At 67.0% G+C, this 55,512-nt stretch carries 54 protein-coding genes and 1 tRNA gene (2 of these 55 cut by a window edge); 32 read left to right on the plus strand and 23 right to left on the minus strand.

Annotated elements, in window-relative coordinates; all coding sequences use genetic code 11:
- The 3 genes in view from AXA74_RS03355 to AXA74_RS03365 are tightly spaced (at most 21 nt apart) and all read left to right on the plus strand, a layout consistent with a single transcriptional unit that may run on beyond the window.
- Positions 1–607 carry the 3' portion of a MurR/RpiR family transcriptional regulator gene (locus AXA74_RS03355; protein WP_029579050.1) on the plus strand. 266 nt of this gene lie to the left of the window's left edge, so 607 of the gene's 873 nt are visible here — the last part of the coding sequence; the start codon falls outside the window, past its left edge; the stop codon is at positions 605–607.
- Positions 608–611: 4 nt separating this feature from the next.
- Positions 612–2,069, plus strand: coding sequence for an N-acyl-D-amino-acid deacylase family protein (locus tag AXA74_RS03360; RefSeq protein ID WP_029579049.1), 1,458 nt, complete (start codon positions 612–614; stop codon positions 2,067–2,069).
- 21 nt (positions 2,070–2,090) lie between these two features.
- Positions 2,091–2,501, plus strand: coding sequence for a RidA family protein (locus AXA74_RS03365; protein WP_032954873.1), 411 nt, complete (start codon positions 2,091–2,093; stop codon positions 2,499–2,501).
- Positions 2,502–2,529: 28 nt separating this feature from the next.
- Here AXA74_RS03365 and lolA read toward each other — a convergent pair whose 3' ends face one another.
- The gene (gene lolA, locus AXA74_RS03370) at positions 2,530–3,159 is read right to left on the minus strand and encodes an outer membrane lipoprotein chaperone LolA (RefSeq protein WP_029579047.1); all 630 of its coding nucleotides are present in this window, start codon (positions 3,157–3,159) and stop codon (positions 2,530–2,532) included.
- Positions 3,159–5,522, minus strand: a complete 2,364-nt coding sequence (locus tag AXA74_RS03375; protein WP_029579046.1) for a DNA translocase FtsK — start codon at positions 5,520–5,522, stop codon at positions 3,159–3,161. Before AXA74_RS03375 ends, lolA begins: the two co-directional genes overlap by 1 nt.
- 41 nt (positions 5,523–5,563) lie before the next feature.
- Here AXA74_RS03375 and trxB point away from each other — a divergent pair, with 41 nt between their 5' ends.
- Genes trxB through AXA74_RS03390 form a run of 3 tightly spaced genes read left to right on the plus strand, consistent with a single transcriptional unit; the run spans position 5,564 to position 7,498 of the window.
- Positions 5,564–6,517, plus strand: coding sequence for a thioredoxin-disulfide reductase (gene trxB / locus AXA74_RS03380; RefSeq protein ID WP_029579045.1), 954 nt, complete (start codon positions 5,564–5,566; stop codon positions 6,515–6,517).
- A complete protein-coding gene (locus AXA74_RS03385; protein ID WP_032977784.1) occupies positions 6,504–7,172 on the plus strand; it encodes a Smr/MutS family protein in 669 nt (222 codons plus the stop codon). Before trxB ends, AXA74_RS03385 begins: the two co-directional genes overlap by 14 nt.
- A complete protein-coding gene (locus tag AXA74_RS03390) occupies positions 7,169–7,498 on the plus strand; it encodes a DMT family transporter (protein ID WP_029579043.1) in 330 nt (109 codons plus the stop codon). Before AXA74_RS03385 ends, AXA74_RS03390 begins: the two co-directional genes overlap by 4 nt.
- Positions 7,499–7,510: 12 nt before the next feature.
- On the opposite strand, the gene AXA74_RS03395 is transcribed toward AXA74_RS03390, so the two are convergent.
- Both AXA74_RS03395 and AXA74_RS03400 read right to left on the minus strand, forming a co-directional pair.
- Positions 7,511–9,571, minus strand: a complete 2,061-nt coding sequence (locus AXA74_RS03395; RefSeq protein WP_029579042.1) for a sodium:solute symporter family protein — start codon at positions 9,569–9,571, stop codon at positions 7,511–7,513.
- Positions 9,571–9,834 (minus strand): DUF4212 domain-containing protein, encoded by a 264-nt coding sequence (locus tag AXA74_RS03400; RefSeq protein ID WP_029579041.1) that lies wholly within the window; start codon positions 9,832–9,834, stop codon positions 9,571–9,573. The genes AXA74_RS03395 and AXA74_RS03400 overlap by 1 nt, the downstream gene beginning before the upstream one ends.
- Positions 9,835–10,463: 629 nt before the next feature.
- On the opposite strand from AXA74_RS03400, the gene kdpF reads away from it, so the two are divergent.
- From kdpF to AXA74_RS03445, 9 genes are all read left to right on the plus strand, one after another.
- Complete coding sequence (kdpF, locus tag AXA74_RS03405; protein WP_032954870.1) at positions 10,464–10,553, plus strand: K(+)-transporting ATPase subunit F; 90 nt, start codon at positions 10,464–10,466, stop codon at positions 10,551–10,553.
- Positions 10,553–12,337 carry a potassium-transporting ATPase subunit KdpA gene (gene kdpA, locus AXA74_RS03410; protein ID WP_032977787.1) on the plus strand — a complete coding sequence of 595 codons (1,785 nt, stop codon included), beginning with the start codon at positions 10,553–10,555 and terminating at the stop codon, positions 12,335–12,337. The genes kdpF and kdpA overlap by 1 nt, the downstream gene beginning before the upstream one ends.
- Positions 12,338–12,355: 18 nt before the next feature.
- The gene (gene kdpB / locus AXA74_RS03415) at positions 12,356–14,485 is read left to right on the plus strand and encodes a potassium-transporting ATPase subunit KdpB (RefSeq protein ID WP_032954868.1); all 2,130 of its coding nucleotides are present in this window, start codon (positions 12,356–12,358) and stop codon (positions 14,483–14,485) included.
- A 12-nt stretch (positions 14,486–14,497) separates the two neighbouring features.
- Positions 14,498–15,082 carry a potassium-transporting ATPase subunit KdpC gene (kdpC, locus tag AXA74_RS03420; RefSeq protein ID WP_029579038.1) on the plus strand — a complete coding sequence of 195 codons (585 nt, stop codon included), beginning with the start codon at positions 14,498–14,500 and terminating at the stop codon, positions 15,080–15,082.
- Positions 15,083–15,115: 33 nt separating this feature from the next.
- Positions 15,116–17,839, plus strand: a complete 2,724-nt coding sequence (locus AXA74_RS03425; protein ID WP_032977790.1) for a DUF4118 domain-containing protein — start codon at positions 15,116–15,118, stop codon at positions 17,837–17,839.
- Between the two features lie 4 nt (positions 17,840–17,843).
- On the plus strand, positions 17,844–18,536 hold the full coding sequence (kdpE, locus tag AXA74_RS03430; RefSeq protein WP_029579036.1) for a two-component system response regulator KdpE: 693 nt from the start codon (positions 17,844–17,846) through the stop codon (positions 18,534–18,536).
- Between the two features lie 111 nt (positions 18,537–18,647).
- On the plus strand, positions 18,648–19,397 hold the full coding sequence (locus AXA74_RS03435; protein ID WP_032977792.1) for a TorF family putative porin: 750 nt from the start codon (positions 18,648–18,650) through the stop codon (positions 19,395–19,397).
- Between the two features lie 97 nt (positions 19,398–19,494).
- The gene (locus AXA74_RS03440; RefSeq protein ID WP_126623669.1) at positions 19,495–19,716 is read left to right on the plus strand and encodes a hypothetical protein; all 222 of its coding nucleotides are present in this window, start codon (positions 19,495–19,497) and stop codon (positions 19,714–19,716) included.
- A 9-nt stretch (positions 19,717–19,725) separates the two neighbouring features.
- The gene (locus AXA74_RS03445; RefSeq protein WP_029579033.1) at positions 19,726–20,673 is read left to right on the plus strand and encodes a dihydrodipicolinate synthase family protein; all 948 of its coding nucleotides are present in this window, start codon (positions 19,726–19,728) and stop codon (positions 20,671–20,673) included.
- Here AXA74_RS03445 and icd read toward each other — a convergent pair.
- Entirely contained in the window at positions 20,588–21,844 is a 1,257-nt protein-coding gene (icd, locus tag AXA74_RS03450; protein ID WP_029579032.1) for an NADP-dependent isocitrate dehydrogenase, read from the minus strand. The two genes, AXA74_RS03445 and icd, sit on opposite strands and share 86 nt — an antisense overlap.
- A 158-nt stretch (positions 21,845–22,002) precedes the next feature.
- On the opposite strand from icd, the gene AXA74_RS03455 reads away from it, so the two are divergent.
- A complete protein-coding gene (locus AXA74_RS03455) occupies positions 22,003–22,428 on the plus strand; it encodes a DUF1841 family protein (protein ID WP_029579031.1) in 426 nt (141 codons plus the stop codon).
- Between the two features lie 6 nt (positions 22,429–22,434).
- Here AXA74_RS03455 and AXA74_RS03460 read toward each other — a convergent pair whose 3' ends face one another.
- Positions 22,435–22,791, minus strand: coding sequence for a c-type cytochrome (locus AXA74_RS03460; RefSeq protein ID WP_029579030.1), 357 nt, complete (start codon positions 22,789–22,791; stop codon positions 22,435–22,437).
- Positions 22,792–22,803: 12 nt separating this feature from the next.
- On the minus strand, positions 22,804–23,157 hold the full coding sequence (locus tag AXA74_RS03465) for a c-type cytochrome (protein ID WP_029579029.1): 354 nt from the start codon (positions 23,155–23,157) through the stop codon (positions 22,804–22,806).
- A 163-nt stretch (positions 23,158–23,320) separates the two neighbouring features.
- On the opposite strand from AXA74_RS03465, the gene AXA74_RS03470 reads away from it, so the two are divergent.
- Both AXA74_RS03470 and AXA74_RS03475 read left to right on the plus strand, forming a co-directional pair.
- On the plus strand, positions 23,321–24,190 hold the full coding sequence (locus AXA74_RS03470) for an AAA family ATPase (protein ID WP_032977795.1): 870 nt from the start codon (positions 23,321–23,323) through the stop codon (positions 24,188–24,190).
- A 5-nt stretch (positions 24,191–24,195) separates the two neighbouring features.
- Complete coding sequence (locus tag AXA74_RS03475) at positions 24,196–25,368, plus strand: vWA domain-containing protein (protein WP_029579027.1); 1,173 nt, start codon at positions 24,196–24,198, stop codon at positions 25,366–25,368.
- 9 nt (positions 25,369–25,377) lie between these two features.
- Here the strand turns inward: AXA74_RS03475 and AXA74_RS03480 are convergent, their stop codons facing one another.
- Positions 25,378–25,716, minus strand: coding sequence for a hypothetical protein (locus tag AXA74_RS03480; protein ID WP_029579026.1), 339 nt, complete (start codon positions 25,714–25,716; stop codon positions 25,378–25,380).
- A 282-nt stretch (positions 25,717–25,998) separates the two neighbouring features.
- Between AXA74_RS03480 and AXA74_RS03485 the strand changes: the two genes are divergently transcribed.
- Positions 25,999–28,755, plus strand: a complete 2,757-nt coding sequence (locus AXA74_RS03485; protein WP_032954863.1) for a M16 family metallopeptidase — start codon at positions 25,999–26,001, stop codon at positions 28,753–28,755.
- An 81-nt stretch (positions 28,756–28,836) separates the two neighbouring features.
- On the opposite strand, the gene dnaJ is transcribed toward AXA74_RS03485, so the two are convergent.
- The 7 genes from dnaJ to hrcA form a co-directional block, all read right to left on the minus strand.
- Complete coding sequence (gene dnaJ, locus AXA74_RS03490; protein ID WP_032971496.1) at positions 28,837–29,961, minus strand: molecular chaperone DnaJ; 1,125 nt, start codon at positions 29,959–29,961, stop codon at positions 28,837–28,839.
- Between the two features lie 108 nt (positions 29,962–30,069).
- A complete protein-coding gene (gene dnaK, locus AXA74_RS03495) occupies positions 30,070–32,004 on the minus strand; it encodes a molecular chaperone DnaK (protein WP_029579022.1) in 1,935 nt (644 codons plus the stop codon).
- Between the two features lie 87 nt (positions 32,005–32,091).
- Complete coding sequence (locus tag AXA74_RS03500) at positions 32,092–32,466, minus strand: thioredoxin family protein (RefSeq protein ID WP_029579021.1); 375 nt, start codon at positions 32,464–32,466, stop codon at positions 32,092–32,094.
- A gap of 24 nt (positions 32,467–32,490) precedes the next feature.
- On the minus strand, positions 32,491–33,021 hold the full coding sequence (gene grpE, locus AXA74_RS03505; protein WP_029579020.1) for a nucleotide exchange factor GrpE: 531 nt from the start codon (positions 33,019–33,021) through the stop codon (positions 32,491–32,493).
- 122 nt (positions 33,022–33,143) lie between these two features.
- On the minus strand, positions 33,144–33,377 hold the full coding sequence (locus AXA74_RS03510) for a hypothetical protein (RefSeq protein WP_029579019.1): 234 nt from the start codon (positions 33,375–33,377) through the stop codon (positions 33,144–33,146).
- 77 nt (positions 33,378–33,454) lie between these two features.
- Complete coding sequence (gene hemH / locus AXA74_RS03515; protein WP_029579018.1) at positions 33,455–34,555, minus strand: ferrochelatase; 1,101 nt, start codon at positions 34,553–34,555, stop codon at positions 33,455–33,457.
- Between the two features lie 44 nt (positions 34,556–34,599).
- The gene (gene hrcA, locus AXA74_RS03520) at positions 34,600–35,604 is read right to left on the minus strand and encodes a heat-inducible transcriptional repressor HrcA (protein WP_029579017.1); all 1,005 of its coding nucleotides are present in this window, start codon (positions 35,602–35,604) and stop codon (positions 34,600–34,602) included.
- A 109-nt stretch (positions 35,605–35,713) separates the two neighbouring features.
- On the opposite strand from hrcA, the gene AXA74_RS03525 reads away from it, so the two are divergent.
- Together AXA74_RS03525 and recN are read left to right on the plus strand one after the other, a co-directional pair.
- Positions 35,714–36,613 (plus strand): NAD kinase, encoded by a 900-nt coding sequence (locus AXA74_RS03525; protein ID WP_029579016.1) that lies wholly within the window; start codon positions 35,714–35,716, stop codon positions 36,611–36,613.
- 17 nt (positions 36,614–36,630) lie between these two features.
- Positions 36,631–38,286, plus strand: a complete 1,656-nt coding sequence (gene recN / locus AXA74_RS03530; RefSeq protein ID WP_032977798.1) for a DNA repair protein RecN — start codon at positions 36,631–36,633, stop codon at positions 38,284–38,286.
- 64 nt (positions 38,287–38,350) lie between these two features.
- Here recN and fur read toward each other — a convergent pair whose 3' ends face one another.
- Positions 38,351–38,770 (minus strand): ferric iron uptake transcriptional regulator, encoded by a 420-nt coding sequence (fur, locus tag AXA74_RS03535; RefSeq protein ID WP_029579014.1) that lies wholly within the window; start codon positions 38,768–38,770, stop codon positions 38,351–38,353.
- Between the two features lie 221 nt (positions 38,771–38,991).
- Here fur and AXA74_RS03540 point away from each other — a divergent pair, with 221 nt between their 5' ends.
- Entirely contained in the window at positions 38,992–39,540 is a 549-nt protein-coding gene (locus AXA74_RS03540) for an outer membrane protein assembly factor BamE (RefSeq protein WP_029579013.1), read from the plus strand.
- A gap of 16 nt (positions 39,541–39,556) precedes the next feature.
- On the plus strand, positions 39,557–40,348 hold the full coding sequence (dapB, locus tag AXA74_RS03545; RefSeq protein ID WP_032954860.1) for a 4-hydroxy-tetrahydrodipicolinate reductase: 792 nt from the start codon (positions 39,557–39,559) through the stop codon (positions 40,346–40,348).
- Between the two features lie 24 nt (positions 40,349–40,372).
- Here dapB and murB read toward each other — a convergent pair whose 3' ends face one another.
- Positions 40,373–41,392 (minus strand): UDP-N-acetylmuramate dehydrogenase, encoded by a 1,020-nt coding sequence (gene murB / locus AXA74_RS03550; protein ID WP_051593903.1) that lies wholly within the window; start codon positions 41,390–41,392, stop codon positions 40,373–40,375.
- A 193-nt stretch (positions 41,393–41,585) separates the two neighbouring features.
- Between murB and AXA74_RS03555 the strand changes: the two genes are divergently transcribed.
- The 4 genes from AXA74_RS03555 to dsbG all read left to right on the plus strand — a co-directional run bounded on the left by AXA74_RS03555 (position 41,586) and on the right by dsbG (position 43,747).
- A tRNA-Gly gene (locus AXA74_RS03555) sits at positions 41,586–41,661 on the plus strand.
- Positions 41,662–41,800: 139 nt separating this feature from the next.
- Complete coding sequence (locus tag AXA74_RS24095) at positions 41,801–42,070, plus strand: hypothetical protein (RefSeq protein ID WP_126623668.1); 270 nt, start codon at positions 41,801–41,803, stop codon at positions 42,068–42,070.
- 77 nt (positions 42,071–42,147) lie between these two features.
- Positions 42,148–42,969 carry a TlpA disulfide reductase family protein gene (locus AXA74_RS03565; RefSeq protein ID WP_032977801.1) on the plus strand — a complete coding sequence of 274 codons (822 nt, stop codon included), beginning with the start codon at positions 42,148–42,150 and terminating at the stop codon, positions 42,967–42,969.
- A gap of 4 nt (positions 42,970–42,973) precedes the next feature.
- On the plus strand, positions 42,974–43,747 hold the full coding sequence (gene dsbG, locus AXA74_RS03570) for a thiol:disulfide interchange protein DsbG (protein ID WP_032977804.1): 774 nt from the start codon (positions 42,974–42,976) through the stop codon (positions 43,745–43,747).
- 17 nt (positions 43,748–43,764) lie between these two features.
- Here dsbG and AXA74_RS03575 read toward each other — a convergent pair whose 3' ends face one another.
- On the minus strand, positions 43,765–44,889 hold the full coding sequence (locus AXA74_RS03575; RefSeq protein ID WP_032977807.1) for an aminotransferase class V-fold PLP-dependent enzyme: 1,125 nt from the start codon (positions 44,887–44,889) through the stop codon (positions 43,765–43,767).
- 154 nt (positions 44,890–45,043) lie between these two features.
- Between AXA74_RS03575 and AXA74_RS03580 the strand changes: the two genes are divergently transcribed.
- The 5 genes from AXA74_RS03580 to AXA74_RS03600 all read left to right on the plus strand — a co-directional run bounded on the left by AXA74_RS03580 (position 45,044) and on the right by AXA74_RS03600 (position 51,322).
- Positions 45,044–45,985 carry a LysR family transcriptional regulator gene (locus AXA74_RS03580; RefSeq protein ID WP_032977810.1) on the plus strand — a complete coding sequence of 314 codons (942 nt, stop codon included), beginning with the start codon at positions 45,044–45,046 and terminating at the stop codon, positions 45,983–45,985.
- An 89-nt stretch (positions 45,986–46,074) separates the two neighbouring features.
- Positions 46,075–46,782 (plus strand): GntR family transcriptional regulator, encoded by a 708-nt coding sequence (locus AXA74_RS03585; protein WP_032954857.1) that lies wholly within the window; start codon positions 46,075–46,077, stop codon positions 46,780–46,782.
- Positions 46,779–49,394 carry a Fe/S-dependent 2-methylisocitrate dehydratase AcnD gene (gene acnD, locus AXA74_RS03590; protein WP_029579004.1) on the plus strand — a complete coding sequence of 872 codons (2,616 nt, stop codon included), beginning with the start codon at positions 46,779–46,781 and terminating at the stop codon, positions 49,392–49,394. The genes AXA74_RS03585 and acnD overlap by 4 nt, the downstream gene beginning before the upstream one ends.
- 52 nt (positions 49,395–49,446) lie before the next feature.
- Positions 49,447–50,631: a 2-methylaconitate cis-trans isomerase PrpF gene (gene prpF, locus AXA74_RS03595; protein WP_029579003.1), complete on the plus strand. Its 1,185-nt coding sequence runs from the start codon at positions 49,447–49,449 to the stop codon at positions 50,629–50,631.
- Positions 50,632–50,713: 82 nt separating this feature from the next.
- Positions 50,714–51,322 (plus strand): LysE family translocator, encoded by a 609-nt coding sequence (locus AXA74_RS03600; protein ID WP_029579002.1) that lies wholly within the window; start codon positions 50,714–50,716, stop codon positions 51,320–51,322.
- Between the two features lie 115 nt (positions 51,323–51,437).
- Here AXA74_RS03600 and AXA74_RS03605 read toward each other — a convergent pair whose 3' ends face one another.
- From AXA74_RS03605 to AXA74_RS03625, 5 genes are all read right to left on the minus strand, one after another.
- The gene (locus AXA74_RS03605; protein WP_029579001.1) at positions 51,438–52,463 is read right to left on the minus strand and encodes a Bug family tripartite tricarboxylate transporter substrate binding protein; all 1,026 of its coding nucleotides are present in this window, start codon (positions 52,461–52,463) and stop codon (positions 51,438–51,440) included.
- Between the two features lie 63 nt (positions 52,464–52,526).
- The gene (locus AXA74_RS03610; RefSeq protein WP_029579000.1) at positions 52,527–53,279 is read right to left on the minus strand and encodes an SDR family NAD(P)-dependent oxidoreductase; all 753 of its coding nucleotides are present in this window, start codon (positions 53,277–53,279) and stop codon (positions 52,527–52,529) included.
- The gene (locus AXA74_RS03615; protein ID WP_029578999.1) at positions 53,276–53,983 is read right to left on the minus strand and encodes an SDR family NAD(P)-dependent oxidoreductase; all 708 of its coding nucleotides are present in this window, start codon (positions 53,981–53,983) and stop codon (positions 53,276–53,278) included. Before AXA74_RS03615 ends, AXA74_RS03610 begins: the two co-directional genes overlap by 4 nt.
- A gap of 9 nt (positions 53,984–53,992) precedes the next feature.
- Positions 53,993–54,886 (minus strand): isocitrate lyase/PEP mutase family protein, encoded by an 894-nt coding sequence (locus AXA74_RS03620; protein WP_029578998.1) that lies wholly within the window; start codon positions 54,884–54,886, stop codon positions 53,993–53,995.
- A 20-nt stretch (positions 54,887–54,906) separates the two neighbouring features.
- Positions 54,907–55,512 carry the 3' portion of a GntR family transcriptional regulator gene (locus AXA74_RS03625; RefSeq protein ID WP_029578997.1) on the minus strand. Its footprint extends 117 nt past the window's final position, so 606 of the gene's 723 nt are visible here — the last part of the coding sequence; its start codon lies beyond the right edge, outside the window; its stop codon occupies positions 54,907–54,909.

Genomic DNA, 55,512 nt, shown 5'->3' on the forward strand with positions numbered 1-55,512 from the left:
GCCGGATGAGGAAAGCACCTTCTACGCCCGCCTGTATGCCGATATCGAAAACAGCTTGCGGGCGCATCTGCCGTTGTTCTCCGAAACCCTGGTCGAGAGCGCCGCCGCCCTCCTGGGCCGGGCCCGCATGACCCATGTCTTCGGCATGGGCGGCGCGTCGGCCGCGCTCACGCACGAGGTGCAGTCCCGCCTGGTTCGCCTGGGTTATCCCGTGGCGCCCTATACCGACGCCGTGCTGATGCGCATGGTGGCGGCCACCCTCGACGAGCGCGACGCCGCCTTGCTGCTGTCGGTGTCCGGGCGCACGCCCGAGATGCTGTCGGCCGCCCGCATCCTCAAGCAATACGGCGCGCGCATCGTGGCGATCACCGATCCCGGCTCCGAACTGGCCGCCATGGCCGATGTGGTGCTGCCCGTGCACACGGCCGAGACCGATTTCATCTACAAGCCTTCGGCATCGCGCTACGCCATGCTGCTGGCCATCGACCTGCTGGCCACCGAACTGGCGCTGGCCCGCCAGGAAGACACGCAGGAACGTTTGCGCCGCATCAAACTGGCGCTGGACGAGTACCGCGGCGGGCCCAACCGCCTGCCGCTGGGAGATTGATCCGATGTATGACACCCTGATCCGCGGCGCCCTGGTCTACGACGGCACAGGCGGCGCGCCGCTGCGGACCGACGTGGCCCTCGAGGACGGCCGCATCGCCGCGCTGGGCGAACTGGGCGGGCAGGCCGCGGCCCGGGAAATCGAGGCCCGGGGCCTGGCCCTGGCACCGGGCTTTATCGATGTCCACACCCATGACGATACCAATGTGATACGCCAGCCGCAGATGCTGCCCAAGCTTTCCCAGGGCGTGACCACGGTGGTGGTGGGCAACTGCGGCATCAGCGCCTCGCCGGTCAGCCTGAAAGGCGAGCCGCCCGACCCCATGAATCTCCTGGGCGCCGCGGACGATTTCCGCTATCCCAGCTTCGCCGCCTATACCGCCGCCGTGGACGCCGCGCGTCCGGCCGTCAATGTGGCCGCCCTGGTCGGGCATACGGCCTTGCGCAACAACCACATGGACCGCCTGGACCGCAGCGCGAGCGCCACCGAAATCGAGGGCATGCGCGCGCAGCTGCGCGAAGCGCTGGCGCATGGCGCCATCGGCCTGAGTACCGGGTTGGCCTATGCCTCGGCCTTCCAGGCCAGCACCGATGAAGTCAAGGCGCTGGCCGAGGAGCTCGATGTCCACGGCGCGCTCTACACCACCCATCTGCGCTCGGAATTCGCGGAAATCCTGGAGGCCATGCAGGAGGCCTTCGACATCGCCCTGCACGCCCGGGTCCCCGTGGTGGTGTCGCATCTCAAGTGCGCCGGCGCCGGCAACTGGGGCCGCAGCGGCGAGGTCCTGTCCCTGCTGGACACCGCCGGGCGCATGCAGCCGGTGGGCTGCGACTGCTATCCGTACTCGGCCAGCTCCTCCACCCTGGACCTGAAGCAGGTCACGGCCGACTTCGACATCGACATCACCTGGTCCACGCCCTGCCCCGAGAAGGCCGGCCGCAAGCTGGCCGACATCGCCGCGGATTGGGGCATCAGCCTGCTGGAAGCGGCCAGGCGGCTGCAGCCGGCCGGCGCCGTCTACCACGGCATGCACGAAGACGATGTACGGCGCGTGCTCTCGCACCGCCTGACCATGATAGGGTCGGACGGGCTGCCCAACGATCCGCTGCCGCATCCCCGCCTGTGGGGCGCGTTTCCGCGCGTGCTGGGCCATTACAGCCGCGACCTGAAATTGTTCCCGCTGCAAGAGGCGGTGCACAAGATGACCGGCTTGTCGGCGCGCCGCTTCGGCCTGGCCGGACGCGGCGAAATCCGCGTCGGCCATCACGCCGACCTGGTGCTTTTCAACCCGGCCACCGTGGCCGACCGCGGCACCTTTATCGAGCCGGTACAACCCGCGGCCGGCATCGAAGGCGTCTGGGTCAACGGCGTGCTGTCGTATTGCCAGGGCCGGGCCACCGGGGAGCGCGCCGGCCGCTGGCTGCCGCGCGCCGGTGACCTGCGCCGCGGCTTCGCCCCCTGATATCCCCTTGAGGAGACCCCCATGACAACCCCTCTTCCAGACCGCAACGGCATCACGCGCTATGGCGTGGCCGGCGGCACCGGCCAAGGCGGCCAGCACATGCCCTTCGCGCGCGCCGTCCAGGCCGACGGCTGGCTCTACGTGTCCGGGCAAGTGCCCATGCAGAATGGCGAGGTCGTCGAAGGCGGCATCATCACCCAGTCGCACGTGGCCATCCGCAACCTGCTGGCCATCCTCGACGAGGCCGGTTATGGCGCCGAGCACATCGTGCGCTGCGGCGTCTGGCTGGACGACCCGCGCGATTTCGCCGCCTTCAACAAGGTGTTCCGCGAATACTTCGGCGAGCACCCGCCAGCGCGCGCCTGCGTGGAGTCGCGGCTGGTGGTCGATGCCAAGGTGGAAGTGGACTGCGTGGCCTACAAGAAGCCCTGATCCCCGGGGCCTGCGAGCAGGCCCGGTCTTACATCTTCACGACGTCCACGCCCTTGGGCGGGCTGAACTGGAACTCGGAGGCCGGCAGGCTGGGGTTGGCCTGGATGTTGGAGAGTTCCACGCGCGTGGTCTGGCCGAAGGCGTCGAGCAGTTCGATGCGGGCGGGCAGATCGCCGTTCATGCCGATGTCCACCTGCGAGAAGCCCGCGTCGGCGCTGCGCGGCTTGGCGCGCAGCCATTGCAGACCATCGCGGTCCGGCAAGGCGCTGACATTGAAGGCCTGCTCCAGATTGCCCGAGCCGAACAGAATCGCCGCGGGCGACGTGCCGATGGCCTGGTCCACCTTGCGCACGGTCACCTGGGCCAGGTCCGGGTCGTATTGATAGACCTGTTTGCCATCGGAGATGACCAGCTGCTCATAGGGGCGTGAAACCGACCACTTGAACTTGCCGGGCCGCTGGAAGGCAAAAACGCCGCTCTGGGCGGGCTGGGTGCGGCCTTGCGGCCCGACCGTGGCCTGGGTGAAGTTGCCGGTCGCGCCCTGCACCTTGGCCACGAAGGCCTTGAGCTGGTCCTGGGCCCCGGCGGCCAGCGCCAGGGCGGGGGCGGCGGCCAGCAGCGCGGCGCCGGCCAGGCGGGCAAAAAAACGTCGATTCATCAAGCTTCCTCTCGGGCGGGCACCAGGATGTCCCGGTTGCCATTGGACTGCATGGCGGACACCATACCCGCTTGTTCCATCTGTTCGAGTAACCGTGCGGCACGGTTGTAACCAATGCGCAGATGGCGCTGCACCAGCGAGATCGAAGCGCGGCGATGCTTGAGCACCACTTCGCAAGCCTGGTCGTACATGGGATCCGACTCGGCGTCGGCCATGCCGGTGACGCTGCTCACGCCATCGCCGGTCTCGCCCTCGGTGCCGCCTTCGAGCAAGCCCTCGACGTAGTTGGGTTCGCCCTGGCTGCGCAGATATTCCACCACCCGGTGGACTTCGTCGTCATGGACGAAAGCGCCGTGCACGCGCACCGGCAGGCCCGTGCCCGGCGGCATGTAGAGCATGTCGCCCTGGCCGAGCAGGGTTTCGGCGCCCATCTGGTCGAGAATGGTGCGCGAGTCGATCTTGGACGACACCTGGAAGGCGATGCGGGTCGGGATGTTGGCCTTGATCAGGCCGGTGATCACGTCCACGCTGGGGCGCTGCGTGGCCAGCACCAGGTGGATGCCGGCCGCGCGCGCCTTCTGGGCCAGGCGGGCGATGAGTTCTTCGATCTTCTTGCCCACCACCATCATCAGGTCGGCCAGCTCGTCGATCACCACCACGATGTGCGGCAGGGGCGATAGCGGCTCGGGCTGGTCGGGCGTGAGCGAGAAGGGATTCGGGATGGGCTCTTCGCGCTTGATCGCATCGCGGATCTTGGCGTTGTAGCCGGCCAGGTTGCGCACGCCCATCTTGCTCATGAGGCGATAGCGTTTTTCCATTTCGCCCACGCACCAGTTCAGGGCGTTGGCCGCCTGCCGCATGTCGGTCACCACGGGCGCCAGCAGATGCGGGATGCCCTCGTAGACGCTCATTTCGAGCATCTTGGGATCGATGAGGATGACGCGGGTGTGCGAGGCGTCGGCCTTGTAGAGCAGCGACAGGATCATGGCGTTGATCCCGACCGACTTGCCCGAACCGGTGGTGCCAGCCACCAGCAGGTGGGGCATCTTGGCCAGATCGGCCACCACCGGGTTGCCGGCGATGTCCTTGCCCAGCGCCATGGTCAGCACCGAGCTGCTGGCGTGATAGGTCTGCGAGCCGAGGATTTCCGACAGCTTGACCATCTGGCGACGCGGATTGGGCAGTTCCAGCCCCATCAGGTTCTTGCCCGGGATGGTCTCGACCACGCGGATGCTCACCAGGCTGAGCGCGCGCGCCAGGTCCTTGGCGAGGTTGACGATCTGGCTGCCCTTCACGCCGGTGGCCGGCTCGATTTCGTAGCGGGTGATGACCGGGCCGGCCTGGGCGGCCACCACGGTGACCGAAACGCCGAAGTCGGCCAGTTTTTTCTCGATGAGGCGCGAGGTGAACTCGATGGTCTCGGCCGATACGGTTTCCTGGCTGGGCGGCGGCATGTCCAGCAGGCTGATGGCCGGCAGGTCGCCCTCTCCGGCCGGCGGCAGGAAAAGCGTCTGTTGTTTTTCTTTCTCGACCCGGTCGGAGCGCGGCACCACGGTAATGGCCGGCTCGATGCGCACGGGCTGTTCGTGCACCATTTTTTCCTGCTTGGCGGCGACTTGCTCGGTGCGTTCGGTCTTGGCGACCTCGCCGACCCGGCGGTCTTCGCGCGCCGAATAGGAATCGCGCAGCTTGCGCACCAGGCCTTCCATCCAGCCGCCCACGCGCTCGGCGACCTGCAGCCAGGAAAAAGAGAAGAACAGCGACAGGCCGATGGCGACCATCACCAGCAGGATCAGGGTGCTGCCCGTGAAGCCCACGGCCAGCTTGAGCTGGGCGGCCAGCATCTGGCCGATGACGCCGCCCGCGCCGCTGGCGCCGTCGGTGCCCCCGGGCAGGTGCATGCCCCAGCTGTACAGGCGCAGGGCCTCCAGGCCCAGGGAGCCGACCAGCAGCAGCGCAAAACCGATGCCCTCCTCCCAGCGCACCCGCGGCAACACATCTATCGGCTTGCCATTGGCCGCGCGCAGGTGCGACGCCAGGCGGTGGTAGCCGGCGCGCACGCGGTGCAGCAGCAGCACGACCCACCACCAGGCGGAGAAGCCGAACAGATACAGGAGGATATCGGCCAGATAGGCGCCCAGCGTGCCGCCCTTGTTGTGCAGGGTTTCGTTGGAGACCGAGTGCGACCAGCCGGGGTCCGCCGGGCTCCAGGTGATGAGCACCAGGGTCAGCCAGGCCGCCAGCGCGGCGAACAGGATCCACCGGGCCTCGCGCAGCAAGGCGGAGATCCGCGTCTGCAGGGGGGAGGGCCCGTTACGGGTGTTGCGCGATGCGCGCGGGGAGACATTGGAAATCCGGGGCATGCGCCTCATTATAATTGGGTGTCACTCGAAGAATAGCTGCCATGTCCACACACGCCAAAGTCCTTATCCTCGGTTCCGGCCCGGCCGGCTACACCGCCGCCGTCTATGCCGCCCGCGCCAATCTCAAGCCTTTGCTGGTCACCGGCCTGGCCCAGGGGGGCCAGCTCATGACCACCACGGAGGTGGACAACTGGCCCGCCGACGTCGACGGCGTCCAGGGCCCGGCCCTCATGGAGCGCTTCCAGAAGCACGCCGAGCGATTCAATACCGAAATCGTTTTTGACCACATTGCAAAAGTAGACTTTTCGCAACGGCCCTTTACGCTGACCGGCGACACGGGCAACGTCTACACTTGCGATTCCCTCATCATCGCCACCGGCGCCTCGGCCAAATACCTCGGCCTGCCCTCCGAAGAGCAATTCATGGGCCGCGGCGTCTCCGGCTGCGCCACCTGCGACGGTTTCTTCTACCGCAACCAGGACGTGGTGGTCATCGGCGGAGGCAACACCGCCGTCGAAGAAGCCCTCTACCTCTCCAATATCTGCCGCAAGGTCACCCTGATCCATCGCCGCGACAAGTTCCGCGCCGAGCCCATCCTGGTCGACAAGCTCATGGACAAGGTCGCCAACGGCAATATGGAGCTGCGCCTGTTCAGCACCCTGGAAGAAGTCCTGGGCGACGACAGCGGCGTGAGCGGCGTGCGCATCCGCAACGTCCAGACCGGCGCCACCGAAGACCTGGCCGCCATGGGTTGCTTCGTGGCCATCGGCCACCAGCCCAACACCGGCATCTTCGAGGGCCAGCTCGACATGAAGGACGGCTACATCGTCACCCGCAGCGGCCTGAACGGCCTGGCCACCATGACCTCGGTGCCGGGCGTGTTTGCCGCCGGCGACGTGCAGGACCACGTCTACCGCCAGGCCATCACCAGTGCCGGCACCGGCTGCATGGCCGCCCTGGATGCTCAACGGTGGCTGGAGAATGCGGGGAACTAAGCTCGGCCTGGCCGGCCTCAAAAAGCTGCAGAAAGACGTCCAGCAGCAACGGGCCGAACAGCAGCGGCGCGAGGCCGAAGCCCAGGCCGAACGCGCCCGCGCCGCCAGCCCCGACGACGTCACCGCCTTTCGCCGCGCCATGGGACAGGCCACGCCGATCAAGCCCAGCGGCAAGGTGGTGCACGCCCCGCAGGCCACGCTCTCGCCGGCCATCGCCCAGCGCCGCGCCTCGGCCATCGGCGAGGCGTCGCCGCGCGCCGATCAGGGCGTGTCCGACGGCGGCGACATCGCCCCCCTGCTCTCCGAGAACGGCACGGCCTTCGTGCGCCACGACGCCGCGCCCGACACCGCGCGCAACCTCAAGCGCGGCCAGTGGCGCGCCGGCGCCGAACTGGACCTGCACGGCCTGCGCGTGGAGCAGGCCCGCCACGCGGTGCTGTCCTTCCTGGACGAGTGCCTGGAGCACGGCATCCGCTGCGTGCGCATCGTCCATGGCAAGGGCTATGGCTCGCTGGGGCTGGAGCCCGTGCTCAAGGACAAGGTGCGCACCTGGCTGGTCCAGAAGGCCGAGGTCATGGCTTTCTCGGAGGCGCCCGAACGCGAAGGCGGCGCCGGCGCCTTGCTGGTGCTGATGCGCGGCGAGACCCGCCCATGAAGTGGCTCTTCCTGGCGGTCGCCATCGCCGCCGAGATCGTGGCCACCAGCGCGCTAAAGGCCAGCGACGGCTTCTCGCGCCTGCTGCCCTCGCTGCTCACCGTGGCGGGGTATGTGGTGTCCTTCTACTTCCTGTCGCTGACGCTGCGGGAGCTGCCGGTGGGCATCGCCTACGCCATCTGGTCGGGCGTGGGCATCGTGGTCATCTCGCTCATCGGCGTCTTGCTCTTCCAACAGACGCTGGACCTGGCGGCCATACTGGGCATCGTGCTCATCGTGGCCGGCGTCATCGTGATGAACGTCTTCTCCAAGTCAGTCGGCCACTGAGGCCCGCGGCCCTCAGCGCGGCGAGCGCAGGTAGCCGACCAGGGCCCGCGTGGCCGGGTCCGGCGGCGGCGTGAGCAAGGACACCACGATAATGGTCAGGAAGGCCACCGGCGCGCCGAACACCCCGGCCGCGATGGGCTGTATGCCCCACCACAATTGCACCGGCTCGGTGCGGGCCACCCCGAACACCCATTCGCGCATCCAGGGCTGGGTATGGGCCATATAGGCGAAAGTCGTCGCCAGGCCCGCCACCATGCCCAGGGTGGCGCCCCATTTATTGGCGCGGCGCCAGAAGACGCCCATGACCAGGGCGGGGAAAAACGACGAGGCGGCAAAGGAAAAGGCCGCCGACACCATGAACAGGATGTCGGCCGGCTTGCGCGCGGCCACCCAGGCCGCGCCAAAGGCGACCAGCAGCAGCAGGATCTTGGACGCCATGACGCGCCGCGCCGCCGACATGCGCGGCGACACCATGCGATACCACATATCGTGCGACAGCGAATTGGACAGCGTCAGCAGCAGGCCGTCGGCCGTCGACAGCGCGGCGGCCAGACCGCCGGCGGCCACCAGGCCCGAGACGACATAGGGCAGCCCGCCGATCTCCGGCATGGCCAGCACCACGACATCGGCTCCCATGCTGATCTCGGAAGCCTGCACGATGCCGTCCCGGTTGATGTCCAGCACTTCCAGCAGATTGGCGTCCACCGCGCTCCAGGCATGCACCCAGCTGGGCAGGCTGAGGAAGCTCGTGCCCACCACCTGGGTGTAGATCTCGTACTTGACCAGCAGCGCCAGGGCCGGCGCCATGAAGTACAGCAGCAGGATGAACAGCAGCGACCAGCATACGGAGCGGCGGGCTTCGGCCACCGACGGCGTGGTGTATGAGCGCATGAGAATATGCGGCATGCCGGCGGTGCCCAGCATCAGGCAGAGCACCAGCGCCAGGAAGTTGATGCGCATGTTCTCGCGCTCGCGGGGGTCCTCGGCGGGATAAGGCTCGGCGTGCGGCACCGGCGGCGCGGCCCGGGCCTCGAACACGGCGCGGGCCTGCGACCAGAGTGTGCGCGCGTCCTCCACGGTGGCGGGGTAGCCGGTCAGTTCGCGCTCCAGCGAGCGAATCTCCACCATGGGCGCGTCCGTGGCGTTCAGGCGGGCCAGGCGGGCGCGGAGCTTTTCTTTCTCCTCGGCCCAGGAGCCCGGCAGGTTCTGCAGGCGGCTGGCCATTTCGGCGGCCCGCTCCGCCCACAGGTGGCGCACCTCGATTTCATTGGGGTCAATGACCAGCGCGCGCTCTTTTTCGGTGATCTCCTGCAAAAGCGGCGCACCCGAGAACTGAGGCAAGGGCGCATCGGTATGTTTGACCGACAGCCACACCACCGGCACGAGATAGGCGATCACGAGAATGATGTACTGCCCCACCTGTGTCCAGGTGACCGCGCGCATGCCGCCCAGAAAGGAGCAGACCAGCATGCCGCCCAGGGCCACGAAGATGCCCAGCTCGAAAGAGATGCCGGTCAGGCGGGTGGTGATGATGCCCACCCCGTAGATCTGCGCCACCAGATAGGTGAAGGAACACAGGATGGCGCAGGCCACGCCCGCCAGGCGCGGCATATTGCCGCCATAGCGCACGCCCAGGAAGTCCGGGATGGTGTACTGGCCGAACTTGCGCAGATAGGGCGCCAGCAGCAGCGCCACGAGCACAAAGCCGCCCGTCCAGCCCATGATGTAGGCCAGCCCGCCGTAGCCCGTCAGGTAAAGCGTGCCCGCCACGCCGATGAAAGACGCCACCGACATCCAGTCGGCGGCGGTCGCCATGCCGTTATAGAAGGCCGGTACGCGCCGGCCGGCGACGTAGTACTCCACCTGGTCGGAGGTGCGGCAGACAATGCCGATGCCGGCATACAGGCTCACGGTGACCAGCAGGAACACATAGCCTATCCAGGCGCGCGGCATGCCCAGCACCTCGGCCAGGGCAAGCAGCAGGATCAGCAGCACGAAGCCGACGGTGTACAGCGCATAGGTCCAGCGCAAGCGGCGCTCGAATTCCTGCGAGGTCGATCCTGAAAACGGCATCACTCGCTCCGCTCGGCCCGCGCGTCGGCGCGATTCGTGGCAAAAGCGTAGATGGCGATGATGATGAGATAGGCCGCTGGCGCGCCGTAGGCCGCCATCCAGAAGGCGAATGGCCAGCCGAAGAAGTCAAAACTCCATTGGCGGGCGAAATAGGCGGGAACGAAAGTCAGTGCGGCCCAGATGGCCAGCAACAGGCCGATGAGCCGCAGGTTGCGGCGCCAATAAGGTGTGGAGGAGGTGCTTGCATCGCGAGTCTCTGGCATCGCTTTCCGTTCTTGTGCGCGGAACGCGCAGCCTGGCTGCAACCCTAGCATGGCGTCCCGGAAGCGACAACGGCCGGCACCTAGGTGCCAGCCGTTGCGCGTTTACTTTTTATTTTGGGTACTGCTTCATTTTTTAACCGGTGCCGCCGGTTTTTTTCTGCCCATGCAGGGCTTGTCTCCTCACCTGCATGGGACGAAATTCTGCACCAGATACGGGCTTGCCACACTAGGGGAATGCCCTAATTCGGCGCATTTATTTCTATATAACGCGCACCACATTGGTGCATTTCATGACAGAACACTGAAATTCCCTGCTTCAGAAGCGATTTTCGGGCCGGAAGCGCCGTTCGACAGGATCGCCCGCTGGCCGTGCCCCATTTTGGGGCGGCGCGGCCGGCGCCGGCTTCGGTGCATTTTTATATCGCGTTTACACGCTCCCGCCCAAGCTTTATCCCGTTTTTATCCCCCCTTTCTTAATCTGCCGGCCATACCCCTGCCGGGGTCAATTCGGGCGCGCGCGCCGGGAGAACGAAAGTGGATTTTCTTTATGTTGCCTTGCTGGGTCTGTTCGCGGTCCTGACCTGGGGGCTGGTCTATTTCTGCGCCGCGCTCAAGGAAGGGGAACGCTCATGAACGGGCTCTACCTGGTCAGCGGCGCCTGCGCCGTGCTGCTGGGCGTGTATTTGCTGATCGCCCTGTTCAAGCCGGAGAAATTCTGATGGACAGCCAATTCTTCGGCCTGCTGGCCTTGTACCTCATCCTGCTGCTCGGCCTGGCGCCCGTGCTGGGCCGCTATATCCGGCGCGCGATGGAAGACGGGCGCTATGCGGCCACGGCCTGGGGCCGCTGGGCCGAGCGCCTGTTCTACCGCGCCGCCGGCGTGGACCCCGGCCGGGAAATGCACTGGCGGCAGTACGCGGTGGCGGTGCTGCTGTTCAATGTGCTGGGCCTGGCGGCCGTCTACGCGCTACAGCGCCTGCAGGGCTCGCTGCCCCTGAATCCAGCTGGCATGGGCGCCGTGTCGCCGGACTCCGCCTTCAACACCGCCATCAGCTTTGTCGCCAACACGAATTGGCAAGGCTATGGCGGCGAATCCACCATGGGCTATCTGACCCAAATGCTGGCGCTCACGGTGCAGAACTTCCTGTCGGCGGCCACCGGCATCTGCGTGCTGTTTGCCTTGATACGCGGCCTGGCGCGTCATGGCTCGGCCACGGTCGGCAACTTCTGGGTGGACGTCACGCGCAGCACGCTCTATGTGCTGCTGCCCCTGGCCCTGGCGCTGGCCCTGGCCCTGGTCAGCCAGGGCGTGATCCAGAACACCTCGGCCTATCAGGAGGTCGCCACGCTGCAGGCCCAGCCCTATGACGCCCCGCGGCTGGACGCCAACGGCCAGGCGCTCAACGACGCGGCGGGCAAACCGCTGACCGATCCGGCCATCGCCCGGACGCAGACGCTGGCCATGGGCCCGGTGGCTTCGCAGGAAGCCATCAAGATGCTGGGCACCAATGGCGGCGGTTTCTTCAACGCCAACTCGGCCCATCCCTACGAGAACCCGACGGCGCTGTCCAATCTGCTGGAGATGCTGGCCATCCTCATCATTCCCGCCGCGCTGTGCTTCAGCTTCGGGGAGATGGTGGGCAACCGGCGCCAGGGTATCGCCATCCTGGCCGCCATGACGCTGCTGTTCATCGCCTTTGCCTGGCTCACCCAGTCCTCCGAACAGACGCTCACGCCCGCACTGGCCCATCTGCCGGCCGACGCGGGGCTGGGCAATATGGAAGGCAAGGAAAGCCGCTTCGGCGTGCCGGCCTCCGCGCTGTTCGCCGTCGTCACCACGGCGGCCTCCTGCGGCGCGGTCAACGCCATGCACGATTCCCTCTCGGCGCTGGGCGGCCTGGGTCCCATGCTGCTCATGCAATTGGGCGAGGTCGTATTCGGCGGCGTGGGCTCGGGCCTGTACGGCATGCTGGCCTTCGCGCTGCTGGCCGTGTTCATCGCCGGGCTCATGATCGGCCGCACACCGGAATACCTCGGCAAGAAAATCGAGGCCTACGACATGAAGATGGTGTCCATCGTCGTGCTGGCCACCCCCTTCCTCGTGCTCATGGGCACGGCCCTGGCCATCAGCCTGCCCGCCGGCCTGGCCGGCCTCCTCAACCCCGGCGCGCATGGCTTTTCCGAGGCGCTCTATGCGCTGTCCTCGGCGGCCAACAACAACGGCAGCGCCTTTGCCGGCCTGTCCGCCAACACGCCCTTCTACAACGTCCTGCTGGGCCTGGCGATGTGGTTCGGCCGCTTCGCCATCATCGTCGCCATCCTGGCCCTGGCCGGCTCCCTGGCCGCCAAGAAACGCCTGGCCGACAGCGCGGGCAGCATGCCGACGACCGGCCCGCTGTTCGTGGTGCTGCTGATCGGCGCCGTCTTGCTGGTGGGCGCGCTGACCTATGTGCCCGCCCTGGCGCTGGGCCCGGTCGCCGAGCACCTGCAGCCCCGCCTCTAATTCCATGGATCGTCCATCATGCTTAAAACTGATCTGACCGCCGGGCATGCCGCGCTGGCGCGCGGCGCCACCTGGTCGCGCGGACTCGTCCACGCCGCGCTGCGCGATTGCCTGCGCAAGCTGGCGCCCTCCGCGCAATGGCGCAACCCCGTGATGTTCGTCGTCTATGCCGGCAGCATCCTGTGCACCGTGCTATGGGTGATGGCGCTGGCTGGCCGGGCCGACGCGCCGGCGGGCTTCATTCTTGCCATCGCCGCCTGGCTCTGGTTCACCGTCCTGTTCGCCAACTTCGCCGAAGCGCTGGCCGAAGGCCGGGGCAAGCAGCAGGCCGCCACCCTGCGCGGCCTGCGCACCACCATCGACGCGCGCGTGCTGCGCGACTGGCGCGATGAACAGGCCCGCCACCCCGACGTCCAGGCCTGGCGCGAAGCGGCCGGCACGCGCCCCTCGGGCGAGCTGCGCAAAGGGGACGTGGTGCTGGTGTTGCCGGGCGATACGGTGCCCGGCGACGGCCAGGTCATCGCGGGCATTGCCTCGGTCGATGAAAGCGCCATCACCGGCGAATCGGCGCCGGTGATCCGCGAGTCCGGCGGCGACTTCAGCTCGGTGACCGGCGGCACCCGCGTGCTGTCCGACTGGATCGTGGTGCGCATCGCGGCCGATCCAGGCGAGAGCTTTCTGGACCGCATGATCTCCATGGTCGAAGGCGCCAAGCGCCAGAAGACGCCCAATGAGCTGGCGCTGACCATCCTGCTGGTCGGCCTGACCCTGGTCTTTCTGCTGGTGGTGGTGACCTTGCTGCCTTTTTCGCTGTACTCGGTCAGCGCCAACGGCACCGGCACGGTCGTGTCGGTGACGGTGCTGGTCGCCTTGCTGGTCTGCCTTATCCCGACCACCATCGGCGGGCTGCTCTCGGCCATCGGCGTGGCCGGCATGAGCCGCATGATGCAGGCCAATGTCATCGCCACGTCGGGCCGCGCGGTAGAGGCCGCCGGCGATGTCGACGTGCTCCTGCTGGACAAGACAGGCACCATCACCTTCGGCAACCGCCAGGCCTCGGCCTTCAGCGCGGCGCCCGGCGTGGCCGAACACGACCTGGCCCAGGCGGCCCGCTGGGCCTCCGAGGCCGACGACACACCGGAAGGCCGCAGCATCGTGCTGCTGGCCGACCGCCTGCTGGGCGCGCGCGCCGTCGCGCTGCCGCAAGCCACCTTTATCCCCTTCACGGCCCAGACCCGCATGAGCGGCGTGGATAGGGAGGACGGCCGGCGCAGCGTGCGCAAGGGCGCGGTGGACGCCATCGCCGCCTGGCTCCAGGCGCAGGGCGCCGAACTGCCGGCCGCCGTGGCGCGCGCGGCCGAGGACATCGCCCGCCGCGGCAGCACGCCCCTGGTGGTGGCCGAAAACGGCCGCGCGCTGGGCGTCATCGAGCTCAAGGACATCGTCAAGCCCGACATCCAGCCGCGCTTTGCCGAACTGCGCCGCATGGGCATCAAGACCGTGATGATCACCGGCGACAACAAGCTGACCGCGGCCTCCATCGCGGCCGAGGCAGGCGTGGATGATTATCTGGCCGAAGCCACGCCCGAAGCCAAGCTCAAGCTCATCCGCGCCTACCAGGCCGAAGGGCGCCTGGTGGCCATGACCGGCGACGGCACCAACGATGCGCCGGCCCTGGCCCAGGCCGATGTCGCCGTGGCGATGAATTCCGGCACCCAGGCCGCCAAGGAAGCCGGCAACATGGTGGACCTGGATTCCAACCCCACCAAGCTGATCGAGATCGTGGAAATCGGCAAGCAGATGCTGATGACGCGCGGCGCGCTGACCACGTTCAGCGTGTCCAACGATGTCGCCAAGTACTTCGCCATCATCCCGGCCGCCTTCACCAGCGTCTATCCGCAGCTGGGCGCCCTGAACCTGATGGCGCTCACCACGCCGGCCTCGGCCATCCTGTCGGCGGTCATCTTCAATGCGCTCATCATCGTGATGCTGATCCCGCTGGCCTTGCGCGGCGTGCGCTACCGCCCCCTGGGCGCGGCCAGCCTGCTGCGCCGCAACCTGCTCATCTACGGCCTGGGCGGCCTCATCGTCCCTTTCGCGGGGATCAAACTCATCGACATGGTGCTGGCCGCGCTCGGCTGGGCCTGAACGGAGATCATCATGCAAACCAAGACTACCGGCCTCATCCGCCCGGCGCTCACGCTGTTCCTGGCGCTGTCCCTGACCACTGGCCTGCTCTACCCCTTTGCGGCCACGGGCCTGGCGCGAGTCTTCTTCCCCGAACAGGCCGCCGGCTCCCTGATCGAACGCGACGGCCAGGTCGTCGGCTCCAGACTGATCGGCCAGTACTTCAGCGAACCGCGCTACTTCTGGGGCCGGCCGTCGGCCACCGCGCCCATGGCCTATAACGGCGCATCCAGCGGCGGCTCCAATCTGGGTCCGACCAACCCGGCCCTGGCCGAGGCGGCCCGCGCGCGGGCCGACGCCCTGCGCCAGGCCGATCCCGGCAATCTCGCCCCCATCCCGCTCGACTTGCTCACGGCCTCGGGTAGCGGCCTGGATCCGCACATCAGCCCCGATGCGGCGCGCTACCAGGCCGCCCGCGTGGCGCGCGAGCGCGGCCTGCCGCTGGCCCGGGTGCAGGCGCTGATCGACCGCCATATCGAACGCCCCTGGCCGGCCGTCCTCGGCCAGCCGGTCGTCAATGTGCTGGCGCTGAATCTGGCGCTGGATGCCGGCGTATAGTAGGCGCGTCGCCTCTTCACGATTCCCCATCCCATGGCCGAACCCGGCGCCCGGCGCCCCGACCCCGACCGCCTGCTGCAATCGCTGCGGCAGGAGGAACAGGCCGCGCGCCGTGGCCGCCTGCGTATCTATTTCGGCGCCTCGGCCGGCGTGGGCAAGACCTACGCCATGCTGGCCGGCGCGCACGCCCAGATGGCCCAAGGCACCGATGTGCTGGCCGGCGTCGTCGAAACCCATGGCCGCCAGGAAACCCGGCGGCTGCTCGAAGGCCTGCCCCAGCTGCCGCCCAGGCAGCTGCCCTACCGCGGCCGCGAACTGCCGGAGTTCGATCTGGAAGGCGCCCTGCGGCGCCGCCCCGGACTGGTGCTGCTCGACGAGCTTGCCCACAGCAATGCGCCGGGGGCCCAGCACGCCAAGCGCTGGCAGGACGTGCAAGACCTGCTGCACGCCGGGATCGACGTATGGACCACGCTTAATGTCCAGCACCTCGAAAGCCTGAACGAGGCCGTGGGCGGCATTACCGGCGTGCGGGTCTGGGAGACCGTGCCCGACGACATCTTCGACCAGGCCGACGAGATCATCCTGGTCGACCTCTCGGCCGATGAATTGCTGCGCCGGCTCAAGGACGGCAAGGTCTATGTTCCCGAACAGGCCCGCCACGCCACGCGCAACTTCTTCCGCAAGGGCAATCTCATCGCGCTGCGCGAATTGGCCCTGCGCCGCACCGCCGAGCACGTGGACGAGGATGTCCAGGCCTATCGGCGCGACGCGGCCATCCAGCCGGTGTGGCGCACGCGCGAAGCCCTGGCCGCCTGCATCGGACCGGACGGCGATGCCGAGCACCTGGTGCGCAGCGCGCATCGCCTGGCCCAGCAGCTCGACTGCGAATGGCATGCCATCACCATCGAGGGACTGCGGGTGCAGCCGCCGCCCGAGGGCCAGGCCCGGCGGCTGGAGCGGGCCCTGGCGCTGGCCGAAAGCCTGGGCGCGCATTGCGAAACGCTGGCCGGCACCGATAGGGTGGAGGCCACGGCGCGCTATGCGCGGCGCCACAACGTCACCAAGATCGTAGTCGGGCGCGCACAAGGCGGCTGGGCGCGCGTGCCCTGGCTGGACCGGCTGCTCACCCCCGGCCGCCTGTGGCACGGCCGCGGCTTTGCCGAACAGCTCGCGCGCGCCTGCCCCGATATCGACATCCTGCGCGTGGCGGCGCCCGCCCATGCGCCAGCGCCGCCGGCCGGGCGCGAACCGCCCTCCCCGGCGCGCGCCGCGCCCCGCCGCTGGCCAGGCTACGGCTGGGCCCTGGCCTATTGCGCGCTGGCCACCGGCGTCTCGCAGGCCGCCTTCCCGCTGCTGCACCAGACCAATATCGTCATGTTCTACCTGCTGGCCGTGGTCGGCGTGGCACTGCGCCATGGGCGCGGCCCGGCCGCGCTGGCCTCGGTGGTCAGCGTGCCTTTGTTCGATTACTTCTTCGTCCAGCCGATCTCCTCCTTTGCCGTCTCCGACGTGCAATATGTGCTGACCTTCGCCGTGCTGCTGGGCGTCGGCCTGCTCATCGGCCAGCTCACCGCGGGGCTGCGCGTGCAGGCCGAGACCTCGGTCAAGCGCGAGGCCGATGCGCGGGCGCTGTATGAATTCGCGCGCGAGCTGTCCTCGGCGCTGCAATCCGAGCAGATTGTCCAGGCGGCCGAGACTTTTCTGAAGGCGGCCTTCGACGCCGACAGCGCGCTCTACATCCTCGGCCTGGACGACCGGCTGCGCCTGGCCGCGTCCTGCGGCATGGCCCCCGAACCGGCGCTGGCGCAATGGGTCCAGGACCACGGCCAGCCCGCCGGCGCCGGCACCCGCACACTGGCCAACAGCCCCCTGCTCTACCTGCCGCTGGCCGCGCCCATGCGCGTGCGCGGCGTGCTGGTGCTGCGAACCGCGCGGCCGGTGGCCGCTTCGCCAGCGGCCTGGCGCCAGGCGCAGGCCTATGCCACCCTGATCGCCATTGCCGTCGAACGCCTGCACTACGTGGAGGTCGCCCAGCAGGCCTTGCTGAATGTCGAGTCCGAAAAACTGCGCAACTCCCTGCTGGCCGCCGTCTCGCACGACCTGCGCACACCGCTCACCGGCCTTATCGGCATGACCGAAACCCTGGCCCGGGGCTCGCCGGATGCCGCTACGCAAGAGCAGGCGCTGGCCATCCGCGACCAGGCCCGGCGCATGCACCTGATGGTGGTCAACCTGCTGGACATGGCGCGCCTGCAAAGCCACGGCGCGCCGCTCAAGCGCGAATGGCAGTCCATCGAGGAACTGGTCGGCGCGGCGCTGGCCACCATGCGCGAGACGCTGCGCGCGCATCGCTTGCGGGTGCTCCCGCTGTCGGATCTGCCCTTGGTCGAATGCGACGGCATCCTTATCGAGCGCGTACTGTGCAATCTGCTCGAAAATGCCGCCAAGTACAGCCCGCCCGGCGGCGCCATCACGCTGGAAGGCCAAGTGCGGGGCGAAGTCCTGCAAGTCAGCGTCACCGACCAGGGCCCGGGCATCGCGCCTGGCCGCGAGGAACTTGTTTTCCAGAAGTTCACGCGCGGCGAACGCGAGTCGCCGCTGCCCGGGGTCGGCCTGGGCCTGTCGGTATGCCGCGCCATCATCCAGGCGCACCACGGCCGCATCTGGGTGGAACCCGCGCCGGGCGGCCAGGGCGCGCGCTTTGCCTTCGAACTGCCGCTGGGCCAGCCGCCCGCCATCGAGACCGAGACCCCGTGACGCCATGTTCGACTACCAACCCACCGTGCTGATCGTCGAGGACGATCCCCATATCCGCCGCTTCGTCAGGCAAGCCCTGGAATCCGAAGGCTGCGCCGTGTTCGAGACCGAGACCGTGCAGCGCGGGCTGATCGAGGCCGGAACGCGCCAGCCCGACGCCATCGTGCTCGACCTGGGCCTGCCCGACGAGGACGGCATGGCCCTGCTGCGGGAGCTGCGCGGCTGGACCGAAGTGCCCGTGCTGGTGCTGTCGGCCCGCGCCGAGGAAAGCGACAAGATCGCCGCCCTGGATGCCGGGGCCGATGATTACCTCACCAAGCCTTTCGGCGTGGGCGAGCTGCTGGCGCGCTTGCGCGTGCTGCTGCGCCGCCACGCGCGCGGCGGCGCCGGCCAGGCCGCCGAGGCGCGGTTCGGCGATGTCCACGTCGACCTGGCGCGCCGCCTGGTCACCCGCGCCGGCCAGCCCGTGCACCTGACGCCGATGGAGTACCGGCTGCTGGCCGCCTTGCTCTCGCGGCGCGGCAAGGTCGTCACCCACCGCGAGCTGCTGCGCGAAGTCTGGGGCCCCTCGCATGTCGAGAGCAACCACTACCTGCGCATCTACATGGGGCATCTGCGCCAGAAGCTGGAGGCCGACCCGGCCCAGCCGGCCTACCTGCTGACCGAGGTCGGCGTGGGCTATCGCTACGCGGGATAAAGCGCCTTTTTTTGCGCGCGCTTTGCGCGCACGGCCCGGTTTCATATGCGGCGTTTACGCGCATTTTCCTAGAGTGTCGCCTTGCTCACCGCGTCACTCAGGAGAACATCGATGCCACGCGCCTTCGCCCGTCTTGCCGCCCTTGCCCTGCTTGCCCTGCCCTTGCCTTCGCCAGCCTCGGAAGCGCCGGCCGCATCCAGCTTGACGGCCAATCTCGGCCTGGCCACGCAGTACCGCTACCGCGGGCTGATGCAGACCAATAATCAGCCCGCGGTCTCGGCCGGCGTGGACTATCAGCATGCCAGCGGCCTTTACCTGGGCAACTGGAACTCCAGCATCAGCTGGCTGGACGACAGCAACCCCGATGTGAGCGCGCCGCTGGAGATGGATTTTTATGGCGGCTACAAGGGCACGCTGGCGCCCGGCCTGCCTTTCGACATCGGCGTGCTCCAGTACTACTACCCCGGCGATTATCCGGCCGGCTACACCCGGCCCGACACCACCGAAGTCTACGCGGGCCTGGGCTATGGCCCGGTGTTCTTCAAGTACTCCCTCAGCCTGGGCAATCTCTTCGGTGTCGCCGGCAGCCGCCACAGCCAGTACTTCGACCTCGGCGTCAATATGCCCTTGGGCATCTGGGACCTCACGCTCAACGCCCACGCCGGCTACCAATACGTGCACGGCCTGGCAAACGGCTCTTACTGGGACGGCAAGCTGGGCCTGACCAAGGACTTCGGGCAGGGCTGGACGGCGCAGTTGGCCTATGTCGACACCAACGCCGACAAGCGCGTCTACACCAATAGCAAAGGGCGGGACATGGGGCGCGGCACGGTCATCCTGGCGGTCACTCGCAGCTTCTGACGTTGACAGCATTTTTACGCGCAACGTGGCGCTTTATGCGTGCCGTTTACGCGCGGATTCCTATAGTGAAGCCGTGTTCCACTCTTTCCTGAACATCATGGCGACCCCCTGCTTGCTGATCCGCGTGGAAACCCCGCAACTTCCCCTGCTGCGCCGCGCGCTGCGCCTGTGCGGCGCGCCCAGGAGCGATTACCGGCTGGTCGAGCATGGCGCGCGCATCGGCATTGCGCTGGCCGCGCGCGACCGCTCGCGCCTGGAAACGCTGATGACCGGCCTCATGCGCCTGCTGCCCCGCGCCGAATTCGGCCCGCTGTCCTGAGCCCGCGCCATGCACAAGACACTGCAAGGCATCTGGCTGCCCCTGATCACGCCCCTGCGCGCCGGGCGCGTCGACCTGGAGGCGCTGCGGCGGCTGGCCGCCTACTACCGGGATGCGGGCCTGGATGGCCTGCTGCTCTTCGGCTCGACCGGCGAAGGCAATCTGTTGAGCCTGTCAGAGAAAGTGGACATGATCAGCGCGCTGCGCGCCGACCCCGGGGGGCTGCCCCTGGCCTTCGGCGTGGGCGGCGTGGACACGCGCGGCGTGGCGGCCCTCATGCAGCGCCTGGAAAAATATGCGCCGGCGGCCTGGCTGGTCGCGCCGCCCTATTACCTCTGCCCCAGCCAGCAGGGCATGCTCTGGCACTATCGCGAGCTGGCCTGGACCACACGGCACCCCATCATTGCCTACAACGTGCCCAAGCGCACCGGCAGCGCGCTGACCGTGGCCACGCTGGAGCGGCTGCGCGCGGAGCTGCCCGGCGTGATCGGCGTCAAGGAGTGCGACCCCGTGGCCTTGGCGGCGCTGCGCGGCCGCGGCAGCATGCCCGCCATCTGCGGCGAGGACATGGCGCTGCTGGAACATTGGACAGCCGGCGGCCAGGCGGCCATCCCGGCCAGCGCCCATCTGTTTCCGGCGCTGCACGTCAGCATGCGCCGGCAGGCGCTGCAAGGCGACAGCCAGGCGGCCAGCGCCAGCTTCGCGATGCTGCGGCATCTGATCCGGCTGCTGTTTGCCGAACCCAATCCCGCGCCCCTGAAGAAGGCGCTGGCCTTGCAGGGCTGGATCGAGGACGAGCTGCGCCCGCCCATGATGCCGGCCAGCGAAGCGCTGGCCGAGCGCCTGCGCCGGGCCCTACGCGGCCCGGGGCTTACATGTTCCGGATCATTTGCTGGCCGAAGCCCGAGCACGACACCTGCACGGCGCCCGGCAGCAGACGGGCGAAGTCATAGGTGACGTGCTTGGACTGGATGGTTTTCTCCATGCTGGAGATGATGAGGTCGGCAGCCTCTGTCCAGCCCATGTGGCGCAGCATCATTTCGGCGGACAGGATCTCCGAGCCTGGGTTGACGTAGTCCTTGCCGGCGTACTTGGGCGCCGATCCATGCGTGGCCTCGAACATCGCCACGGAATCGGAGATATTGCCGCCCGGCGCGATGCCGATGCCGCCGACCTGGGCGGCGACCGCGTCGGAGATATAGTCGCCATTGAGGTTGAGCGTGGCGATGACATCGCACTCTTTCGGGCGCATCAGCACTTGCTGCAGGAAGGCGTCGGCGATGCTGTCCTTGATGAGGATGTCACGCCCGGTCTTCGGGTTCTTGAACTTGCACCACGGCCCGTTGTCCACCAGCTGCGCGCCGAATTCGCGGCGCGCCAGGGCATAGCCCCAGTCGCGGAAACCGCCTTCGGTGAACTTCATGATGTTGCCCTTGTGCACCAGCGTGACGGAGCTGCGGTCATGATCGATGGCGTACTGGATGGCCTTGCGCACCAGGCGTTCCGTGCCCTCGCGCGAGACCGGCTTGATGCCGATGGACGCGCTTTCGGGGAAGCGGATCTGGGTCACGCCGAGCTCGTCCTGGAGGAATTCGATGAGTTTCGTGGCCTCGGGGGTGCCGGCCATGTACTCGATGCCGGCGTAGATGTCCTCGGAGTTCTCGCGGAACAGCACCACATCGGTATTCTGCGGCTCGCGCACCGGCGAGGGCACGCCCTCGAAGTAGCGCACGGGCCGCACGCAGGCATAGAGGTCCAGCTGCTGGCGCAGGGCCACGTTCAGGGAGCGCATGCCGCCGCCCACCGGCGTGGTGATCGGGCCCTTGATGGACACGAGGTATTCGCGCACCACCTCCAGCGTCTCCTCGGGCAGCCAGTTGTCGCCCCCATAGACGCGCGTGGCCTTCTCGCCGGCATAGACCTCCATCCAGTGGATGCGGCGCTTGCCCTGGTAGGCCTTCTCGATGGCGGCATCCACCACCTTGAGCATGACCGGTGTGATGTCGGCGCCCGTGCCATCGCCTTCGATATAGGGGATGATGACCTGGTCCGGAACGTTCAGGCTGAGGTCGGGATTGACCGTGATCTTCTGTCCCCCCGGGGGGATCTTGATATGTTGATACGACATCGTGCTTGCTCCACTCTCCATTGACGCGCGTGCCCGCGGGCGCTGCGGCGCCGCCGGCGAACATGGAGCCATTCTATAGTGCAAAACGGAGGGAGGTCCGGCGCGGCCAGCACCAGGGGTAAAATATGGGCCTGCAAGCACTTTTCCCTGGCGCAACGATGTTCAATCCCTCGCGCGACCAAGTTCGCGAATTCTTTATCGAAACCTGGCGCAAGCATCGGGCAACCGAGGTCCTCACGCCGCTGGAGTCGATGGCGCTGGATTGGATGCTCGAACACCCCGAATACCACGGCGACCTCGAAAGCCCGGACGCCATGACGGCCGAGTACCCGGTCGAGAAAGGGCGCACCAACCCCTTTCTGCACCTGTCCATGCACCTGGCCATCGCCGAGCAGCTGTCCATCGACCATCCGCGCGGCATCCGCGACGCCTACCAGAGACTGGTACGCCGCATGGACGCGCACCAGGCCGCCCATGAAATCATGGAGTGCCTGGGCCAGGTGGTCTGGGAAGCGCAGCGCCTGGGCGCGGCGCTGGACAGCGAGGTCTACATCGACCTCATCCGCCAGCGCGCCGAGCGCTGAGCCGCCTTATTTGTGCACGCTCAAGGGGCCGGGCAGCGAAGCCAGCCAGGCCGTGACATTGGCGATGTCCTGATCCGAGAGCTGGGCGGCAAACGCCCCCATGATGGGGTTCTTGCGCACGTTGGCCGTGGCCGCGCTGCCCGCCGCGCCGCGCTTGTAGGCCTTGAGCGCATGCGCCAGATAGTCCGCATGCTGGCCGGCCAGCACCGGATACTCCGGCTGCACCGAGTTGCGCGCATCCGCGCCATGGCAGGACGCGCAATTGAACTTCTCGAACACCGCGCGTCCGGCGGCCAGGTCCTGGGCCTGCGCGGAGGCGGCCAACAGGGAAGCGCCCGCAAGGGCAAGCATCAAGCGTTTCATGGTTTGCCCCGTTTATTTGAGTTGGGAGTAGTACGCGGCCAGATCAGCGATATCCTGATCCGACAGGCTGCCGGCGATGGCGTCCATCGTCGGGTGGCTGCGCGCGCCTTTCTTGTACTCATTGAGGGCCGCCTCGATGTACTTGGCGTTCTGGCCCGCAATCATGGGGACATGGTACAGCTCGGGAAACGAGGCCTTGTATCCAGGGATGCCATGGCAACCTATGCACATCGAGATCTTGTCCCGGGCATTCTGGACATTGCCGGCCGGCGGCGCATCGGCGGCCCACAGGGGGCCTGAGATGGCACAGGAGGCTACTACGGACAGCACATACAGCTTGCACTTCATCGAGGTTCGCGACTTCATTGGAGTGACTCTTGGAATGGCTGAAACGGGGCTGTGAAAGGCTTCGGGCCAAGCCCGGCCGCAAATCCAGGCGATTGTACGATAATTGTTGCGAAACCAAGCCTTTCGTCTGTCCGCCGCACAGGCGGGCTAACCCGCATAGCCTAACCTGAGTTTCGCCTCCATGTCCCAATCCTCCGCCGCCGCAAGGCCCGAACGCTTCGAAGGCACCGACCGCTACGTTGCCACCGATGACCTCAAACTCGCCGTCAACGCCGCGCTGACGCTGCAGCGTCCGCTGCTCATCAAGGGCGAGCCGGGCACGGGCAAGACCATGCTGGCCGAAGAAGTGGCCCGCGCGCTGGGCCGCCCCCTGCTGCAATGGCACATCAAGTCCACCACCAAGGCCCACCAAGGGCTTTACGAGTATGACGCGGTCTCGCGCCTGCGCGACTCGCAGCTGGGCGACGAGAAAGTCCGCGACATCCGCAACTACATCGTGCAGGGCACCTTGTGGCAGGCCTTCGAAGCCGAAGAGCCGGTCGTGCTGCTCATCGACGAGATCGACAAGGCCGACATCGAGTTTCCCAACGACCTGCTGCGCGAACTGGACCGCATGGAATTCCATGTCTACGAAACGCGCCAGACCATCGCCGCGCGCCACCGCCCGCTGGTCATCATCACGTCCAACAACGAGAAAGACCTGCCCGATGCTTTCCTGCGCCGCTGTTTCTTCCACTACATCCGCTTCCCCGAGCGCGAGACGATGCGCGACATTGTCGCCGTGCATTTCCCGCAGCTGCGCGAGGACGTGCTGCGCGCCGCCCTGGACACGTTCTTCGCGCTGCGCGCGGCGCCCGGGCTGAAGAAAAAGCCTTCCACTTCCGAGCTGCTGGACTGGCTGCGGCTGCTGCTGGCCGAAGGCGTGGACGCCGAACGCATCGACGCCCACGCGGCGGTCCCCATCCTGGCCGGCGCGCTGCTCAAGAACGAACAGGATGTCCAACTGCTGGATCGCCTCTCCAGCATGGCCCGCAACGCGCAACGCCGCTGACCGACATGCTGACCGACTTCTTCTATCACCTGCGCGCGCACCGGCTGCCGGTCTCGGTCAATGAATACCTGACCCTGCTCGAAGCCCTGCGCGCCCAGGTGATGCCGCCGACGCTGGACGATTTCTACTTCCTCGCCCGCACCACCCTGGTCAAGGACGAAAGTCTTTTCGACCGCTACGACCAGGCCTTCGGCAGCTATTACAAGAAGATCGAGGCCGTCCTGCCGGCCGACCGCGAGATCCCCCTGGACTGGCTGATCAAACAGTTCGAGAAGAGCCTGACCGACGAAGAAAAAGCCGCCATCCAGCGCCATGGCTGGGACAAGCTCATGGAGCTTTTCAAGCAGCGCCTGGCCGAACAGAAAGAACGCCACGCCGGCGGCAACAAATGGATAGGCACCGGCGGCAGCTCGGCCTTCGGCAATGGCGGCTACCACCCGGAGGGCATCCGGGTCGGCGGCCAGTCGGCGGGCCATCGCACCGGCGTGAAGGTCTGGGACATGCGCCAGTTCCGCGACTACGATGATCAGGTCGAACTGGGGACCCGCAACTTCAAGGTCGCCTTGCGGCGCCTGCGCCGCTTTGCGCGCGAAGGCGCCGACCTGGAGCTGGATCTGGACGACACCATCGCCAGCACCGCGCGCAACGCCGGCTATCTGGATCTGCGCCTGGTGCCCGAACGGCGCAACAACGTCAAGGTGCTGATGCTGCTGGACGTGGGCGGCAGCATGGACGACCACATCGCGCGCGTCGAGGAGCTGTTCTCGGCCGCGCGCAGCGAGTTCCACAACCTGGACGTCTACTACTTCCACAATTGCCCCTACGAGTCCTTGTGGCAGAGCAATGCCCGCCGCAAGAACGAGCGTTTCGACACCTGGGATGTGCTGCGCAAGTACAACCCCGACTGGCGTCTCATCATCGTCGGAGACGCCACCATGAGCCCGTACGAGATCCTGCAGCCTGGCGGCTCGGTCGAACACTACAACAAGGAAGCGGGCGCGGTCTGGATGCGCCGCCTGCTCGATGCCTGGCCCAAGGCCGTCTGGCTCAATCCCGAGCCGTCGGCCTATTGGCAGTACCGGCAATCCATCGCCCTCATGCGCGACATCATGCAGGAGCGGATGTTTCCGGTGACGGTGGCGGGCCTGGAGCAGGCCATGCGGCTGCTGGCCAAATAGGCCGGCGCCTCAGGCCGCGCGGCCGCCGGCCCGCGCGGCGGGGCAGCCCCGCCAGGCGATCTCCTCGGCGTCCATGTCCAGGTCGAACAGGTCATTGGCCGCGACCCCGCGCGCGATCTCGACCTCAAGCACATGCCCCGAAAAACCGCAAGGCTGCACACCCGGCTCCAGGTGATAGCGCCCGCCATTGACGTCCACCACATAGGTGGTCGCATCATGCGTCAGGATGGCGACATAGCGGCCGTCCTCGCTGGCGTAGGCGTAGCGGAATTGCCCGCGGATATGGTCTTGGGTCAGGGAACGGCCGAACAGAAAAGAAAGGGCTCGCGTGACGGTATCGGTCAGCATGGAAAACATCCTCCGGAGGGGCGTGGCGGCAGCGGCCGGCCACGGCAGGGAGCGCGATCTGGCAAGCGCACGCGCCGGCAAGGCAACGGCGTGGAGGCGATGGACGGGTAGCCGGGGAGCTGTCGCACGACCCGTCTGGGTGGACGGCGATGCGTCCACTGTGGCCAGGGTACTGCGGCGGCTGCGTCCCCTACAAGCGTCCCCTTCTGGCGAAGGGGACGGTCCGAACCATTTCCAGCGTATACACTCAAAGCCACTTCGCCGTTGCAAAGGATCCTCAATATGCGTTTTACGCTGACCGGTTTCGCCAGCCGCCTGAGCGCCGTGCTGCTCGCTTCCTTCGTGGGCCTGCAAGCCGGGGCGGCTCCGTCCCCCAAGGCCACCGAGGTCACTTCCATCGAAGGCATCACCGAGTACCGGCTCGACAATGGCCTGCGCGTGCTGCTGGTGCCGGATTCGTCCAAGCCCACGACAACCGTGAACATGACCTATCTGGTCGGTTCGCGCAACGAAAACTACGGCCAGACCGGCATGGCCCACCTGCTGGAACACATGCTGTTCAAGGGCACGCCCACCACGCGCAACGCCCTGGGCGAGTTCTCGCGCCGCGGGTTGCAGGCCAATGGCTCGACCTCCACCGACCGCACCAACTACTTCGCCAGCTTCGCCGCCAATCCGGAGACGCTGCGCTGGTACCTCGGCTGGCAGGCCGACGCCATGGTCAACTCCCTGATCGCCAAGGAAGACCTGGACTCCGAAATGACGGTGGTGCGCAATGAGATGGAAAGCGGCGAGAACAATCCTTTCCGCATCCTCATGCAGAAGATGCAGGCCGCCGCCTACCAGTGGCACAGCTACGGCAAGAACACCATCGGCGCGCGCTCGGACGTCGAAAACGTCGATGTCGGCCAACTGCGCGCCTTCTATCACGAGTATTACCAGCCGGACAACGCCGTGCTCATCGTGGCCGGCAAGTTCGATCCCAAGACCGCGCTGGCCGACATCGAGGCCACCCTGGGCAAGCTGCCCAAACCCAAGCGCGAACTGCGGCGCGAGTACACCGTCGAGCCGGCCCAGGACGGCGAGCGTTCGGTGACGCTGCGCCGCGCGGGCGGCACGCCGCTGGTTGCAGCCATGTACCACATCCCGGCCGCCGGCAGCCCTGATTTCATACCCATGGACCTGGCCACCGTCATGCTCTCGGACACGCCGTCCGGGCGGCTGTACCATGCGCTGGTGCCCACCAAGCTGGCCTCCGATGTCTTCGGCTTCACGATGGACCAGCGCGATCCCGGCGTGGCCATGTTCGGCGCCCAATTGCAGCCCGGCATGGACCAGGACGCCGCGCTCGCCGCCCTGACCAAGACGCTGGAGACGCTTTCCACCCAGCCGTTCACTGGCGAGGAGCTCGAGCGCGCCCGTAACAAGTGGCTCACCGCCTGGCAACAGACCTATAGCGACCCGGAAAAAGTCGGCGTGGCCCTGTCCGAGGCCATCGCCACTGGGGACTGGCGCCTGTTCTTCCTGCAGCGCGACCGCGTCCGCGAGGCCAAGCTGGCCGATGTCCAGCGCGTGGCCGATACCTATCTGCGCCAGAGCAACCGCGTCGCCGGCCGCTACATCCCCACCGATAAGCCGCAGCGCGCGCCCCAGGATACCCGCCCTGACCTCAGCGCCGTCTTCAAGGACTACAAGGGCGACCCGAATTTCAAGGCGGTAGACGCCTTCGATCCCACCCCCGCCAATATCGACAAGCTGACCCAGCGCCGCCGCCTGGACCTGCCCAACGGCCCGGTCGACTTGGCCCTGCTGCCCAAGGCCACCCGCGGCAACCGCGTGCAGGCCGACCTGCTGGTGCAATTCGGCGATGCCGAGAGCCTGCGCGGGCAGCGCACCGCCATCGGCGCCGTGGCCGACCTGCTTGCCCGGGGCACGCCCACGCTGACGCGCCAGCAGATCAGCGACCGCATCGACCAGCTGCAGGCCGACGTCTCCATCAACGGCGCGGGCACCGATTTGTCCATCACCATGTCCACCACCGGCCAAAACCTGCCAGCGCTGGTCGAACTGATGCTGGACATCACGCGCAACGCCAGCTTCCCGCAGGACCAGCTCGACGAATACAAGCGCCAGTCGGCCACGGCCATCCAGAGCGCGATGACCGAGCCCACGGCCCTGGCCTCGCGCGCGCTGGCCCGCCACAACAACCCCTGGAAGCCCGACGACATCCGCTACGTGCCGACCTTCGACGAGGCGCTGTCCAATGTCCGCGGGCTGACACGCGAGGCCGTGGTCCAGGCCCATGAGCGTTTCTATGGCGCGGGCCAGGTCAAGTTCTCGGCCGTCGGCGATTTCGATCCCGCCGCCGTCGAAGCCGCCCTGAAAAAAGGCCTGGACGGCTGGAAGCGCGCCCCGGCCTATACCCGCATCCCCGACCCCTTCCGCCAGGTCAAGGCCGAGCGCTTCACCATCGAGACGCCGGACAAGGCCAATGCCTTCTATATCTCGCGCATGCCCTTGCAGCTGCAGGACACCAACCCGGATTACGTGCCGCTCTATCTGGCCAACTTCCTGCTGGGCACCTCCGAGACCTCGCGCCTGTGGCATCGGGTGCGCGAGACCGATGGCCTGTCCTATAACGTGCGCAGCAATCTGTCGATCTCTTCCTATGAGCCCAGCTCCAGCTGGACGGTCTACGCCATCTACGCCCCCGAGAACCGGGCCCGCCTGGAGACGGCCATTTCCGAAGAGCTGGCGCGGGTGCTGAAAGACGGCTTCAGCGACAAGGAAGTGCGTGACGGCATCGCCGCCCTGCTCAACTATCGCAGCCTGGCCCGCGCCCAGGACGACGTCCTCGCTTCCAACTGGATGAACTATATGCGCACCCAGCGCAGCTTCGCCTGGTCGGCCGAAGTCGATAAAAAACTCGCCGCGCTCACGCCGGCCGCGGTCAACGCCGCCCTGAAGAAATACCTCAAGCCCGAGGCCTTCAGCACCGCGGTGGCGGGCGACTTCACCAAGCAGAAAGCCGCGCCCTGATCGCTGCAAGCAAAAACCCCGAAGCCTGGACCGCGGTCCAGGCTTCGGGGTTTTTTTCACACCAGGCGGGGGGCGGGGCGATCAGCTGAAGAATTCCTTCACGCGATCGGTCCAGGACTTGCTCTGCGGCGAATGGCGATCGCCCCCGTCATTGAGCGAAGCCTCGAACTGGCGCAGGATGTTCTTCTGCTCTTCGCTCAGGCGCACCGGTGTCTCGACCACCACATGGCAATACAGGTCGCCCGGGTAGGAGGAGCGCACGCCGCGTATGCCCTTGCCGCGCAGACGGAAGGTCTTGCCCGACTGCGTGCCCTCGGGGATGGAGATCTCGGCCTTGCCGCCCAGCGTCGGCACCTGCAGCTCGCCGCCCAAGGCCGCCGTGGTGAAGGGGATGGTCAGCTCGCAATGCAGATCGTCGTTGTCGCGCTGGAAGATGCGGTGCTGCTTGATATGGATCTCGACATAGAGATCGCCCGCCGGCCCGCCATTGACGCCCGGTTCGCCATTGCCCGCCGAGCGGATGCGCATGCCGTCATCGATACCGGCCGGGATCTTGACCTGCAGGGTCTTGTTGCGGCGCGTGCGGCCCACCCCGTCGCAACTGGGGCAGGGATCGGTGATCTCCTTGCCGCTGCCATGGCAGGTCGGGCAGGTCTGCTGCACGCTGAAAAAGCCTTGCTGCATGCGCACGGCCCCCGAGCCGCCGCAAGTACGGCAGGTCTTGGGCGAGGTGCCGGGTTTGGCGCCCGAGCCATGGCAGGTATCGCAGTTTTCCCAGCTGGGGACGCGGATTTCGGTCTCAAACCCGCTGGCGGCCTGCTCCAGCGTGATCTCCAGCGCGTACTTCAGGTCCGCGCCCCGGTAGACCTGGGGTCCGCCGCCGCCGCGGCGTCCACCGCCGAAGATCTCACCGAAAATATCGCCAAAGGCGTCGGCGAAGCCGCCGCCCATGCCGGCCCCGCCCATGCCGGCGGCATTCGGGTCCACGCCCGCATGCCCATAGCGATCATAGGCAGCGCGCTTTTGTTCATCGCCCAGGACTTCGTAGGCCTCCTTGGCCTCCTTGAACTTTTCCTCGGCTTCCTTGTTGCCCGGATTGCGGTCCGGGTGGTACTTCATGGCCAGCTTCCGGTAGGCCTTCTTCAGTTCGTCGTCCGAGGCGTTCTTGGCCACACCCAGGACTTCGTAATAATCGCGTTTTGCCATGATCAATCAGGGCTCCGGAAAGAGCCAGTTTTCGGGGACGGATGAAAAACATCCGCCCGATAACCAGAATCCAGTTACCGGGCGAAGCCTTGCATCATAGAACGAACATCAGTTGTCGCGCTTGACTTCCTTGAAGTCGGCGTCGACCACATTGTCATCCACCGGCTTGGCGTTGTCGGCCGCCTGCTGGTGAGCCGCCTGCTGCGCGGCCTGCTGGGCCTGGGCATCGGCGTACATCTTCTCGCCCAGCTTCTGCGAAGCCTGCGTCAGCGCCTCGACCTTGGCGTCGATTTCGGCCTTGTCGCCCGACTTGAGCACATCTTCGACGTCCTTCAGGGCCTTTTCGATGCTTTCCTTCTCGGCCGCTTCCAGCTTGTCGCCGTACTCGGTGAGCGACTTGCGGGTCGCATGCACGAGGCCGTCGGCCTGGTTGCGCGCCAGGGCCAGCTCGGCCAGGCGGTGATCTTCCTCGGCATTGGCCTCGGCATCCTTGACCATGCGCTGGATCTCGTCTTCCGACAGACCGGAGTTGGCCTTGATGGTGATCTTGTTTTCCTTGCCCGTGCCCTTGTCCTTGGCCGAGACGTGCAGGATGCCGTTGGCGTCGATGTCGAACGTGACTTCGATCTGCGGCATGCCGCGCGGCGCCGGCGGGATCCCCTCGAGGTTGAACTCGCCCAGGCCCTTGTTGCCCGCGGCGATTTCACGCTCGCCCTGGAAGACCTTGATGGTCACGGCCGGCTGGTTGTCGTCGGCGGTCGAGAAGGTCTGCGAGAAGCGCGTCGGGATGGTCGTGTTCTTCTGGATCATCTTGGTCATCACGCCGCCCAGGGTTTCGATACCCAGGGAGAGCGGGGTGACGTCCAGCAGCAACACGTCCTTGCGGTCGCCCGACAGCACGGAACCCTGGATGGCGGCGCCAGCGGCGACGGCCTCGTCAGGGTTGACGTCCTTGCGCGGCTCGCGGCCGAAGAATTCCTTGACCTTTTCTTGCACCTTGGGCATGCGGGTCATGCCGCCGACCAGGATGACGTCATCGATGTCCGAGACCTTGACGCCGGCATCCTTGATGGCGACACGGCAGGGCTCGATGGTGCGCTCGATGAGCTCTTCGACCAGGGCTTCCAGCTTGGCGCGCGTGATCTTCAGGTTCAAGTGCTTGGGGCCCGAGGCATCGGCCGTGATGTACGGCAGGTTGATCTCGGTCTGCTGGCTCGAGGACAGCTCGATCTTGGCCTTCTCGGCGGCTTCCTTCAGGCGCTGCAGGGCCAGCACGTCCTTGGACAGGTCCACGCCCTGTTCTTTCTTGAACTCGCCGATGATGTAGTCGATGATGCGCTGGTCGAAGTCTTCGCCGCCCAGGAAGGTGTCGCCGTTGGTCGACAGCACTTCGAATTGCTTCTCGCCATCGACGTCGGCGATTTCGATGATGGAGATATCGAAGGTGCCGCCACCCAAGTCATAGACGGCGATCTTGCGGTCGCCCTTCTCGGCCTTGTCCAGGCCGAAGGCCAACGCGGCCGCGGTCGGCTCGTTGATGATGCGCTTGACTTCCAGGCCGGCGATGCGGCCGGCGTCCTTGGTGGCCTGGCGCTGGCTGTCGTTGAAATAGGCAGGCACCGTGATGACGGCCTCGGTGACCGGCTCGCCCAGGTAGTCCTCGGCGGTCTTCTTCATCTTGCGCAGCACTTCGGCCGACACTTGGGGAGGCGCTTGCTTCTTGCCGCGCACTTCGACCCAGGCGTCGCCGTTGTCGGCCTTGACGATGCTGTAGGGCATCAGGTGGATGTCCTTCTGCACCGCCTTTTCGTCGAACTTGCGTCCGATCAGGCGCTTGACCGCGTACAGGGTGTTCTTGGGGTTGGTGACCGCCTGGCGCTTGGCCGGGGCGCCGACCAGGATTTCGCCGTCTTCCATGTAGGCGACGATGGAGGGCGTGGTGCGGGCGCCCTCGGCGTTTTCAATGATCTTGACCTGGCCGCCATCCATGACAGCCACGCAGCTGTTGGTCGTACCCAGGTCGATGCCGATGATTTTGCTCATGGTAGGAGTACCTTGAAGAATCAGTTATTGATCGAATTAGTCGAAAGAATCACAGTCCCAGCCTAACTGGGGATGACCGCAGGGTTTTCAAGATCCGATTTGCAGCCGCCGGATGGCCCCGCTGAATTGCGGCAGGCCGGGCCAGCCGGTGATCCGGCCCAGGCGCTTGCCGCCACGGAACAGCACGAAAGTCGGCACGCCGTGCAGGCCGAAACGCTGCCCGAGCGCGGGATCCGCGTAGACGTCGGCCTGGAACCAGGACAGGCCCAGCTCCCGCAGGGCGTCGCGATGCAACAGCGCGGTCTGCTTGAAAATATTGCAGTTGTAGCAGTCCTCGCCCCAGAGGAAGACACAGCGCAGATCATCCCCCGCCGTATTGACGACGATTTCGTCGAAATTGGCGCTCGATACCGGCAACATACCGAAGGTTTCGAACACCTGGCTGGGATCAAAGCCGCTCATGGCCGTATCTTCGGCAGGGGCCGGTCAACCCGCCGACACCACCACCAGCGCGGGGCGCAGGGTGCGGTCGGCAATGACATAGCCCTTTTGCAGCAGCTGCACCACGGTATTGGCCGGCTGCTCGGCCGGCACCGAGGAAATGGCCTGGTGCAGGTGGGGATCGAATTTGTCTCCCTGGGCAGGCGCGACCTCCTTCAGGAGATTGCGCTCGAAGGCGGCCGCCAGCTGCCTGAGGGTGACTTCCACGCCTTCGCGCAGGGCTTCGACGGTCTGGTCGGGCTGGGCCAGGGCGGCCTCCAGGCTGTCCTTGACCGGCACGAGGCTCTCGGCAAAGGATTCGATCCCGAATTTGCGCGCCTTGGAAACGTCTTCCTGGGCACGGCGGCGAACATTCTCGGCTTCGGCCATGGCGCGCAGCGCCTGCTCCTGCTGGGCCTGGACCTGGGCCTGGGCGGCGGCCAGTTCGGCGCGCACGGCGGCCAGTTCGGCCTGCAGGTCATCGGCGGGCAGATCGGCGCCGGCGTCTTGGTCGACAGGCTCTTGGGGTGCCGTCATGAGAATCCTCCAGAATAGGGAAAGTGCGGTATCAGCCCCTAAATGAGGGCCGCTTCCCCGATTTCAAGGGGGGATGGGCCAAAAAAGACCAAGGCCCGTCGCATCGCGAACGGGCCCGGGGCTTATTTCTTGCGGGGCTGGACCGGCGCCGGGGGGTCGCTGGCCGGAAAAGACTCTTCCAGCGCTTCGTCGACTTGGTCTGGCCGGTCTTCCTCGGGGGTGATGGAAATGGGGTCGCTGGCCGGAAAGGTTTCCATCAGCGCCTCGTCGAGATCGCGCTCGACCACGTCTTCTTCGAGATCATCGTGGCCGGGCGCGCCGGAGGTGCCCACACTGGGGCGGGTCGGGGGTGTCATCTTGCCGTCTCCTTGAAAAAGGGCTTTCGCGGAATAGACAATGCCTGGGCACGCAGGGCGTGCCAGCCGACTTCAGTTTACGCGATTGGCCGGCGCCCGGCCGGCCAACCTTGCAACTGGTTCTGGACCAGGTCGGCCAGGCCCGCCACCCACAAGGGGCTGTCATTGAGCGCCGGAATGTAACGAAAACGCTTGCCGCCGGCCGCCATGAAGGCATGGCGGCATTCCTGGTCGATTTCTTCCAGGGTTTCCAGGCAGTCGGCCACGAAGCCGGGGCAGACCACGTCAACCTCGGTCACGCCCTGGCGGGCCAGCTCCCTGAGGGTGGGCTCGGTATAGGGCTCCATCCAGCGCGCCGAGCCGAAGCGGCTCTGGAACGCCACCTCGACCTGCTCGGCCGCCAGGCCGAGGCGCTCGCGCAACAGCCGGGCCGTCTCCAGGCAATCGCGGTAATAAGGGTCGCCCAATTCGATGGAGTAGCGCGGCAGGCCGTGAAAACTCATGAGCAGCTTCTGCGGCCTGCCTTGCGCATCCCAGAACGCGCGGATGCGCTCGGCCTGCGCATCGAGATAGGCGGGGTCGTCGTAGAAGCGCTTGACGAAGCGCAGCGCCGGCTGGTCGCGCAGGCGCGCGGCATGGCGCGTGACGGCGTCCACCGCGGTCGCGGTGGTGCTGGCCGCATACTGCGGATAGAGGGGCAGCGCCAGGATGTGGTCGCAACCCTGCTCGCGCAGGCGCGTGATGCCCTCGGCCACCGAAGGATTGCCATAGCGCATGGCCAGGGCCACCGGCACATCCAGGCCGCGTTCGCCAAGCGCGGCGGACAGTCCCTCGGCCTGCTGACGGCTGTACACCATGAGGGGCGAGCCGCCCTCCAGCCAGATGCCCGCATAGCGCGGCGCCAGCTTCTTGGGCCGCAGCGTCAGCACCAGCCCATGCAGGATGGGCTTCCAGAGGTAGCCGGGGATCTCGATGACGCGCGGATCGGAGAGGAACTCGCCCAGGTATCTGCGGATATCGGCCTTGGACGGCGTATCCGGGGTGCCCAGGTTGACCAGCAGCACGCCGGCCCGCCCGGGGCCGCGCGGCGGCGGATGATCATCGAACGGGTCTTCGCCGCGCGCCGGCTCCGCCAGAAAGCGCTCAGGCCACAAATACTTGAACAGCCGAAGAAACACAGACCTCTCCCGGGGGCATCCCCCGCGGGATGCCGTTGTTGGAATTATTGATTGTGGCTGAGCGCGTTGGACAGGAGCCGGGCGGTGATATCGACGATGGGTATCACCCGCTCATAGGACATCCGGGTCGGGCCGATCACGCCCAGCGTGCCGACGATCTGGCCGTCCACGCCATAGGGCGCCGTGACCACGGTGACCTCGTCCATGGGCACCAGCTGCGAATCCCCGCCGATATAGATTTGCACGCCCTGGGCACGGCTGGAGACGTCCAGCAGCTGCAGCAGATCGGTTTTTTTCTCGAACAGCGCGAACATCTTGCGCAGCCGATCCATGTCGGACGCGATGTCGGTCACGTCCAACAGCTTGCGTTCGCCGGAAATGACCACGGAATCGCCCTCGTCGGCAGCCTCGGCGCCGGCCTCGACGGCCGCCTGCATCAGGCGCGAGATGTCTTCGCGCAGCTGGGTCAGCTCGGTCGACAGCGTCCGGCGCACCGCGTCGAAGGACTTGCCGGAGAAGTGCTGGTTGAAGAAATTGGCCGCCTCGACCAGCTCGCTCTCGGCGTAGTCGCGCTGCACCTGCATGATGCGGTTCTGCACGTCGCCGTCGGGCGTGACGATGATGAGCAGCACCCGTTTTTCCGTCAGGCGCACGAATTCGATCTGGCGAAACACCTGCGCCCGCTTGGGCGTGAGCACCACGCCGGCGAACTGCGTCAGGTTGGACAGCAGGGCCGCGGCCGCATTGACGGCGCGGCTGGGCTCGACCATGGGCAGCAGCTCCCCCATATTGGCCGGCTCGAACTGGTAGGGGTGGACGGCCAGCAAGGAATCCACGAACATGCGGTAGCCGCGCGGGGTGGGCACGCGGCCGGCCGAGGTGTGGGGGCTGTGGATCAGGCCCAGCTCCTCCAGGTCGGCCATGACGTTGCGGATGGTGGCCGGAGAAAGGTCGAATACCTTCGAAAGCGTGCGCGAACCCACCGGTTGCCCGTCGGCGATATAGCGTTCAATCAACGCTTTCAACAAAGCTCGTGCGCGGTCGTCCATATGAGTATTTTATGGAAAGTTTTGCCAGGAGGCGATTTTTGTCCTCCGACATGATATGCGGCCCCATATAATCGCCTGATACGCCTCACGAATCCACTGAAACCCGCTCATGCACTTTCCTATCGTCGCCCTGATCGGACGCTACCAGGACACCGGCCTGGACGCTCCCCTGCGCGCCCTGGCCGACATGCTCACGCAGGCCGGCCGGCGCGTCCTGGTCGACGCCGATACGGCGCGCAACACCGGCGTCCATGAGTTCCCCGAGGCCACGCTGCAGGAGATCGGCGAATCGGCCTCCCTGGCCGTGGTCATGGGCGGCGACGGCACCGTGCTGGGCGCGGCCCGCCACCTGGCGCCGTACGGGGTGCCGCTGGTGGGCATCAACCACGGGCGCCTGGGCTTCATCACCGACATCCCGCTGCAGGATGCCCGCAATGCGCTGGCGCGCGTGCTGGACGGCAATTTCCAGATCGAAGAGCGCATGCTGCTGCAAGGCAGCGTGTGGCGCGGCGACGCGCAGATGTACTCCGCCTCGGCGCTGAACGACGTGGTGCTCAACCGCGCCGGGCGCGGCGGCATGATCGAAATGCGGGTCGAGCTGGATGGCGTGTACATGTATACCCAGCGCGCCGACGGCCTGATCATCGCCACGCCCACCGGGTCGACGGCCTATGCCCTGTCGGCCGCCGGCCCGCTGCTGCATCCAGGCCTGAACGCCATGGTGCTGGTGCCGGTGGCGCCGCAAAGCCTGTCGAACCGGCCCATCGTGATCCCCGACACCGGCGTGCTCAATATGACGCTCACGGCCATCGGCCGCGTCGAGACCGGCGCCTCGGTGCACTTCGACATGCAGACCTGGTCGGATCTGCAACTGGGCGACCGCATCACCGTGCAGCGCGCCCCGCATACCGCCCGCCTGGTTCATCCCCAGGGCTACAGCTTTTTCTCCACCCTGCGCCGCAAGCTGCATTGGAATCTGATGCCGCAGGCCACCGACAACATCGAGTAATCCCGGCAGCGCCCGCCATGTTGCGAACCCTGCATATCCGCGACTTCGTCATCGTCGAACAGACGGAAATCCATTTCGGCGCCGGCTTCACCGTATTCACGGGCGAGACCGGCGCAGGCAAATCCATATTGATCGACGCGCTGGCCCTGGCATTGGGCGAGCGCGGCGACGCCAGCGTGCTGCGCGAAGGCGCGGCCAGGGCCGATATCACGGCCATCTTCGACACGCCCGCCCACCTGTCGGCCTGGCTGGCCGAGCGCGAGCTCGAACCCGCCGAAGAGCTGTCGCTGCGCCGCGTCATCGATGCCCAGGGGCGCAGCCGCGCCTATATCAATGGCATGCCGGCCACCGTCACGCAGCTGCGCGAGCTGGGCGACACCCTGGTCGATATCCATGGCCAGCACGCCCACCAAAGCCTGATGCGCCCCGACGCGCAGCGCGAGCTGCTGGACGCGCATGGCGGACACGGCGAACTGCGCCAGGTCGTGGCTCAGGCCTGGAAGCACTGGCGCGGCCTGGCGCGCCAGCTCGAGACCGCCGAACAGGACGCCGAGGCGCTGGCCGCCGAACGCGAACGCCTGCAATGGCAGGCCGAAGACCTGGATCGCCTCAATCTGGCCGAAGGCGAATGGGACGCGCTGCAGGCCGAGCACAGCCGCCTGTCGCATGCGCAGTCGCTGCTCGATGGCGCGAGCCAGATCCTCGAAGCCCTGGACGGCGAACAGGATTCGGCGCTTTCGCGCCTGAACGCGGCCAGCCACCGCCTGCAGCAGATGCAGCGCCATGACAGCGGCCTGGGCGGCATCGCCGAAGAGCTGGAATCGGCGCGCATCGCCATGAGCGAAGCGGTCTCCGACCTGAACAACTACCTGAGCCGCGTCGACCTGGATCCGGAGCGCCTGAACGCGGCCGAGGCGCGCCTGAGCGCGGTCTTCGAAACCGCGCGCAAGTTCAAGACCGAACCCGACCAGCTGGCCGCCCTGCACCGCTCGCTGCGCGAGCAGCTGGCCCAGCTGCAAGCCGCCGGCGACGTCGATGCCCTGCGCGCCCAGGTCGAGGCCGCGCGGGCGCAATATGACAGCGCCGCGGCGCTGCTGACCGAGGCGCGCCGCAAGATCGCCCGCGACCTGGGCAAACAGGTCACCCGGGCCATGCAGACCCTGTCCATGAGCGGCGGGCGCTTCGAGGCGGCCCTCACGACCGGGCCGGCCAGCGCGCAGGGCAATGAAACCGTCGAATTCCTGGTCGCCGGCCATGCCGGCACCACTCCCCGGCCACTGGCCAAGGTCGCCTCCGGCGGCGAGCTCTCGCGCATCTCGCTGGCGCTGTCGGTCATCGCCAGCCGCGCGGCGCGCGTGCCCACCCTGATCTTCGACGAAGTCGACAGCGGCGTGGGCGGCGCGGTGGCCGAGGTCGTGGGCAAACTGTTGCGCGAGCTGGGCGGGCGCCATCAGGTGCTGTGCGTGACCCACCTGCCCCAGGTGGCGGCTTGCGGCAACCACCAGTTCCGCGTGAGCAAGAGCGAAAAAAGCGGGGTCACGCGCTCGCGCATCGCCGAACTCGACGCGGACGAACGCATCGAGGAAGTGGCCCGCATGCTGGGCGGCATCACCATCACGCCCACCACGCGCGACCACGCGCGCGAGATGCTGCAGAACACCCGCGCCGCCTGACCCCGCGGCGCGTGGGCAAAAAAAACCCGGCCGGAGCCGGGTTCGAGTGCTGCGCTCGGCGCGGTCAACGGGCGCGCTGGCAGTCCGAGCAAATACCGTACAGCACCATGGCATGGCTTTCGAGCACAAAGCCGTTGTCCTTGGCGACCTTGTGCTGGCGCTTTTCGATGTCGACATCGGAAAACTCCACCACCTTGCCGCAATTGGTGCAGATCAGGTGATCGTGGTGATCACCGTCGTTGAGTTCGAACACGGCCTTGCCGGTATCGAACTGGCTGCGGGTCAGGATGCCGGCCTGTTCGAACTGGGTGAGGACGCGATACACGGTAGCCAGGCCGATTTCGACGCTCTCGCCGATCAGGGCGCGATAGACGTCTTCGGCGCTGAGGTGGCGCTGATCCGACTTGCGGAAAATGTCGAGAATCTTGAGGCGGGGAAACGTCGCCTTCAAGCCCATGTTCTTCAATTCGCTTTGGTCGCTCATGTAGTCGCTCTCCGTCCACTGAGGCGCGGCGCCGGAGCCCGTCCCAACCTGGGTCTAGTAATGCGGCCCCATTTCCGCACCGCCGCCTCGCCATGACGAAGCAGCCTACAAGACATTGGCTGGCAGAGCCCCAATTCCCGCTGCCTTGCGGAACTATCCGTTATTTAAACCTTTATGATAACGGTTTTGTCCGTTTCCAATAATAGGGGCGCGTAGTGTCCATGATTGCTCGTAATCCCTCCCGGCCCGTCAAGGCGGTGCTGGGAACCCTGGTACTGGCTGCGGCCCTGGCCGGCTGCTCTTCCGGCAAATGGGGCTTCCCCTATCGCGCGGACATGCAGCAAGGCAACTGGATCACCCGCGAACAGGTCGCGCTGCTGCAACCCGGCATGTCCCGCGAGCAGGTGCGCTTCGCGCTGGGCAGCCCCACGCTGACCAGCGTGCTGCACGCCGACCGCTGGGACTACCCCTATTACTTCAAGCCCGGCTACGGCAAGGCCGAAGAACGCCACTTCACGGTCTTCTTCGAAAATGACCGCCTGGTGCGCTGGACCGGCGACGAGCAGCCCGAGCTGCAGCCGTTCCAGATCAACAAGCTCAACGCCGAACGCGCCGAGAAGGCCGAAAACACCGAAGACACCGCCGAGAAGCGCGACGAGCAGGCCGAGAAGGCCGAGCAGGTCCGGCCCCATATCCAGGTGAACTCGCCGACCTCGCCGACCACCTCCTACCCTGGCCAACCCGGCAATGCGCCTGAACCCCTCAAGTAAGCTCCAAGGAAAGACAATGCGTATTGCAATCGCCGGCGCCAGCGGCCGCATGGGCCACATGCTGATCGAGGCTGTCCTGAACGCCGAGGGCGTCGAACTCGCCGTGGCGCTGGACCGCAAAGGCTCGCCCTCGCTGGGCCAGGATGCCGGCGCCTTCCTGGGCCGTGATACCGGCGTACTGATCACCGACGACCTGGACAGCCTGTCCCGCGCCGATTGCCTGATCGATTTCACCCGGCCCGAAGGCACGCTGGAGCACCTGCAGGCTTGCCTGCGCCACGGCACCCGCATGGTCATCGGCACCACCGGCTTTGACGACGCCGGCCGCGCCGCCATCGAAGTGGCCGCGCAGAAGATCGCCGTGGTGTTCGCGCCCAATATGAGCGTGGGCGTCAATGCCACGCTCAAGCTGCTGGACATGGCCGCCCGCATTCTCAACAGCGGCTATGACGTCGAAGTCTTCGAAGCGCACCACCGCAACAAGGTCGATGCGCCTTCGGGCACGGCGCTCGCCATGGGCGAGGCCGTGGCCTCGGCCTGGAACGTCGCCCTGCCCGATGTGGCCACCTGGACGCGCCACGGAGAAACCGGGCCGCGCAAGCCCGGCACCATCGGCTTTTCGGTCGTGCGCGGCGGCGACATCGTCGGCGACCACACGGTCTACTTCTGCGGCACCGGCGAGCGCATCGAGATCACCCACCGCTCCAGCAGCCGCGCCACCTACGCCGAGGGTGCGGTGCGCGCCGCCAAGTTCCTCGACGGCAAGCACAATGGGCTGTACGACATGCAGGCGGTGCTCGGGCTCTGATCCGCGCCCCTACAAGAAAAAACCTCAACGCACGACGATGGGCTCGGGCTCCAGCCACACGCCATAGTGCGCCATGACATCCTCCTGGATGGCGGCCGCCAGCGCCAGGATATCGGCCGCCGCCGCCCCGCCCCGGTTGACCAGCACCAAGGCCTGCCGGTCGTGCACGCCGGCCGGGCCCAGGCTGCGCCCCTTCCAGCCGCATTGATCGATCAGCCAGCCGGCGGCCAGCTTGTAGCGGCCATCGGGTTGCGGATACGACACCAGGCCGGGAAACCTGGCTTGCAGATGCTCGCGCGTGGCGGCGTCGACCAGGGGGTTCTTGAAAAAGCTGCCGGCATTGCCGATCACGGCCGGGTCGGGCAGCTTGGCGCGGCGGATGCCGCAGACCGCCTGGAAGATGGCGCGCGCATCGGCCGGACCTTGCTGCAAGGCCGGCCAGCGCTGCAGGTCCGGATACTCCAGCACGGCGCGCCAGGGGCGCGGCAAGGCAAAACGCACCCGGGTGATGAGCCATCGGCCAGGCTCGCGCTTGAAGACGCTGTCGCGATAGGCGTAGCGGCAATCCGCGGCCGAGAAGCGCGTGGCGCGCGCCTCGCGCAAATCCCAGGCGCTCAGGCTATCGAAACGGTCCGACAGCTCCACCCCGTAGGCGCCGATATTCTGCACCGGCGCCGCTCCCACCGTGCCGGGGATGAGCGCGAGATTTTCCAGCCCGTCCCAACCCTGCTCGACACAGTGCGCGACCACCTCATGCCAACGTTCGCCCGCGGCCGCCTCGACGATCCACACGTCCGGGCGCGCCTCGACCAGGCGGATGCCGCGCAAGGCCACACGCACGACCAGGCCCGCCACCGACTCGCCCAGCACCAGATTGCTGCCGCCGCCCAGCACGAAGCACGCCGGATAATCCACGGCGAGCGCGGACAAGGCAGGCAACTGGGCCTCGTCCTCCAGGGTGACGAAAGCATCGGCGCGCGACGCCAGGCCGAAAGTGTTCAAACCGCGCAGGTCCTGGGCCGCGGGCACGAGGGATATTGACATGGGCACGAAAAGCTATGCTATAGTTTCTGTCTTCGCTCATATTACTTGAACGATTGATGGCCTGGCTGCCGCGATTCGCGGATTGCGAATAACGCAAAAAGCAGCAGCCAGCACAAATCAAAAAATTCATGTACAATGCGCGTCTTTCGTTGAAACAGCGGCGCTTGAAGGCACTGCCAGAAACGAAACCCAAGCGGGAATAGCTCAGTTGGTAGAGCGCAACCTTGCCAAGGTTGAGGTCGCGAGTTCGAGACTCGTTTCCCGCTCCAGAATTCAAGTCCCGGGCCGCAATACCCGCGACAGCAAAGGCCGAAAGATCATTCTTTCGGCCTTTTTCATTTGCGGCGCGCTTTCGCGCCACCTGTGCCCGGCTGACGCGGCCATCTCCACCGCGGCGCCTCCACCCCTATGGAAAAGGACGACGGCCCCGGAGCCTTCCATCTGCTGCATCTGCTTGTCAGCGTCCAGAGCGCAATTCCCGGTGAACGGCTCACACCCCATGAGCGCACTTTTTCCACCCAGCAAATTGAAAAACCGCTGATCAATCAGGGGGAACTACATTCCAGATCACTGGCAATGGCTCCGGTTGAAAAAATTAGCAGACCATTCCACACGACACGACGTGAACCCCTTAACGCTCCATTAATCCAAGTCGTGGATCCTTGTTTTTCGTATTGAGCGGGGCGGGTTGATGGGTTTGGATTTCCGGTCTTTGTCAGTGCTTGCGGGCATGGGCCTGCCCCGGGCGGCGGGCCATGCATAGCGTCGGCCCGTTTTCCCTGCCGGTGGCCGCCGTGGCGCTTGCCGCGGTGCTGGCCTGGCTGGCCGCGCGGCTGGTATGGCGCGAGGCGGCCGGCAGGCGCGCCGCCGCTTTGCTGCTCGATGCGCTGTTCATCGGCCTGGTGGCCGCGCGCGCGGCCTATGTGCTGCGCTGGTGGCCGGATTACAGTGCCGCTCCACGCGCCATCGTGTCCATCGGCGATGGCGGTTTTTATTGGTGGGCCGGCTTGCCGGCGGGCCTGGCCTGGCTGGCCTGGCGCACGCGCGGGCTGCCGCCGCTGCGGCAGGCGGCGCTGGGCAGCGCCGCCATCGGCATCGCGGCCTGGACTTTCGCGCAAGGCTATATCGTCCAGGCGCAGCGGGGGTCCCTGCCCGCCCTGGCGCTGGAGACGCTGGAGGCGCGCCCGGTTTCGTTGGAGCACTACAGCGGCCGGCCAGTCGTCATCAATCTGTGGGCGTCCTGGTGCCCGCCCTGCCGGCGCGAGATGCCGGTGCTGGAGCAAGCCCAGGCGGACTATCCCGGCGTGCGCTTTCTGTTGATCAACCAGGGGGAAAGCGCGGCCACCGTGCGCGAGTTCCTGGCCGGGCAGGGCCTGGCGTTCAAGGATGTGCTGCTGGACCCGGCATCCCAGGCCATGCCGGCGCTGCGCACCCGCGGCCTGCCGACGACGCTGTTCTTCGATGCGCAGGGCCGCCTGGCCCAGGCGCATATGGGCGAACTGACCGCCGCGCGCCTGCGCCAGACGCTGCAAGACCATCTCGTGCCACCGCCGGACGCGACCCGAATCCAGGAGTAACGCCATGTCCCCGAAGAAATCCCTAGTCCCCGTCCTGCTGGGCGTCGCCGCCCTGGGCGCCGCCGCGAGCGGCTTTGCCGGCGAGCAGGACCGCCCCGCCGTGATCCGCTCGCTGGAGCGCCAGGGCCTGAGCCATGTCCAGGAACTGGGCAATGTCAGCGGACTGCGCGGCTACGCCGGCATGGTGGGCCAGCAGCCCATCACCATCTATGTGGCGGCCGATGGCAACGCCATCGTGGGCAGCCGCATCGGTCCCGATGGCGAGAGCCTGGACGAGGCGCGCGTGCGGGAGTTGGTCGCCAAGCCCATGAGCGAGGCCATCTGGAAGCAACTGGACGATTCGACCTGGGTGGCCGATGGCAAGGCGCAGGCGCCGCGCGTGGTCTATACCTTCAGCGATCCCAATTGCCCCTATTGCAATCGCTTCTGGCAAGCCGCCCGTCCCTGGGTGGACGCGGGCAAGGTGCAGCTGCGCCACATCGTCGTGGGCGTCATCCGAGCCGACAGCAGCACCAAGGCCGCCGCCATTCTCGGCGCGCCGGACCGGACCGCCGCGTTGCTCGAAAACGAGCGCAATTTCCGCCAAGGCGGCATCAAGCCGGCGGCCAGTGTGCCCGCGGCCATCCGCGACAGCCTGGACAACAACCAGATCTTGATGGCGGAGCTGGGCTTCCGGGGAACGCCCGGCATCCTCTACAAGGATGAGCAGGGTCAGGTGCAGCGCGTCAACGGCATGCCGCGCCCGGATGTCCTGGCGCGCGTGCTCGGCCCCCGCTAGGCGCGGCCCCCGCGCGCCTACGTCCTGAGCGCATCGAGCAAGGCCGACTCGATGCGGTCCACATCGGCCCTGCAGTTGTAGCCGTGAAAGCTGATGCGCAGGCGTCCGCGGCCGTTCCAGGCCAGCACGCCGGCCTCGTCGAGCCGGCGGTGCAAGAGCGCCGCATCGGGCCGCGCGATGCAGACGCTGGCGCCATGGCGCGCCGGGTCGGCCGGCGTGGAGCTCTCCAGGCCATGCGAGGCCAGCCGGCCTAGCAGGTCCGTCGTCAGGCCTTGCACATGCGCCTGGATCCGCGCCGGCTCAAAGCCCAACAGGTAGTCCAGCGCGCTGGACAGGACATACAGGCTGGCGTGGGCCGGGTTGCCGCGCGTAAAGCGCAGCGCGTCGTCACGCAGGCGTATGCCCTGGTCGTAGCGCGTGCCGTCAGTGGCCAGGGAATACCAGCCCGCCGAGACGGGCGCCCAGTCCGGTTGGCGCCGCCGGTTCCAATAGGCCGCGGCGGTGCCCGTCATGCCCAGCATCCACTTATAACTGGCGCTGAAGGCGAAATCGGCGATCGAGGCCGGGATGGGCAAATAGCCGGACGCCTGGGTGAAGTCCACGATCAGCAAGGCGCCCACGGCGTCGGCGGCCCGGCGCAGGGCGCGCAGATCGAAACGCTCGCCGTTGAGGTAGGAGACATAGCTCACCAGCACGGCCCGGGTGCGGTCGTCTATCGATGCCGCCAGCGCCTCGGTGCCGGTGGCGGGCGCCAGGCGCAGCTCATGGGCCGCGCCGGGCCGCGCCAGCAGGGGCGCCACCACCGAGGGGTATTCGGTGTCCATGACGCATACGCGGTCGCCCTGCCCCAGGCCCAGGCTGTCCAACACCAGGGACATGCCTTCGGCCACATTGCTCACCCAGCCGATTTCGTCGGCGCGCACCCCCCAAAGCGCCGCCAGCTTGCCGCGCGTCTCCTCGACCACGGTCTCCTGCGACGGGCGGCCGCGCGCGCCCTGGCTTTTGTCATGGATATAACGCGCCAGGGCCTCGTCGTGTCGCCACAGAAATGGCGTTTCGCCGGCGGCGCAGACATGGGCGAGGCCGGCAGGCAGGCGGAAGTCGGCCGGATCGAACAGGGGAGTCTCGGGCGAAGCGATCATGGGGATAACCGTGAGAACGACCGTTGCCAGGTTGGATGCAGGCCCAGTTTAGGGGCGGCCATGGTCTTGTTCCAGGGAGATCCGCTACTATCAGCCATGCATTATCTGCATAGCTCGATGGGCCTTTTTCCGTGGCCGGCACCGCGGCAGGACGATGAATACGCAGCAGCTCGACTATCTCAAGCAGGCCGTCAAGGCGGGCAGCTTTTCCCGCGCGGCCGATGCCGCGGGCGTCAGCCAATCCCAGCTGAGCCGCCAAGTGGCGGCCCTGGAGCAGGAAATGGGCTGCCAGCTCCTGCGCCGCCATGGCCGGGGGGTCGCCGCCACCGCCGCCGGCGAACGCCTGCTGGCGCTGGCCGAGACTTTTCTGCAAGAGGTCGCCCGCCTGAAATCGGCGGGCGCCGGGCGCGGCCTGCAAGGGGAGTTCACGCTGGGCGTGCCCATGTTTTTCTCGCAATCCCTCGCGCCAGACCTGATGGCGGCCGTGCGCAGCCGTTATCCCGGGCTGAATTTCATGGTGCGCGAGGGGCATAGCGGCGATCTGCACGATTGGCTGCTGGCCGGCGAACTGTCGGCGGCGGTGATCTACGAGCCCAAGCGCCCGCGCCAGCTGGCTGGCGACGCGCTTTTCCTGGAGCCGGTTTTCGTGGTCGGCACGCGCGAACTGGCGCAGCGCCACGGCGTGCCCCTGGACCAGGGCCTGAGCCCGCGCAAGCTGGCCGAGCTGCCCCTCCTGATGCCGACCCGGCGCCACGGCACCCGCCTGGATTTCGACACTCTCATGCGTCGCCACCGGCTGGCGCCGCGCATCGTGCATGAAGTGGATGCGCTGGGCGCGCGCATGCGGCTGGCGCGCAGCGGCGCGGGTGTGACGATTTTCGAATCGGCGGGCCTGCTGGCCGAAAGAAAAGACGCTTCGCTCTTCGTGCTCCCGGTGGCCGGACCGGCCTTTTTCCACCAGCTCGTCTGGGTGGATGCGCGCGAACAGGAACGCGGCGCCCAATGGCGCGGCCTGGTGCGCTTCCTGAAGCGCAGCATCGTCCGGCTGCGCCAGGAACTGGCCGACGGCGGCCCGGCCGACCGCTTGCAGTCCTAGGCGTTCGGGGCTACATTGTTGACAATCCATTCATCCAAAGCGGTAAAAACCGGTTTATGCCGGCAAAACCCCTCAAGATTGTCAACACGATGGACCAACCCATCCTGCCATCCGATCCGCACGGAGACACCGAGACCCTCTCCGAGCAGCTGTTCCGCAAACTGCAGTCCGCCATCATCAAGGGCGAGATCGCGCCGGGCAGCAAGATGTCGGAACCGGAGCTGGCGCGTGCCCACGGCGTGAGCCGGGGCCCCTTGCGCGAAGCGCTGCACCGCCTGGAAGGCCAACGCCTGCTGGTGCGCGTGCCGCACGCCGGCGCGCGCGTCGTGTCCCTGAGCCCCAAGGAGCTCAGCGAACTCTACGAAATCCGCGAGTCCCTGGAAGGCATGGCCTGCCGCCTGGCGGCGGCCCGCATGCCGGCCGCCGAAGTCCAGCAGGTGCGCGATGTGCTGCATGCGCATGAAAAAGACGCCGCCTTCCAGGCCGGGCTGGGCTATTACCAGCAGGAGGGCGACTACGACTTCCACTATCGCATCGTCAAGGGCAGCGGCAACGAGATGCTGTTCCGCATGCTGTGCGACGAGCTCTACCAGCTCGCCCGCATGTACCGCATCCAGTATTCCAACACCCCCAACCGCCCGCGCCAGTCATATGCCGAGCATCACCGCATCCTGGACGCCATCGCCGACGGCGACGGCGAACTGGCCGAACTCCTGATGCGGCGGCACATCCGTGCCTCCCGTCTCAACATCGAGCAGCAAATCACCCAAGGCAAGCAGCCCAAGAGCGAAGCATGAACCATTCCTACCGCAAGCCCCTGGCGGGCACCCGCCTGGACTATTTCGACGCCCGCGCCGCCGTGGAAGCGATTGCCCCTGGCGCCTACGATGAACTGCCCTATACCTCGCGCGTGCTGGCCGAGAACCTGGTGCGGCGCTGCGACCCCGCGCTGCTCAACGACGCGCTCCGGCAGCTCATCGAACGCCGCCGCGACCTGGACTTCCCGTGGTATCCGGCGCGTGTGGTCTGCCACGACATCCTGGGCCAGACGGCCCTGGTGGACCTGGCCGGCCTGCGCGATGCGATCGCCGACAAGGGCGGCGACCCCGCCAAGGTCAACCCGGTGGTGCCGGTGCAACTGATCGTCGACCATTCGCTGGCGGTGGAATACGGCGGCGACGATCCCGATGCCTTCGCCAAGAACCGCGCGGTCGAAGACCGCCGCAACGAGGATCGCTTCCACTTCATCGACTGGACCAAGCAGGCCTTCCGCAATATCGATATCGTGCCGCCGGGCAACGGCATCATGCACCAGATCAATCTGGAACGCATGTCGCCGGTCATCTATACCCAGGACGGCGTGGCCTATCCGGATACGCTGGTGGGCACCGACAGCCATACGCCCCATGTGGACGCGCTCGGCGTCATTGCCATCGGCGTGGGCGGCCTGGAGGCCGAGAACGTCATGCTGGGCCGCGCCTCGTGGATGCGCCTGCCCGACATCATCGGCGTGGAACTCACCGGCCGTCCCCAGCCGGGCATCACCGCCACCGACATCGTGCTGACCCTCACCGAGTTCCTGCGCAAGGAGAAGGTGGTCGGCGCCTACCTGGAGTTCCACGGCGAAGGCGCCGCGGCGCTCACGCTGGGCGACCGCGCGACAATTTCCAACATGGCGCCCGAGTATGGCGCCACGGCGGCCATGTTCGCCATTGATCCGCAGACCATCGCCTATCTGCGCCTGACCGGCCGCGAAGAAAGCCAGATCGCGCTGGTGGAAACCTATGCCAAGACCGCCGGCCTCTGGGCCGACAGCCTGAAGACCGCGCGCTATGAGCGCGTGCTGCGCTTTGACCTCGGCAGCGTGGTGCGCACCCTGGCCGGCCCGTCCAACCCGCATCGTCGCCTGCCTGTGTCCGCGCTGGCCGAGCGCGGCATCGCCGGCAAGGTCGAAAACACCCCGGGGCAGATGCCCGATGGCGCGGTCATCATCGCCGCCATCACCAGCTGCACCAACACCAGCAATCCGCGCAATGTGATTGCCGCCGGCCTGCTGGCGCGCAATGCCAACCGCGCCGGGCTCAAGCGCCAGCCCTGGGTCAAGAGTTCGCTGGCGCCAGGCTCCAAGACGGTCGCCCTCTACCTCGAAGAAGCCGGCCTGCTGCCCGAACTGGAAAAACTCGGCTTTGGCGTCGTGGCCTTTGCCTGTACCACGTGCAACGGCATGTCCGGCGCGCTCGACCCCGCCATCCAGCAGGAGATCGTCGATCGCGATCTCTATGCCACCGCCGTGCTGTCGGGCAACCGCAACTTCGACGGCCGCATCCATCCCTACGCCAAGCAGGCCTTCCTGGCCTCGCCGCCCCTGGTCGTGGCCTACGCCATCGCCGGCACCATCCGCTTTGACATCGAACGCGATGTCCTGGGCGTGGACGCCCAGGGACGCGAGATCCGCCTGGCCGACATCTGGCCCAGCGACGAAGAGATCGACGCCGTGGTGAATTCGGCCGTCAAGCCCGAACAGTTCCGCAAGGTCTACGCGCCCATGTTCGGCATCCAGGACGACCGCAAGTCGGCCGTCGATCCCCTGTATCCCTGGCGCCCCAAGAGCACCTATATCCGCCGCCCGCCCTACTGGGAGGGCGCGCTGGCCGGCGAACGCACGCTGCGCGGCATGCGGCCGCTGGCGGTGCTGGGCGACAACATCACCACCGACCACCTCTCGCCGTCCAACGCCATCATGCCGGACAGCGCGGCGGGCGAATACCTCGCCAAGATGGGCCTGCCGGAGGAGGACTTCAATTCCTACGCCACGCACCGGGGCGACCATCTCACCGCGCAGCGCGCCACCTTCGCCAATCCCAAGCTCTTCAACGAGATGGTGAAGAACGAGGACGGCAGCGTGCGCCAGGGCTCGCTGGCCCGCGTGGAACCCGAAGGCAAGGTGATGCGCATGTGGGAAGCCATCGAGACCTATATGGAACGCAAGCAGCCGCTCATCATCGTGGCCGGCGCCGATTACGGCCAGGGTTCTTCGCGGGACTGGGCGGCCAAGGGCGTGCGCCTGGCGGGCGTCGAAACCATTGTCGCGGAAGGCTTCGAGCGCATCCACCGCACCAACCTGATCGGCATGGGCGTGCTGCCGCTGGAGTTCAAGCCCGGCGTGAACCGCAAGACGCTGGGGCTGGACGGCACAGAGACCTATGACGTGGTGGGCGAGCGCCGGCCCCGCGCCGACCTGACCCTGGTCATCCACCGCCGCGACGGCCGGCGCGAAGAAGTGGCCGTCACCTGCCGCCTGGATACCGCCGAAGAGGTTTCGATCTATGAGGCCGGCGGCGTGCTGCAGCGCTTCGCCCAGGATTTCCTGGAGGCGGCCTCGGCCGCCGGCGCCCGGCAGGCCGGCTGATTCACCGGGCGGGCGCCCCGCCCCAACCTTGACTCTCTACCAGGACTGCGACATGGCACAAGCCCCCCAGATCCGCATCCCCGCCACCTATATGCGCGGCGGCACCAGCAAAGGCGTTTTTTTCAAACTGGACGATCTGCCCGAGTCCGCCCGGGTGCCCGGCCCCGCGCGGGACGCGCTCTTGATGCGCGTGATCGGCAGCCCGGATCCCTATGGCAAGCAGATCGACGGCATGGGCGCGGCCACCTCCAGCACCAGCAAGACCGTCATCCTGTCCAAGAGCACCCGGCCCGGCCATGATGTCGATTACCTGTTCGGCCAGGTCGCCATCGACCAGGCCTTCGTGGACTGGAGCGGCAATTGCGGCAATCTGTCGGCCGCGGTGGGCCCCTTCGCCATCACCAACGGCCTGGTCGAGGCCGACCGCGTGCCGGCCAACGGCATCGCCGTGGTGCGCATCTGGCAGGCCAATATCGGCAAGACCATCGTGGCCCATGTGCCCATGACCGACGGCGCGGTCCAGGAAACCGGCGACTTCGAGCTCGACGGCGTGACCTTCCCCGCCGCCGAGATCCAGCTGGAATTCATGAATCCCGCCGAAGAGGGCGAAGGCGGCTCGATGTTCCCGACCGGCAACGTGGTCGACGATCTCGACGTGCCGGGCGTGGGCCGCTTCAAGGCCACCATGATCAACTCCGGCATCCCGACCATCTTCCTCGATGCCGAAGCGCTGGGCTACAAGGGCACGGAGCTGCAGGAAGACATCAATGGCGATCCGGCCGCCCTGGCCCGCTTCGAGACCATACGCGCCCATGGCGCGCTGCGCATGGGCCTGATCAGCAAGCTGGAGGACGCCGCCTCCCGCCAGCACACGCCCAAGGTCGCCTTCGTGGCGCCGGCGCGCGAATACGTGGCCTCCAGCGGCAAGCGCATCGCCCGATCGGATATCGACGTGCTGGTGCGGGCGCTTTCCATGGGCAAGCTGCATCACGCCATGATGGGCACCGCCTCGGTCGCCATCGCCACGGCCGCCGCGGTGCAGGGCACCCTGGTCAATCTGGCCGCCGGCGGCGGCCCGCGCGAAACGGTCTGCTTCGGCCACCCGTCGGGCACCCTGCGCGTGGGCGCCAAGGCCGAACGCGCCAACGGCGAATGGACGGTCACCAAGGCCATCATGAGCCGCAGCGCGCGCATCCTCATGGAAGGCCGCGTGCACCTGCCCCGCGACGGTTTCTGATTCCAGCGCGGGCGGACGCGGCTTGCGCCCGCCCGCCTGCCGGTTCTAGACTGGCCGCTTCCCTTTTTCCGGTTTCATTGTCATGGCGCTGCACAGCTGGCTGATCTATCTGGTCGCCGTCACCGGCCTGTCCCTCACCCCCGGCCCCAACACCCTGCTGGCGCTCACCCATGGCGCCCTGCATGGCCATCGGCGGGCCCTGTGCACCATCGCCGGCGGCGCCGTGGGCTTCATCGCCCTCATCGCCTTGTCCATGCTGGGCATCAGCGCGCTGCTCAAGGCCTGGGCGCCGGCGCTGACGCTGCTCAAATGGGCGGGCGGCGCCTACCTGGTTTGGCTGGGCATCCAGCTCTGGCGCGCGCCCGGCGTACAGCTGCGACCCACGCCCGGCCTGCCCGGCCTGCGCGCCACGCGCATGTTCAGCCAGGGCTTCCTGTCGGCCATTTCCAACCCCAAGGCCCTGCTCTTCTACGGCGCCTTCCTGCCGCAATTCATCGATCCGGCGCGCAGCCTGTTCACCCAGTTCGTCGTGATGGCGGCCACTTTCGCCTGCATCGAATTTGTCGTCGAATACCTGCTGGCCCGCCTGGCGCACCGGGTGCGCCCCTGGCTGGAGCGCAGCGGCCGCCGCTTCAACAAGCTGTGCGGCGGCCTGTTCGCCGCCATGGGCATCGCCCTGCCCACGACATAGCCGGGCCGCGGCGGCGTAAAAAAAGCCAGGCCTGCCAAGGCCTGGCTTGAAAGCAGCGCGGCGCTGCCGGCGACCGGCGAGACGCCGGCTCACGCCGCACCGTTACTACCGATACTCAATCCACGCTGGCGCCCGAGATCTTGACGGCCTCGGCCCACTTGGCGATTTCCTTGTCCACGAAGGCGCCGAATTGTTCGGGCGTGGACGGCGTGAACTCGCTGCCCGCGGCGATCATCTTCTGCTTGGCCACCGGGTCGGCCATGACTTCGCGCATATCGGCCGAGATCTTGTCCACCAGCGCCTTGGGCGTGCCCTTGGGCGCGAAGAAGCCCGACCACGGCGGGGCGGCAAAGCCCGGGAAGCCTTGTTCGGCCACCGTGGGGTAGTCCGGCGCGCTGGCAAAGCGTTCGCCGGTCGTGAGCGCGATGATCCGCAGCTTGCCGCTCTTGGCATAGGCTTGCACCGCCGGCAGGCCGGTGATGCCCACCTGGATCTGGCCGCCCAGCAGGTCGGTCACCATCGGCGCGCTGCCCCGGTAGGGAATATGGGTCAGGGCGAAGTGGCCCTGGTTCTTCAGCAGCTCCATGCCCAGATGCGAGGCCGTGCCATTGCCGTCCGAACCATAGGAGTACTGCACCACGCCTTTTTTCAGCAGCGCGATCAGCTCGGTCAGGTTCTTGGCCGGCACTTCGTTATTGACCACGATGGCATTGGGATACAGCGTGGCCTGGGTAATGGGCTCGAAGTCCTTGCGCGGGTCATAGCGCATGTTCTTGTAGAGCGAGGTGTTGATGCTGTGCGAGCCGGTCACGCCCAGCACCAGCGTATAGCCGTCCGGCGCGGCGCGGGCCACGAACTCGGAACCGAGGTTGCCGCCGGCGCCCGGACGGTTCTCGACGACAACGCCCTGGCCCCACTTTTTGGACAGGCCTTCGGCCACCAGACGGGCCGTGATGTCGGTCGCGCCGCCGGCCGGGAAGGGCACGATGATCGTGACCGGACGCGACGGATACGCATCCTGGGCCATTGCGCCGGCCGTGGCGGACATGCCCAGCACTCCCGCCAGCAAAGGCAGGGCGGCGCTCTTGAGCAGGCTGCGGCGCAGGTTGGCACCGGCAGTGGAGAAAATCCCCGTATTCATGTGTCTATCCTTCTGTGCTCGAATCAATGCAAACATCAAATACAAACCACAAACCGGCCACCGCTATATTGCGGTGTACCCCCCGTCCACGCGCACATCCGTGCCCGTGATGAACGCAGCGTCCTTGCCCATGAGGAACAAGGCCGTGCGCGCGACTTCTTCTACCTCGCCCAGGCGCCCTATCGGGTAGCGCGGGGCCAGCGCCTGGCGCGCTGTCTCGGCATCGCCATAGCGGCGCAGCACGCGGCCGGTCAAGACCGCGCCGGGCGACAGGCTCAGCGCCCGGATGCCTTCATCGGCATGATCGACCGCGATGGCGCGCGCCAGGGCGATCAGGCCGGCCTTGCTCGCGCCGTAGGCGCCGCGTCCCGCCGCTGCCACGCTGCCCAGCTGCGACGCGACATTGATCACCACGCCGCGTCGCGCCCGCCGCATCGGCGCCAGCGCCCACTTGCTCATCAGCCAGGCGCCGGTCAGATTGATGGCCAGGGCCTGGTGCCAGTTCGCGGCCGACAGATCGCCGATCTTGTCGCCCGGCGTCACCACCGCCGCATTGTTGACCAGGACATCGATGCGGTCCCAGCGCGCCAGCACCGCGTCGACCACACCGCGCGTCTGCATGGGGTCGGCCACATCGCATTGCAGCCGCAGGATGCGCTCATCGCCCTCCTGGCCCAGCCGGGCCAGCGCATCGGCGTCCAGGTCGATCAGCGCGACGCGGGCGCCGGCGTCCAGGCAGGCGCGGGCAATGCCCCACCCCAGGTCGCCGGCCGCGCCGGTGATCACCACGACCTGCCCGCAAAGATCTGTCGTCATACCGCCATGGCCCCCAATGAAGCGCCACCGCAGACATAGAGCGTCTGCCCGGTGACGGCGCCTGCCTGCGGCGCCAGAAAGAAATCAATTGCCGCGACGACTTCATCGGCGCGTATCAGCCGGCCCAGCGGCAGATCCACCTTGGGCGGCGCCCCGCGCCGCGGATCCTTCAGCATGGGCGTATCGACCGCGCCGGGCGCCACCACATTCACCGTGATGCCGCGCCCGATCAGCTCGGCGGCCAGGCTGCGCGCCATGCCGATCTGGGCCGCCTTGGTCGCGGCATAGGCCGCGCGATGCGCGCGGCCCAGCACAGCGCGGCTGGACACCAGGACGATGCGGCCCAGCGCCGGCGCCAGCCGCGGCCCGAGCACGCCGAGCAGCGCCAAGGGCGCCGCGCCGTGCAGGCGCCACAGCAACTCCGTATCCTCGGCACGCGAATCCTCGGCCCCGCCGCTGCGCATGACGCCGGCGCAGTGCACGAAAGCCCGCAGCCGCGCCGGCAGCGCATCGGCCAGGCCGTCGATGCCCGGGATATCCGTCAGGTCATGGAGGTGATGGGTATAGCCCGCATGCGCGCCCGCCGGCCAGGGCTGCCGGTCGATGCCGTGCACGCGCCAGCCGGCATCCAACAGATGCCGGGCCAGCGCCAGGCCGATGCCCGACGCAGAACCGGTGATGACGGCGACGCGGTCGACAGACATCGGCCCGCCTCACTCGTCCAGCGTGGTCAGGCGCTTTTCGAGCGCGCGCATCTGCTCATAGCCCATGAGCTGCATGATGTCCTCGATGCCCACGAGGAGATCAGGACGGTCGACCGGCTCGCCCGTGGCGATCACCTCTTGCATGACGCCCAGGGCCTGGCGCATGCCGTGGATGGCCGCGGCCGGCAGCATGCGGGGCAGGCTGATGCGCTTGACGCCGATCTCTTTCAGGCGCGCCAGGGGGATCAGCGGCGTGGTGGGACGATTGCGGATGCCAAAGCCCATGTTGATGGTCAAGGGCACGCCGGCGGCGTCCACCAGGCGCTTGATGTCGTCCTCGGTACGCACCGCGTCAGGGAAAATCATGTCGGCACCGGCGGCCGCATAGGCGCGCGCCCGCCGCACCGCGCCCTCGATGCCTTCGACGGCGATCGCATCGGTGCGGGCGATGATGACGAAATCATCGTCGCGGCGCGCCAGGCAGGCCGCCTCGATCTTCTTGACCATCTCGGCCTGGCTGATCACGTCCTTGCCCGGCATATGGCCGCAGCGCTTGGGACTGACCTGGTCTTCCAGGTTGACGCCCGCCACGCCCGCCTCTTCGAACATCTGCACCGTATGGAACACATTGACCGGGTTGCCATAGCCGGTATCGGCGTCGGCGGTCAGCGGGATGGACACCGAGCGCGCCAGGTGGCGGCAATGCGTGACGTTTTCGGCCAGGCCCATCACGCCGATATCGGCAATACCCAGCAGCGCATTGGACACCGCCGCGCCACTGGTGCAGGCAGTCTTGAATCCAGCCGCCTCGACCAGGCGGATGCTGTAACCATCGTAGACGCCCGGCGACACGATGAAGGGCTCGTTCTTCAACAGTTGCCGGAATTTATTGCGCGGATTCATGTCTTGCTGCTCCAGGACTTTCAGGCGGCCGTAACGGGATACCCGGAGAGATTGGGCGTCCCTTCGGCCAGATGATCAAAAAGATGCTGCGCCGCCCGCTCGATGTGTGAACGCATGAGCGATTCGGCCAGTTCGGGGTCGCGCGCGCGGATGGCGCGCAGGATTTGCCAGTGCTCCGCGTAGGCATCGTCCTTGCGTTCGAGCACCGTGCCCGAATGCCGGCGATAGACACGCAGCAGGTGATAGAGGTCGCCGCATAGGCTGTTGATGATGCGCTGGTTGCCGCTGGCGCGGACAATGCGCTCATGGAAGTCAAAGACCCTGGGCTTGGGGGCCAGGCCTTGGGCGGCCTGCTGGCGCCGCTGGCGATCCTCGTCGAGTTCGGCGAGCAACTGTTCGATGTCCGCGTCGCTCATGCGGCGGGTGGCCAGATTGCAGGCCACGCCCTCGAGCGCCATGCGCATCTGGAACAGCTCCAGCGCGGATTCCGCCGACAGGGTGACGACGCGGGCCTTCATATAGGGTTCGCGCGTGATCAGCTGGATGCCCTGCAGGCGGCGCACCGCCTCGCGGACCGGCCCGCGGCTCACCCCGAACTCCTGCGCCAGCGCCACCTCGTTGATGAC

This window comes from Bordetella hinzii LMG 13501 (genome assembly GCF_001548475.1).
In the GTDB taxonomy this organism is placed as follows: Bacteria; Pseudomonadota; Gammaproteobacteria; order Burkholderiales; family Burkholderiaceae_B; genus Bordetella; species Bordetella hinzii.

Bases quoted from the DNA above. Each gene is read 5' to 3' on its own strand.
- AXA74_RS03360 (WP_029579049.1), top strand. From the start codon at position 612: ATGTATGACACCCTGATCCGCGGCGCCCTGGTCTACGACGGCACAGGC.
- AXA74_RS03365 (WP_032954873.1), top strand. From the start codon at position 2,091: ATGACAACCCCTCTTCCAGACCGCAACGGCATCACGCGCTATGGCGTG.
- lolA (WP_029579047.1), bottom strand. From the start codon at position 3,159: ATGAATCGACGTTTTTTTGCCCGCCTGGCCGGCGCCGCGCTGCTGGCC.
- AXA74_RS03375 (WP_029579046.1), bottom strand. From the start codon at position 5,522: ATGCCCCGGATTTCCAATGTCTCCCCGCGCGCATCGCGCAACACCCGT.
- trxB (WP_029579045.1), top strand. From the start codon at position 5,564: ATGTCCACACACGCCAAAGTCCTTATCCTCGGTTCCGGCCCGGCCGGC.
- AXA74_RS03385 (WP_032977784.1), top strand. From the start codon at position 6,504: ATGCGGGGAACTAAGCTCGGCCTGGCCGGCCTCAAAAAGCTGCAGAAA.
- AXA74_RS03390 (WP_029579043.1), top strand. From the start codon at position 7,169: ATGAAGTGGCTCTTCCTGGCGGTCGCCATCGCCGCCGAGATCGTGGCC.
- AXA74_RS03395 (WP_029579042.1), bottom strand. From the start codon at position 9,571: ATGCCGTTTTCAGGATCGACCTCGCAGGAATTCGAGCGCCGCTTGCGC.
- AXA74_RS03400 (WP_029579041.1), bottom strand. From the start codon at position 9,834: ATGCCAGAGACTCGCGATGCAAGCACCTCCTCCACACCTTATTGGCGC.
- kdpF (WP_032954870.1), top strand. From the start codon at position 10,464: ATGAACGGGCTCTACCTGGTCAGCGGCGCCTGCGCCGTGCTGCTGGGC.
- kdpA (WP_032977787.1), top strand. From the start codon at position 10,553: ATGGACAGCCAATTCTTCGGCCTGCTGGCCTTGTACCTCATCCTGCTG.
- kdpB (WP_032954868.1), top strand. From the start codon at position 12,356: ATGCTTAAAACTGATCTGACCGCCGGGCATGCCGCGCTGGCGCGCGGC.
- kdpC (WP_029579038.1), top strand. From the start codon at position 14,498: ATGCAAACCAAGACTACCGGCCTCATCCGCCCGGCGCTCACGCTGTTC.
- AXA74_RS03425 (WP_032977790.1), top strand. From the start codon at position 15,116: ATGGCCGAACCCGGCGCCCGGCGCCCCGACCCCGACCGCCTGCTGCAA.
- kdpE (WP_029579036.1), top strand. From the start codon at position 17,844: ATGTTCGACTACCAACCCACCGTGCTGATCGTCGAGGACGATCCCCAT.
- AXA74_RS03435 (WP_032977792.1), top strand. From the start codon at position 18,648: ATGCCACGCGCCTTCGCCCGTCTTGCCGCCCTTGCCCTGCTTGCCCTG.
- AXA74_RS03440 (WP_126623669.1), top strand. From the start codon at position 19,495: ATGGCGACCCCCTGCTTGCTGATCCGCGTGGAAACCCCGCAACTTCCC.
- AXA74_RS03445 (WP_029579033.1), top strand. From the start codon at position 19,726: ATGCACAAGACACTGCAAGGCATCTGGCTGCCCCTGATCACGCCCCTG.
- icd (WP_029579032.1), bottom strand. From the start codon at position 21,844: ATGTCGTATCAACATATCAAGATCCCCCCGGGGGGACAGAAGATCACG.
- AXA74_RS03455 (WP_029579031.1), top strand. From the start codon at position 22,003: ATGTTCAATCCCTCGCGCGACCAAGTTCGCGAATTCTTTATCGAAACC.
- AXA74_RS03460 (WP_029579030.1), bottom strand. From the start codon at position 22,791: ATGAAACGCTTGATGCTTGCCCTTGCGGGCGCTTCCCTGTTGGCCGCC.
- AXA74_RS03465 (WP_029579029.1), bottom strand. From the start codon at position 23,157: ATGAAGTCGCGAACCTCGATGAAGTGCAAGCTGTATGTGCTGTCCGTA.
- AXA74_RS03470 (WP_032977795.1), top strand. From the start codon at position 23,321: ATGTCCCAATCCTCCGCCGCCGCAAGGCCCGAACGCTTCGAAGGCACC.
- AXA74_RS03475 (WP_029579027.1), top strand. From the start codon at position 24,196: ATGCTGACCGACTTCTTCTATCACCTGCGCGCGCACCGGCTGCCGGTC.
- AXA74_RS03480 (WP_029579026.1), bottom strand. From the start codon at position 25,716: ATGCTGACCGATACCGTCACGCGAGCCCTTTCTTTTCTGTTCGGCCGT.
- AXA74_RS03485 (WP_032954863.1), top strand. From the start codon at position 25,999: ATGCGTTTTACGCTGACCGGTTTCGCCAGCCGCCTGAGCGCCGTGCTG.
- dnaJ (WP_032971496.1), bottom strand. From the start codon at position 29,961: ATGGCAAAACGCGATTATTACGAAGTCCTGGGTGTGGCCAAGAACGCC.
- dnaK (WP_029579022.1), bottom strand. From the start codon at position 32,004: ATGAGCAAAATCATCGGCATCGACCTGGGTACGACCAACAGCTGCGTG.
- AXA74_RS03500 (WP_029579021.1), bottom strand. From the start codon at position 32,466: ATGAGCGGCTTTGATCCCAGCCAGGTGTTCGAAACCTTCGGTATGTTG.
- grpE (WP_029579020.1), bottom strand. From the start codon at position 33,021: ATGACGGCACCCCAAGAGCCTGTCGACCAAGACGCCGGCGCCGATCTG.
- AXA74_RS03510 (WP_029579019.1), bottom strand. From the start codon at position 33,377: ATGACACCCCCGACCCGCCCCAGTGTGGGCACCTCCGGCGCGCCCGGC.
- hrcA (WP_029579017.1), bottom strand. From the start codon at position 35,604: ATGGACGACCGCGCACGAGCTTTGTTGAAAGCGTTGATTGAACGCTAT.
- AXA74_RS03525 (WP_029579016.1), top strand. From the start codon at position 35,714: ATGCACTTTCCTATCGTCGCCCTGATCGGACGCTACCAGGACACCGGC.
- recN (WP_032977798.1), top strand. From the start codon at position 36,631: ATGTTGCGAACCCTGCATATCCGCGACTTCGTCATCGTCGAACAGACG.
- fur (WP_029579014.1), bottom strand. From the start codon at position 38,770: ATGAGCGACCAAAGCGAATTGAAGAACATGGGCTTGAAGGCGACGTTT.
- AXA74_RS03540 (WP_029579013.1), top strand. From the start codon at position 38,992: ATGATTGCTCGTAATCCCTCCCGGCCCGTCAAGGCGGTGCTGGGAACC.
- dapB (WP_032954860.1), top strand. From the start codon at position 39,557: ATGCGTATTGCAATCGCCGGCGCCAGCGGCCGCATGGGCCACATGCTG.
- murB (WP_051593903.1), bottom strand. From the start codon at position 41,392: ATGTCAATATCCCTCGTGCCCGCGGCCCAGGACCTGCGCGGTTTGAAC.
- AXA74_RS24095 (WP_126623668.1), top strand. From the start codon at position 41,801: ATGGAAAAGGACGACGGCCCCGGAGCCTTCCATCTGCTGCATCTGCTT.
- AXA74_RS03565 (WP_032977801.1), top strand. From the start codon at position 42,148: ATGCATAGCGTCGGCCCGTTTTCCCTGCCGGTGGCCGCCGTGGCGCTT.
- dsbG (WP_032977804.1), top strand. From the start codon at position 42,974: ATGTCCCCGAAGAAATCCCTAGTCCCCGTCCTGCTGGGCGTCGCCGCC.
- AXA74_RS03575 (WP_032977807.1), bottom strand. From the start codon at position 44,889: ATGATCGCTTCGCCCGAGACTCCCCTGTTCGATCCGGCCGACTTCCGC.
- AXA74_RS03580 (WP_032977810.1), top strand. From the start codon at position 45,044: ATGAATACGCAGCAGCTCGACTATCTCAAGCAGGCCGTCAAGGCGGGC.
- AXA74_RS03585 (WP_032954857.1), top strand. From the start codon at position 46,075: ATGGACCAACCCATCCTGCCATCCGATCCGCACGGAGACACCGAGACC.
- acnD (WP_029579004.1), top strand. From the start codon at position 46,779: ATGAACCATTCCTACCGCAAGCCCCTGGCGGGCACCCGCCTGGACTAT.
- prpF (WP_029579003.1), top strand. From the start codon at position 49,447: ATGGCACAAGCCCCCCAGATCCGCATCCCCGCCACCTATATGCGCGGC.
- AXA74_RS03600 (WP_029579002.1), top strand. From the start codon at position 50,714: ATGGCGCTGCACAGCTGGCTGATCTATCTGGTCGCCGTCACCGGCCTG.
- AXA74_RS03605 (WP_029579001.1), bottom strand. From the start codon at position 52,463: ATGAATACGGGGATTTTCTCCACTGCCGGTGCCAACCTGCGCCGCAGC.
- AXA74_RS03610 (WP_029579000.1), bottom strand. From the start codon at position 53,279: ATGACGACAGATCTTTGCGGGCAGGTCGTGGTGATCACCGGCGCGGCC.
- AXA74_RS03615 (WP_029578999.1), bottom strand. From the start codon at position 53,983: ATGTCTGTCGACCGCGTCGCCGTCATCACCGGTTCTGCGTCGGGCATC.
- AXA74_RS03620 (WP_029578998.1), bottom strand. From the start codon at position 54,886: ATGAATCCGCGCAATAAATTCCGGCAACTGTTGAAGAACGAGCCCTTC.